Raw genomic sequence first — 57,233 nt, forward strand, 5'->3', positions numbered from 1 at the left:
TTGGCCTTGAGCGACTCTACGCTGGCGACTCCGCCATCATCGTCGCGGATCAGCAGGCGGACCACGAGCGCTTCTTTCGATCAGGCGAGATGAATCGAGTCCGCGACGACCTCTCCCAACACCTCTATGTCAGGCCCAACTTTGACCTTGTGCTGGACAAGCCACTGTGGGTGGACACCGACCTGAGCTCTTGGGACCGGGAAATCATTCAACTCGCAGATATCGTTGCGTACACAGCGACGGAGACGATGAAGCGTGGGTCTGCACCTGACGAACTCTGCTTCCTCTGGAAGCAGATACTCCCGTGCTTCGCAATCCACTGGAGCTCTGGCGAGGTTATCGGAGGAGGGCTCTCCTACTACCCGAAGAAGGCGCGGACTCCGCGGATATGAGAAACCGGCGCAATCGCAAGGCCCACCGGATTCCAGAAGGCCGAGCGTACGCCGGCCAGAACATGGTACCCGAGTCCTGGCTGGGCTCGCAAGCGCACTCTTCACTTGATCGAGCAACACAACTCGGCCACTACTACGGGTCACTCGGGGGCTTCGTTCCGATCCCGGAGGCTAAAGCGTCACAGGGTCGTCGGTCAACCCGTCCCAGCACCACAGGCGCCCTCCCTTGGTTCGGAGCACAGTCCTGTGCCCCCTAAGGAGGTCGCGGGTTGACGGGCGGCGCGTAGGCGCGACGCTAGAGGGTCAGATCGAAGCACTCACTGAAAGTTTCGCGGCCACCTACACCGATAGGTCTGCACGCGGGTCGCACGGTCGGCCATCGAGCGGCGCTTGCGCCCGCCGCTGGCTGGGCGCACGGCCGCTCTGGGGTGCGGGTGGATTGGCGATTCACTCCAAAGGGAGTACTGCTGTGCACCCGCTGCAGCGACAAGGCCGCGTCTAGGAGTACCGCGCCGCCAGCTCGAGCACGCTCGCCTCGAACGCATTCAGCGCCACCTCGACATCGTCAGCCCGGACGTCCTCGTCGCGGTGGTGGGAGATGCCGTCCTTGCAGCGGATGAAGAGCATCGCGTAATCACAAAGATCCGCGATGGCCATGGCGTCGTGTCCCGCCTTGGACAGCAGGCGCATCGGCTCGCTGTCGCCCGTCGAGCGAATCCCCGCCTCCACGGCGGAAGCCAACGAGGGTGCCACGTGGGTCGCGCGCGCGGCGTGCAGCTCGGACACCTCGAAGGCGAGGTTCCGGGCAGCGGCGGCCTTGAGCCCGGCCTCCTCGATCTCGCGCCACACGTCATCGCGAAGAGCATCCGTCTCCGCCCGCAGGTCCAGCGAGAACTCGACCCGCCCCGGGATCACATTCATGGCGCCGGGGAAGGCCCGCAGCCTGCCCACCGTGCCGATCGCTCCGGCATCCCGCGCGAGCGTCTCGACGGCGGACACCACCTCGGAGGCGCCCAACAGAGCATCGCGCCGGCGCCCATACGGCATGCCGCCTGCGTGCCCGGCCTCGCCCACCATCTCGAACTCGAAGCGTCGCGCGCCCATGATGCCTTCGACCACGCCCAACGGCTTGCCCGCGTCCTGCAGCAGCGGGCCCTGCTCGATGTGGGCCTCGAGGTACCCGATGATGGGCTGCCCCACCAGCGAGGCCTCCCCCACGGCATCCGGGTCCAGCCCGAACGCCCTGTAGGCATCCCGCAGGGTCACGCCGTGCGCGTCTCGCAGGGTCCACCACGAGTCCTGCCACGTCCCGGCCACCGCGCAGGATCCCAGCAGCGTGCGGCCAAAGCGCGTGCCCTCCTCGTCCGCGAAGCCGATCACCTCGAGACCGAAGGGCAGCGACACGCCGCGCTCGCGCAAGCGCCCCGCGACCGCGATCGCCATGAGCGTGCCCAGGATGCCGTCGTACCTACCCGCTCCCGGCACTGTGTCCAGGTGAGAGCCCAGCAGCAGCACCGGCGCATCGGCCGTCGGTCCTGCCAAGGTGCCCCGCTGGTTGCCGGCGGCGTCCTGCCAGGCCTCCAGGCCCGCATCGGCCATCCACTCGCCTACCGTCCAGTTGGTGCGAGCGTGCTCAGGGGTCAGGTACGAGCGCTCGATGCCGTCGTTGGACGCCGTGTGCGTCGCCAGCACGTTGCAGCGCGCGAGCACCTCGGCGGCGTCGAAAGCGCTCACACCGCCGTCCCGTAGAGGTCGTACGCGGCATCCACCCCGGCGCCTGCGGCGGCGCGGTGCCCGGCCCGGCGCAGCACGGCCTCGAGCGCCGCGAGAGTCTGCAGCACCGCATCCGTCCTCGCGTTGTATCCCATGGTGCCGATGCGCCACACCTTGCCGTGGAGGGGACCAAAGCTGGTGCCGATCTCGATCCCGAAGTCCTCCAGCATCGCGGCGCGCACCTCATCGCCGTTCACGCCATCGGGGATGTGCACGCCCACCACGTTGGTCATCCGATACGCGAGCGCACCGAAGGGCTCCAGGCCCAGGGCCGTGGTGCCGGCGAGCATCGCGCGGCCGTGGAGGTCGTGACGAGCCCACGACTGCGCAAGCCCCTCCTGCAGCAGGATGCGCGCACACTCCCGGGAGCCGTAGAGCATCGTGGTGGCCTCGGTGTGATGGTTGAGGCGCCGCTCGGACCAGTAGTCGAAGATCTGCGCCATGTCCAGATAGTTGCTGCGGATGGGATGCGCGGAGACGGGGTCGCCCTCCGCGCGGATGCCCTCCTCGATGGACTTGCGGCTCTCGATCACCTCGACGGCGCGCGGGGAGAACGTCACCGGCGCGGAGCCGGACGGTCCGCCCAGGCACTTCTGCAGGCCGGACGTCGCGACGTCGATGCCCCATTCGTCCGTGCGGAACTCGTTGCCGCCCAGCGTCGCCGTGCAGTCGACGTACAGCAGCGCGCCGTGGCGCTCGCACAGCTCCCCCAGGCCCTCCAGGGGCTGAGCCACCGTGGTCGACGTGTCGCCGTGCACCACCGCGAGCACCTTGGGCTGCACATCCACCAGGGCCGCCTCGAGCGCCTCCTCCGTGAAGACCTGTCCCCATTCGGTCTCGATGGTGTGCACGTCCGCACCGGCCCGGCGGCAGATCTCCGCCAGCAGGTGGCCGAACCGGCCGAAGATGGGCACCAGCACCCTGTCCCCCGGCTCGAGCAGCGACACCAGCGCAGCCTCGATGCCGGCGCGCGAGGTGCCGTCGACGAGCAGGGTCTGCTGGTTGTCGGTGATGTAGACCTGGCGGTACAGCCCCATGACCTCATTCATGGTGTCCGTCATCCACGGGTCGTACTGGCCCACCAGCTGGGCGGACATGGCGCGCAGCACGCGCGGATCCGCGGTGATGGGCCCAGGTCCCATCAGGAGCCGCGGCGGCGGGTTGATCGATGCGGGGATGCTCACCGTCCCATCATGCCGCGCGCCGGTTACCTGCGCGTTTCGTGAGCCCTACTGCAGGGCCTCGACCCATGCCAGCGCTGTCTCGATCAGCGCCACGTCGCTGCCGCGCGGCCCCACGAGGCTGAGGCCCACGGGGCCGTCATCCAGCTCCAGCAGCGGCACGGACAGCGCGGGCCGTCCCGTGATGCCCGCCACCGCCGTGAGCCCCAGCGTCGCCTCCCGCACCGCCTGCAGGCGGTCGGCCGATGCGTCGGTCGCCGGAGCGGTCGAGCTCGCCGCCGGGAGCAGCAGGATGGTGTCGCCCAATGCCTCGTCGATGGCCTCGCGCGCAGCGGCCTTCGCCGCGAGCGCGGCGCGCTCCTGCTCCTCGGTGACCGCGGCCGCCCATGCGAAGCGCTCGGAGATGTCCTGCGCGAGAGCTCCGGGATGCGCATCGATCCAGGCCTGCCAGGAGCGGGCGGCCTCTGCGGACTGCGTGTACCGGAAGATCTCGAACAGATCCCGGGGCAGCGGCACCGCGACGGGCTCGAGTGCGTCGAACACGTCGCGATCGGACAGCGCGTCGATCACGGCGCCCAGACCGTGGCGCACGCCCTCGTCCGCCGCGTCGAACAGGCCCACGTTGACGGCGGCGACCCGGCCATCGACGCCTCGCTGGCCCGCGCCAGCCAGGCTGGCGCGGGCTGCCGCGAGGAGCACGTGACCGTCTCGCGCGAGCCAGCCAGCGGTGTCGTAGGCAGGCGCGAGGGGCAGCGCTCCAGCGAGCGAGACCGCGCCGTGAGTGGGACGGATGCCCCAAAGCCCCTGGTAGGAGGCCGGGACCCGAATGGAGCCGGCAGTATCCGTGCCCAGCCCCAGGTCCGCCTGGCCGCTCGCGACGGCGCTGGCCGGCCCGGACGAGGACCCGCCGGGAAGTCCGCCGGGAGCGGCGACGTTGGGCGGGGTCCCGTACGCGCCGTTGCGCCCGGCGATCGAGTAGGCGAACTGGTCGGTCTGCGCGATGCCGACGACGGTCGCGCCGGCGTCGAGCAGCGACGCGACGGCCGCCGCGGGCGCCGCCTCGACGGTCGCTTCCGCCAGGTACGCGGGCACCCCGGCGCCGATGCGCTGGCCGGGCACCGCGAACACGTCCTTCACCGCGAGACACACCCCGGTGAGCGGGCCCTCGGCGGCACCCTCGACCAGCGGCGAGCCCACCACGCGCCAGATGCGCGAGTCCATCGCGGGTGGCGGGGCGCTCACGTGCGCGGCCTGGATCACCCAGCCGCCCGGCGTCGCGTCCTCGGATCCGCTGCGCTCCCACAGCTGGGTGACCAGGCCGCGCCCGCCGCGGTCGGGGCGGTTGACGGAGGTGACGTAGGCATGCGTCTCGGTGATGGGCCGCACCTGGATCTCGGTGACCGTGCGGGCGGGCGCTCCCCCGCGTCCCGACCTGAACCGGTCGATGCGGTCGCGGCCCACGAGCAGCCCCGTCGCGTCCCCGCGCATGGCATCCGGCCCCTGGGCGAAGAAGGCACCCAAGCGCTCGACGTCGTCGTCCATCAGCGCCGCCTCGTACGCCCAGATCGCGTCGAACAACTGCGGCGGAGGCTCAACGCCCTCGGGCAGACCGACGATGCCCTGCAGGTCTCGAGCCGTGTCGCGCTCGGGGTGGTCGGGCGTGGTCATTCGGGCACCGCCTCGAAGTCGGATGTGCGGATCATCGCGTGGACGCCTTGGACCAGGTCCACCACCTGGGAGATGCGGAAGTCCGTCGCAGCGCTCAGGTACGCGTAGGCCAGATGCGCGTCCATGCCGTAGCGCGCGCTGAGGATCGCCACGGCCTGGCGCACGCACGCACGCATCGCCTCGTCCAGGTCCGCATCCATGCCGGTGGGAATCAGGTGGTCGGCCGTCTCGCCGAGCGGACCTGCGATCTCCCCGAAGGCCCGCAGCGCCTCGCGCTCAGGCACGATCTCGAGGCGCACGGTGGCGCGCAGGGAGGCCTCGAGCGCCGTGAGCGCGACCTCGCCGTCACCCTGAGCGAAGTGCGGGTCGCCGGCATAGAACAGCGCGTCCGGCACCTGGACCGGCAGATACAGTCGCGTGCCCGCGACCAGCTCCTTGACGTCGATGTTGCCACCATGCGGTCCGGGTGGGACCGAGTGGGCGCGACCCTGGGTCGCCGTCGCGACGCCCATGATCCCCAGGAACGGCGCGAGCGGGAATCCCACCGCATCGGGGCCGCCGTCGCGCGCGGGCAGCCATCCGCGCCACGCGCCCTGGGCATCGCGGCCGATGCGCGAGAACACGCTGACGTTGTCCGGACCAGCGGGCATCTCACCCGGGAGGGCGCCGCGGCCATGCCGGTTGGAGATCACTCCGTACGGCACGCGGGGAGTGAGGTCCACGATGTCGACCACCAGCAGGTCTCCGGGGCGCGCGCCGCGCACGGCGATGGGACCGGTCACCACGTGTGGGCCGTCCTCGTCGGCATGGCGCGCACCGCTCGACGCCACCTCGGACGCCTCCTCGAGCACCGCATCGGCCGCCACCCCGTGCGCCGCGAAGAACGCGAGCGGGTCGCTGCCCTGGTCCGGCAGCAGGCCCTCGTGCGAGAGCGTGTCGACCACCACGGTCGCCCCGGGCTCGACCGTGAGGACGGGCGCATTGGCCTGGCAGGGCAGGCGTCCCCACGTGAAGGTGCCATCTTCGACGGGCAGGTAGACCGCGTCCGCGGGCACGCCCTCGCCGCGGCGCAGCACTCCTTCGAAGTCCCCCACCGATCGCCTCCCGTGCCTGGTGCGTGCCCTAGTCTTGTTCGAGACTACCCGGGAGGAACACATGGGCGACCGCCTGCGACGCGACGTCGCCAAGACCCACGTGGGCCTCATGCTCGCGCTGACGTTCTCGACCGGCGTCATCGATGCCGTGGGCTACCTGGGACTGGACCGCGTGTTCACCGGCAACATGACGGGCAACGTGGTCATCCTCGGCATGGGCCTCACCGGCGTCGACGGACTGCCGGTGCTGGGCCCCGTGATCGCGCTCATCGCCTTCATGGTGGGTGCGGCCGTGGGCGGGCGCACGCTGCGCAGCTTCGACGCCGGCTGGTCGCACAAGACCACGGCGCTGTTCTCCTTCGTCGCGATCGTGCTGACGCTCGCTGCCGTGGTCGCCTTCTTCGAGCACGAGCCGCCGCATCCCCTCGCGCTGTCCATCACCGCCGCGCTCGGTGCCGCGATGGGCCTGCAGGCGGCGGTGGCGCGGCACATCGCTGTCAAGGACGTCACCACCGTGGTGGTGACGTCGACCATCACCGGCCTGGCGGCGGACTCCGCGGCCGGCGGTGAGGGCCTCAACTTCTGGAAGCGTCGCATGGGCGCGATCCTGCTCATCGGTGCCGGCGCGTGTGCAGGCGCGCTGCTGCTGCAGGTCCACATCAGCGCGGGCATGCTGCTGAGCGCGCTCATCACCGTCGTGGTCGTGATCCTGGGTCACCGCTCGCGCCCCGTGCCGGGCGAGCTGTCCGGCGCGACCGGCCTCTGACCCCCGCCCTCTCGCCGCACCTCACCACACGGCCGTGACTGATGCGGCACGCGTGACGCGTGTGCATGCCCTGCCGTCCCCTGCGCCCCGCGTGTCACGCCCGTGTGTTGCAGGGCCGCCCGCGGCGCCCCACAAGACTTGCGCGGACCCCGCTCAACTCTTAACATGAGTCTCATCGGCTCAACTTTGAGTCCGACGCCGCCGCACCGGCGGTGACACGACACTTTCAGGAGGTTCACCATGGCACGGGAGGTCACTCGTCACACGATCCCGGCGACGGCTTCGTCGCTGTGGCAGGACGACTTCAACCAGATGGTCCGCCAGTTCTTCGGCGACTCCGAGGCGTCGCTCGCGGGCGCGTTCAGCCCCGCCCTTGACGTCGAGGAGAACGAGGACGGCTTCACGCTCCACGTGGAGCTGCCGGGCATCGCGCCCGAGCAGGTCGACGTGTCGATCGAGGACAGCGTCCTGACCATCGCCGGTCAGCGTGAGTTCTACGCGGACGCGAACGCGGAGGGCTTCAAGCGCATCGAGCGTCGGTTCGGGCGCTTCCACCGCGCGGTGCGACTGCCGGACCGCGTGAACGCGGACGGCATCGAGGCCACCTACAAGGACGGCCTGCTCACCATCGCGGTGCCCAAGGCCGAGGAGGCCAAGCCGCGACGCATCCAGATCTCGGCGTCGTAGGGCTCCGAGACACACACACGGGCCGGGCCCGCCATCGCGGCGGTCCCGGCCCCGTGCGTGTGCGCCCCACCTGAGCCGTCCGAGCGCCGCGACCTCATCCGGTGGACGTCCATCGGCGATCGCGACGCCACCTCACCGCCACGACAGGATCGAGGCCGGCCCGACGCAATCATGCCCAAAGGTTGCCATCCGGTTATCTAACCGCTAGGTTATCTTTCGTGATCGACGATGAGCTGAGCGTGACCTTCGCAGCGCTGGCGGACCCCACCAGGCGGGCGATCCTGCAGCGTCTCGCGGACGGACCGGCCACGGTCAAAGAGCTCGCCGCGCCGTTCACGATGTCGGGACCTGCCATCTCCAAGCACCTCCGAGTGCTCCAGGACGCTGGCCTCATCACCATGACCCAGGACGGCCAGACTCGGCCGCGCGCGCTCGAGCCCGCGGCACTCGGACGCGTCGCCGACTGGACCACCACCATGCAGCGCACGTGGGAGACCCGGCACGACCGCCTCGCCACCTACCTCGCGGAACTCCAAGAGAAGGACACACCATGACCAGCACCACCGTCGAGCCCATCGGCGACACGCAACTGCGCATCCAGCGCGCCTTCGACGCACCCGTCGATCTGGTGTTCGCCGCACACACCGAGCCCGAGCACCTCGTGAACTGGATGACGGGGCCCGGCGACATGGCTCTTGTCGAGGCGCACATGGACGTTCGCGCCGGCGGCCGCTTCACGTGGCGCTACGCGAGCCCGTCCGGGGACGAGATCACCATGCAGGGGGTCTTCCTCGAGGTCGAGCCGCCGCACCGCATGGTGCAGCGAGACGACTGGGGGCAGGATCTCCCCTCGCCCGAGATCGAGACCACGTTCGAGGAGATCGACGGCCAGACCGTCGCGACCATCACCTACACGCTCCCCGACCAGGCGACTCGAGACCACATCATCGAGGACGGCGGCATGGTCGAAGGCTTCAGCGCGAGCCACGACCGGCTCGATGCCCTCCTCACCGCCTCATAGGCCCCGAGGGGAATGGCACGCCCCCGGCCCACGTTCCCGCCCTTGTGAAAGCGATCACCTACTCCACCTTCGGCAGCGCGGACGTCCTCCAGCTGACCGACCTTCCCGAGCCGCACATCGGCCCGGATTCCATGGTGGTGGAGGTGCGCGCCGTCGGACTCAACCCCGTGGACTACAAGATCCGCGAGGGCTACCTCGAGGGCCTCATCGACATCAACCTGCCCGCCGTCCCCGGCTGGGACGTCTCAGGCGTGGTGGTGAAGCCCGGCCTCGACACGCCTGAGTTCAAGGAGGGCGACGAGGTGTTCGCCTACGCCCGCAAGGACATCGTCGCCGGCGGCACCCTCGCCGAGCGGGTCGCGGTGCCGGCCCGCACCGCCGCCCACAAGCCCCGCACCGTGAGCCACGAGCTCGCAGCCGCCGTGCCGCTGGCCGGCCTGACCGCGCTACAGATGCTGCGCCGCGCGGGCGTGGGCGAGGGCTCGCGGGTGCTCATCCACGGCGCGTCCGGCGGCGTGGGCAGCTTTGGCGTGCAGATCGCGAAGGCATGGGGCGCTCACGTGGTGGGCACCGCGTCCGCGCGCAACCACACGTACGTGTGCGACCTGGGCGCCGAGCACATCGAGTACGGCGACGGCCTGATCGAGCGCGCCGCAGAGATGATGCCCCACGGCTACGACGCCATCGTGGACTTCGCCGGCGGGGAGTCGCTGGAAGGCAATGAGGCGCTGCTCGCACCCGAGGGCGTCGTGGCCTCGATCGCCGATGCACGCGCCGCGACCGACTTCGATGGCATCTACGGCTGGGTCCGGCCGGATAGCGCGGACCTCACCGAGCTCGCTCGCATGATCGATGCTGGCGACCTGCGCATCGAGGTGGCCCGCACCTACCCGCTTGCCGAGGCCGCGGACGCGTATCGCGAGCTCGAGGGCGGGCACGTGCGCGGGAAGATCGTGGTCACGGTCTCCTGACTGCGTTCGAGCGGTCCCCTGCTCAGACGTCGCGCTTGGCGATGGTCGCCTGACCGAGCACCCGCGTGCCGTCATAGACCACCAGCGACTGGCCGGCGGCGACGCCGCGCATGGACTCGTCGAGCTCGACAGTGAGGCGGTCTCCCTCGCGCACCACTGAGCCAGCCGCAGGGTGCCCGTGCGCGCGGACCTGCGCCTCGCATCGGACGGGCGTCGAGGCGTCGACGTCGGGGGCGAGCCACACGCCCTCCTCCCCGACGAGCGTGGACACGGACAGCAGCGTCTCCGGCCCCACCGTCACCACGTTGCGCTGCGTATCCACGTCGGTGACGTAGCGCGGGGCGCCGTCGGCGGCGGGGCGGCCAATGCCCAGCCCGCGCCGCTGGCCCACGGTGTACGCGTAGGCACCGTCGTGGCTGCCCACCGTCGCGCCCGACTCGTCCACGATCTCGCCGGGCCTCTCCCCCAGCGACCGCTGCAGGAATCCCTTGGTGTCGCCGTCCGCGACGAAGCAGATGTCGTAGCTGTCCGGCTTGTTCGACACCCCCAGGCCGCGCGCGGCCGCCTCGGCCCGCACATCGGCCTTCGAGGCCGCCGTGCCCAGCGGGAACATCGAGCGCGCCAGCTTCTCCGCACCCATCACGGCCAGCACATAGCTCTGATCCTTGAGGGGATCTGCCGCACGGTGCAGCTCACGGACGCCGTCCTCGCGGATCTCGATGCGCGCGTAGTGCCCCGTCGCCACGGCGTCGAAGCCCAGCGCCTGCGCGCGCTCCAGGAGCGTGTCGAACTTGATGTGCTCGTTGCAGCGCACGCAAGGGTTGGGCGTGCGGCCCGCGGCGTACTCGGACAGGAAGTCCTTCACGACGGTGTCGTGAAACTCGTCGGAGAGGTCCCACACGTAGTACGGGATCCCCAGCTTGTCGGCGGCCCGGCGCGCATCGTTGCTGTCCTCGATCGAGCAGCAGCCGCGGGACCCCGAGCGGAACTCGTCGCGGTTGCGGCTGAGTGCCATGTGGACGCCCACCACGTCGTGGCCCGCCTCGAGGGCGCGCGCGGCGGCGACGGCGGAGTCGACTCCGCCGGACAGGGCTGCCAGGACGCGCATAGGGGTCTCTCTGATGGGGTGCCGGGACCCATCCATGGTACGCGGCCTACGAGCGGACGATGCGAGGGCTGGAGCCGTGGCCGGGTGCCGCGCGCGGAGGCTCAGGCCAGCAGGCGCGCGCGCAGGGCGGCGAGCGTCGCTGCGTCTCCGCCATGGGCCAGGTACCACCCCTCCACGCCGCCGTCATGCTCATCCCAGGCATCGAGCACGGCCTCGATCGCGTGCGCGGGCGCGTCGAGCACCTCCTTGGGCACGGAGGCCAGCGGTGTGTCGCCGATGGACGCGGGAGCCCCGGACAGCATGCGCGTCAGCACACCCGGCATGTGCGCCGCCGTGGCCGTGTAGTCCGCGACCACGCGGGCGCGCGTGACGCCCAGCAGGCGCAGGATGAGCGCCGCGGACACTCCGGTGCGGTCCTTGCCCGCTGAGCAGTGGAAGAGCACGGGGGCGTCGTCCTGCGCCACCTCCTCGACCACGCGCACCACGCCCGGGGCCGTGTCGGGCCCGATCATCAGCCTGTAGAGCTCGTCCAGCGAACCGAGGGTGCTGCGCGCCGCCTCGCCCGTGAGGTCCGCGGCGGCCAGGATGTCGACGTCGACCACGCGCGCGTGAACGGCGAGCGGGTGCTGCGCTGCCTTCTCACCTGGTGCCCGCAGGTCCACGACCGTCGCAGGCGGCCAGACGTCGAGGCCCTCGGGAGGGCCGTCGCCCGCGACCGGCGCATCGGAGCGGTAGGCGATGCCTGCGACGAGGCCGGGCGCCGCGTCAGCGAGATCGCGGACGTTCGCCAGGGCGTGCCGGGGTCTGCTCATGATGCGATGCTTCCAGAACACCCGACCCCATCCGAAGGCATTCCGCAGGCGCGTCACGCGTCACCCGATTCGTGTGACGCCGGAGTCGAGGACCTCGAGAATCCCACCGGGCTCGTCCAGCGCCTCGACCGTGCGCTGAGCGGCGGTGTCGACGTGCAGAGCCCGGCCGCCCTTCGGTGCGGAGCGCGCCCAGGTTCCCTCCCCCCAGAACTGGCCGTAGCGCAGCACCAGTCCTCGGGCGCCCTGCACGGCGCGCTCGAGGTGGTCCACGGGGCGCTGCGCGATGGCCGGCACCGGGAAGGCGATCGACTGCGCGATCACCCGAGCGTCGGTGGCGGCGGCCGCCGCCACGAGGTTGTCCGTCCCCACGGTCCGCACGCGGCCCAGCGCACGCACCTTGAGCGGCATCGCCAGGGCGCGGTCGGGCAGGTCCGTCACCTGGTGCATCACGATGTCGGGCGCCGCGGCGACCGCGGCAGCGCGCACGGCGGCCGCATCGAGGATGTCGACCACCACGCCGGTGGCGCCTGCCGCCTCGAGCTGCGCGACCTTGGACGGCGTGCGCGTGAGACCCACGACGCCATGACCCGCCGCGACGAGCAGAGGCACCAGGCGCTCGCCGATGACTCCGGTGGCACCCGCGAGGAGGATGCGCACGCCGCTACCCGAACACCTGTGAGTCGAAAGTGCCGGCGACCCTGCGGGCTCGCTCGACGGCCTCCGGCAGCACCGCCACCAGCGCGTCGATGTCGTCCTGGGTGGTGGTGTGGCCCAGCGAGAATCGCATGGTCGACGCCGCGTCGCGCTCGGAGCGGCCCATCGCGATCAATACGTGGCTGGCCTGCGCCACGCCCGCCGAGCACGCCGATCCGTTCGAGGCCTCGACTCCGTGGCTGTCGAGCACGAACATCATCGCCTCCGCCGCGCAGCCCGGGAAGATGAAGTGGACGTTGCCGGGCAGTCGTGCAGGGCCGGGCTCCGGCCCGGACAGTCGCGCATCGGGAATGGTGTGGCGGATGCGGTCGATGAGCTGGCGCTGCAGCGCGCCCAGGCGCTCGGCCTCGGCGTCGAGCGTCTCCACCGCCTCCTGCGCGGCCACGGAGGCCGCGTGGAAGCCCGCGGCGTTGAGCGTGCCGGAGCGGATCTTGCGCTCCTGGCCGCCGCCGTGGGTGAGCGGAGTGATCGCGAGGTCACGGCGAGCGACCAGCGCGCCCACGCCCACGGGACCGCCGAACTTGTGCGCGCTGACCGCCATGGTGGCCAGCCCCGAGGCGCGGAAGTCCACGGGAACGTGGCCCACGGCCTGCACCGCGTCGGCGTGCACCGGGATGTTGTGCTCGGTGGCGATGTTGACGATCTCGCGCAGGGGCTGGATCGCGCCCACCTCGTTGTTGGCCCACATGACCGAGATCAGAGCGATCTGGTCGAAGTGCGCGGCGACCTCCTCGCGCAGGGCCGCGAGCGACACCAGCCCCTCGGCATCCACGGGAAGCACCACCGCCTGGGCGCCGTGCTCGGCCTCGAGCCAGTGGGCCGGGTCCAGCCCGGCGTGATGCTCGATTGCCGTGGTCACCACCCTGGTGCGTCGAGCATCGGCCGTATGACGGGCCCAGAACAGGCCCTTGAGGGCCAGGTTGTCCGCCTCGGTGCCGCCCGACGTCCAGATCAGCTCGGTGGGGTGAGCGCCCAGCGCCGCCGCCATCCGCTCGCGAGCGTCCTCGACGACGGAGCGCGCGAGGCGGCCAGACGTGTGCAGCGCGGACGGGTTCCCCACTCGCGCGAGCTCCTCGACGTACGCCTCGCGTGCGCTCGCGAGCATGGGGGTGGTCGCGGCGTGATCGAGGTAGTGGCGGGTCATGCCGGACAGTCTAGGCACCACCCCAGGCCCCCGCCCCCTCTCCCAGAATTTGGCACCATTTTCATCTCTCAAGGGCGTTCACGAGGAAGAAGACTCCACCGGTACAGCCTGGGCACGGCCGATGCGCTCGTCGCCAGAGCGTGCTGGCACCCGGTTGCGGTGTGGAGACCCGCGCATCGGCCCGTCACGCCGGGGTGGAGGATCCTTCCTCATTTCCGGGCTTGGGCAATGAAAATGGTGCCAAATTCTGGGAGGGAGGGAGGTCGCATCTACAGTGGCGGGATGGCCGACATCCCTGGCTCCGACCGCCTCCACGCGCTCGCCGTCCTCGCACTCGACCACGCGGTCGCGTCCATGGCCGGTGGCGCTCTGACGCCCTTCGCGGTCGAAGAGGACGGCGCCGGCAAGCGCACGCTGACCCCGTTCCCGAACCCGAACGGCGACGAGGGCGTGGTCCACGCCCGGGGTCACGTCCATGGCTCGAGCGCCGCGCGGGTCGCGGTGTGCTTCGCGGGCCCCATCGCTCTCGAGGAGGGCCGCTTCGACGCCGTCTGGGCGATGGTCCAGGAGCCGGGGCTCGAGGCGTCGGTCGCCTTCTACCAGCGCTACGAGACGGCCGATGCGACAGCACAGCCCGTAGGCAACCCCGGATACGCGGGCGAGGCCGACCCACTCCTGTAGGCCGGCCTCGCCGCGCGTCTCACCGCCTCAGCGCGCTAGTCGACGGTGCAGGCACCGCCGTTGAGCGTGAACTCCTCGACCGGCAGGGCGCCATCCGCCGTCGATCCCAGGAAGCCGAAGGTCAGTCGCTTGCCCGGCTTGATGGTCGCGTTCCACGGCATGTTCTCGACCGTGACGGACGCGCCGTCCTGCTGGTGCTGGCCGCTCCACAGCTGGGTGATCTGCTCGTCGCCCGCGAACTCCCACGCGAGCTCCCAGCCCTCGATGGGCTCGTCGGAGGTGTTCGTGATCCACACCTGCGTGATGAAGCCGCGCGGCCACTGGCCGTGGATGGTGTAGTCGATCTCGCAGATCGGCTGCGGCGTGTAGAGGTCCAGGCCCACGAGCACGGGGTCGTGGTCCGAGGTCCGGTACATGTCCGGCGCGTACAGGGACTCGATCTGCGCGGGCGACTTGAAGTCGACGTTGTAGTCGAGCACCGAGGGCTCGTCCGCGTTGATGTGGAAGTGGGCGCTTCCCGTCACCTGCTCGGCGAGAGTCGCGGACGCGAACACGTAGTCCAGCGATCCCCACTGCCCATCGAACACGTAGGAGTAGTCACCGCCGCCGAGCTCCACGTAGCCCGCGTCGCGCAGCACGTCGATGGGGTCCTCCTGACCGTACGAGTTGAGGTCGCCGATGATCATCACGTCGTCGTCCTGCGTACCCGTCGGGTAGGTGTCGAGCCAGTCGACCATCGCCTCCGCCGCGAGGGTGCGGGTCTCGTTCCAGCACGAGGCCCCATCGCCCTGATCGGCGTCCGCACCCGTGGCGTCGTCACAACTGCCCTTGGACTTCCAGTGGTTGGTGACGACGGTGAAGGTCTCGCCGGTGCCGATCTCGCCGAAGGTCTGCGCGACCGATGGACGGTTACGGCCATCGTCGAAGCGCGGGTCCACCGTGGAGTCGAGCACCGCGAAGTCGCCGATCTCCTCGACGGCGGTGGTGTCGTAGAGCATGCCGACACGGATCACGTCGGTGCCGACGACGCCGGTGTCGACGTAGGACCAGGTCCCGGCTCCGACCTCGGCGTTGAGCTGCTCGGCGAGGTACGCGAGAGGCTCCACACCCGGTGTGTTCTCCATCTCCATGATGCCGATCACGTCCGCGTCGAGCTCGAGCAGCGCGGCCACGAGCTTGTCCGTCTGGCGCGTGAGCTCGATGTCCTCCGGATAGAGGTCGTCGTAGAACGGCGTGTTCGCGCCGCGGCACTCCTGCTCGAAGCCCACGGGGCCGCACTCGACACCGGTGCCGTCGATGGACAGGAAGTAGTTGAGCACGTTGAAGCTCGCGACCGTGAGATCGCCCCCCACCTCGGGAGCCGACGTCGGACGCGGGTTCTCGCTCACGAACTCGGGCGCATCAGCCTCGGGCGATGCTGGCCGCACGCGCCACGCGTTCCCGGACGCCGAGTTGCCCGCCCACGTGTACGTCATCACGCCTTCGAGGCCGGTGACCGAGTCGCCGCCGCGCAGGGTGTTGCTCGCGCTCAGCGGCTCGCCGCCCCCGCCCAGGATGATGGGGTCCGGGTTCTGGTTGTTGAGCGCGTCGTCGACCTTGATGCGGTTGAGATCGTTGCTCGCCTGCAACGCGTTCGCCTCCGCCCCGGGCTCGACCACGGCGGTGGGCTGGTCCAGGCGCTCGCCGCTGGAGACCGTGACCTCGCCGAAGCGTCCCAGGAGGTAGAGCTCGGTGACGTATAGCTGCTGGTCGAACGTGACCGCCATGCCCTCGAAACGCTCCGCGAACCCGGCGTCCGGGAAGGGCAGCGCGACGTCCGCAGGCGAGGCGGTGAGCTCCCCCTCGAGAGCGGTGATGTCGTCCGGGAAGCCGATCTGAGTCTGGCCGTTGAACTCGGACACCTCGCCGGTCACGGAGACGGCGTCCCCCAGCGCCACGGTGTCCTCGCTGCCGTGGAACACGAAGATGCCATCAGAGGTGGCGGGGTCACCGTCGGTGGCGCCGTCCGGCGACTGCAGGTAGAAGCCGCGCAGGGCCGGGCTCGCGCCCTCATAGTCGCCCACGACCACGCCCTCGACCGTCACGGTCTGACCCGCGTACGGCGAGACGTCCGTGGTTCCCTGGACCTCGCCGATGGTGATCGCGCCTGGCGACACGGAGAAGGTCGAGACGACGTCCGCCTCCATGGAGTCCGGCGGGTCGTCAGCGTCCACGTCGGTCACGGCCGATGCGGTCACGGTGACGGTGCAGTCCTCGCCCAGGGCCAGGCTTGCGGGAGGAGTGAGCGTGTACGTCGTGGGACCACCGGCGACGGCGGCAGCCACGCTGCCCGTCTCGGTGCACTCGAGCGTGATCGCACCGGCCGCCAGGTCGACGGGCTCAGAGAAGGTCACCTCGACGGCGGCCTCGGCGCTCACGCCGAGCGCGCCATCCGCGGGCGAGATCGACGCGACGCTCGGCGCTGCGTCCCCGACGGGACCGCCATCGCAGGTCGCGGTGTGCGAGCCGAGCTCGGTGAACGTGTTGGTGGGCAGCACGTCCCACTCGAGGGACGCGTCGAAGCTGTCGCTGGGGTCGGTGTCACCTGCGCAGATCTCCGCCTTGCGCACCAGCGTGTCGTCCGCGCCGCCTCCGGGCCACTCGCTTCCGGGGTCCACGCCCACCTGGCCGAACGAGTCGACCACCGCTCCGGCGTTGGTGAGCACCAGCGCATCGTCCCCGTTGAACAGGCCCGCACCGGTGGTGAGGTCCGCCTCCGCAGTGATGGCGGCGTCTGCGCTGCCGTGCGCGACCACGAACACGTCGCCTGCGGCGAGGGTGCCGTCGAGGTCGAGGTTCACGGAGGCTGAGGTGTTGCCGTTGGAGTACTGGGTCAGCACATAGGGCGCGAGGTCCACGTCCGCGCCGGTGCCGTTGTAGATCTCGACGGCCTTGTTGAAGCTCGAGCCCTCGATGTACTCCGAGATGAAGAGCTCCGCCGGGGTCTCGGCCGTGGCGGGAAGCGCCGATGCGGCGGTCACCCCCATGGCGAGCAGCACGGCGGAGGCGGTGACGCGACGACGCATGAAATCTCCCTGATTGTCCGGTATGCCCCACGGTAGAGAGGGAAGTCTGAGAGCGCACCCCGAACAGGAAAACTCTGGGTGAAACCTGCGTGTCAGTCGTGTTGCCTGGGCGCAGGTAGCGTGAGAGGAGCACCCGAGGAGGACTCATGGCGACCTTTTTTGTCACTGGCTGCTCGACGGGGATCGGGCGCGCGACCGCGGAGGCTGCGGCAGCCGCCGGCCACACCGTGGTCGCCACCGCGCGCCGCCCCGAGACACTCGACGCCCTGGTCGCCGCGCATCCCGACACGGTGACCGCGCTCGCGCTCGACGTCACGGATCAGGACGCGATCGCACGGACCGTCGCCCATGCGGAACGCCTCACCGGCGGTGTCGACGTCCTGGTCAACAACGCTGGCATCGGGTACTTCGCGACCATCGAGGAGTCCGACCCCGCCCAGGCCCGCGCGCTGATGGACGCGAACTTCTGGGGAGCCGCGCATGTGACCACTGCGTTCCTGCCTCACCTGCGAGAGCGTCGCGCCGGCCATGTCATCACCATCTCCTCGATCGCGGGCGTGCGCGGCTCCGTCGGGATGGGCTACTACTGCGCGTCGAAGTTCGCGATCTCTGGATTCATGGAGTCGCTGTGCAAGGAAGTCGCACACCTGGGGATCAAGGTGAGCATCGTCGAGCCCGGACCGGTGCGGTCCGAGTGGATCCCGTCCGGCGCGAAGGTCGAGGATGGCCTCGAGGACTACGCCGAGATCATGGAGCCGTACTGGGAGCGCATCCACGCGCTGCCGGGCAATCAGCCCGGCGATCCTCACGCCTTGGCTCGGGTGCTGCTCCAGCTCAGCGAGATGGACGAGCCTCCCACGCACCTGCTCGCCGGCCGGCACGCCATCACTCAGGGCCGTGGCAAGGCCGAGGGACTCAGCGCGGAGATCGAGCAGTGGGAGGAGCTGGGGCTGTCGATCGACACCCGCGGCTAGCGTCGCGCGGTCAACCCGCGCGGTGAGCCGCGATGCGCTCGATCGCCTGAGGGATCACGTCGAACAGCGATCCCACGACACCGAAGTCGCTGATCTCGAAGATGGGCGCGTCCGGGTCCATGTTGATCGCCACGATGGTGCCGGAGGCCTGCATGCCACCGCGGTGATGAACCGCGCCGGAGATGCCGCACGCAACATACAGTGCCGGAGTCACCGTGGTGCCGGTCTGGCCCACCATGTGCTCGTGGCTGATCCAGCCCTCGTCAGTCGCGTCGCGCGAGGCGCCCACGGCGCCGCCCAACAGCTCGGCGAAGTCCTGGATGAGGCTGTAGTCGCCGCCGGTGCCGCGGCCGCCGGAGACGACCACGGGTGCCTCGTCGAGAGCCACTCCATCGGCCTGCGGGATGGGCTCGACGGACACGACCGTCTCACGCGTCTCGGGCAGCTCGACGGCGATGTCCACGACGTTGGGCTCGACCGGCGACGCGGCCGGGCTCGCCTGCGTGGTGTTGGGTCGCACGCCCACGATCGCGCGCTCCGCATCGATGCGGGTGCGCACGTTCCAGGTGGCCGCGAACACGGTCTGAGTGGTCTCGACCTTGCCTTCCACCAGCTCGGCGCCGGCGGCGTCCACGACCACGCCTGCGCCCGTCAGGACCGCGAGGCGCGTCACGATCTCCTTGTTCGCGAACGTCGAGATCACCACCACCACGGTGGCGTCCTCGGTGGCTGCGGCCACCGCGGCGGCCGCCTTGGCGGGAAGGCGCGCATCGGCTCCCACCGCGGCGACCCTCACCTCGGTGGCGCCGTACTCGCCCAGCTGGGCCACCGCATCGGCCGTGGGGGCGTCGCCCAACCACACCGCGACGGGCTCGCCCAGGGTGCGGGCCAGGGTCAGTGCCTCGAGCGACGGGCGGGAGACGTGTCCCTCGCGGTGCTCGATCAGGACGGCGACGCTCATGCGAGTCCCTTCTCGATGAGGAAGTCCGCGAGCGCGTTGCCGCCCTCCCCCGTGTCGGTGATCTTGACGCGGTTCTCGCGCGGAGGGCGCTCCGACGCGTCGACGACCGTGGTGCGGGCGGCCCCGGCACCCACGGCGGATGCGTCGACCCCCAGGTCTGCCAGGCTCCACGTCGCGACCTCGGCCTTGCGCGCGGCCATGATGAGCTTGAAGTTGGGATAGCGCGGCTTGTTGGCCTCGTCCGTCACGGACACGACGGCCGGCAGCGGCGCGGAGACGGTCTCGCGTGCGTCCGGCAGGTGGCGCACGATGGTCGCCTCGCCGTCCGCGACGGTCAGGCCCGATGCGAGCGTGAGCTGCGACCAGTCGAGCTCGGCCGCGAGCGCCGTGGGCAGCATCGAGGTGAGGCCGTCGAGCGCAGCCATGCCGGTGATGACCAGGTCCAGCGGGGCCTCGTCGTGCACCTTGCGCACGGCCGCGGCGATCACCTTCGCGGTGCCGAACACGTCGGAGCCGGCGATGGCGGCATCGCTCACATGGATCGCGTGGTGGGCACCCAGCTGGAGGGCCTTGCGAACCGCGGCGACCGCGTCGGGGCCACCCACGGTGAGGGCGTAGACCTCTCCCTCGCCGGCGGCCTCGACCAGTTGCAGCGCCGCCTCGACGGCGTTCTCGTCGAGCTCGTTCATGGAGCCATCCTCCGCGGTGCGGGTGACGGTGCCTTCGGTGAACGAGCGGTTCGACTGGAGGTCAGGCGTGTGCTTGACGGTGACCAGGATGCGCATGGGGCCAGCCTACCGGGGGAACGCTCGTGATCGACCGCGCGTTGAGCCTCAGCCGCCATCGCCGACGAACGGAGACGCCCATGCCCTCGATCCTTCTCGACCATCAGGTGGATGCGTTCATCGCGGCCGGACTGCCCGGCCTCGCCGGCATCGATGAGGCCGCGTTCAGGCAACTGTTCGAGCCCGTGCGGGCCAGCGCATCGGCCCTCTCTCAGGAGACCGATGCCCGCGGAGGCCGCCTGCCCTACATCGCCGTCGTCACCGACGCGCTCGTCGACCCCGCCCCACGTGTGCCTGGCATGCGCCTCACCGACTCCGAGCGCGAGGGCATCCTGGACCGCAACCACGGCGATGAGGGCCTCGCGCCGTACCGCGCGCGCCCCGAGCTGACCGTGCCGGAGGCCCCCGTCTACCTTCTGGTGGACGTCGAGCGCGGCGACGAGTACCGCGACGTCGCCCCGCGTGAGGCGCTCCCCCGGATCGGCGCACGCGAGCGCACGCCGCTGACCATCGCGGAAGGCCTGTCGATCATGGCCGCGCATCCCGGCTTCCTGCACAAGAACCACTGCTTCATGCTCGGCGGCTCGACACGCGGCGACAAGCGCGTCCCCGCGATCTGGATCTCGGAGAGGGCACCCAAGCTGGGCTGGTGCTTCCAGGGAGTGCCGCACTCGTGGCTGGGCGTCGCATCGGCCGCCTCGCGCACGGCCGTGTAGGCCGCCCCGCTACTGCTGCGCTGTCGCGGCCTCGAGGCGCGACACCTGCTCGCGCAAGGCGCGCAGCTCGGCGAGGACCTCCGACTGCACGTCGTCCGCACGCTCCTCACCGTGGCCACCGGTCAGGTCCGCCTCCACCTCGTGGCGGCGGTTCATGGCCTCGACCGTCACAGCCACGAACAGGTTGAGCGCGATGAACGTGGTCACCACGTTGAAGACGATGAAGTAGCCGGCGATCCAGCCCGCCTCCTGCGACATGGGCACCACCAGGTCCGGCCAGCCGTCGGAGATCATGATGCGGAACAGCGACACGGTGGAGGACCACAGGTCCCCGAACGCCTCCGGGCGCATGTCCGCGAACAGCACCGTGGAGCTGACCGCGAACATGTAGAGGATCATCACCAGCAGCGCGCCGATCGAGACGATGCCGGGGATCGCCGCCATCAGGGCGTTGACCACCATCCGCATGGACTTCACCGCGCTCAGCAGCCGCAGCACCCGCAGGAGCCGGAGCACGCGCAGCACCTCTGATCCCGAGCCGGCCGGGATGAGCGCCACGACCACCACGAAGAAGTCGAACAGCGACCAGCCGTCCCTCCAGAACGCCGCGCCGTTGGCGTACATGCGCAGCGCGATCTCCACCACGAAGAGGCCCACGATGATCGCGTTCGCGGCCTCGAGCACCCCGCCCCAGCTGTCCATGACGGCGGGGTAGGTCTCGAGGCCCAGGATGATCGCGTTGAGGACGATGAGGACGATGATGGTGCGCTGGAAGGGCCCGGACTCGGTGAGGGCCGTGATGCGGGCGCGTGCGGGCGACAGGACGGGTTGCTCTGGCATGGCTGGAAGCGTAGTGCCGACCAGGTCGGCAAGACTCGACATGCCTGCGACACTGCAATGTCACCCGGCACATGCACAATGGCCCTATGTCCCCAGAAGGCGTCACCCCCTCCCTGCTCCCCCACCGCCTCGGCGTTCACCTCGTGGACGGCGGCGCGAACGTCGGCATCTATGCCGGCCATGCCACCGGCGTGGACCTGTGCCTGTTCGATGACGACGACAACGAGACGCGCGTCCCGCTGTTCGGCCCCAAGGCCGGCGTGTGGCACGCGTTCGTGCCCGGCATCGCGGAGGGCCAGCGCTACGGCTTCCGCGCGCACGGTCCCTGGCAGCCCAAGAAGGGCCACCGCTACAACCCCGCGAAGCTGCTGCAGGATCCCTACGCGCGAGGCTTCGAGGGCGAGGTGACGCCCATGAACACGCCGGGCGCCAAGGCGCTGCTGTCCAACCGCGATGGCACGGACACGGCCTCGCTGGTGCCGCGCTCCGTGGTGACCGCGGAGCCGGGCGGCTCGTGGCAGACCCCGCACCCGCGCATCGCGTGGGAGGACGCCGTCATCTACGAGCTGCACGTGAAGGGCTTCACGCAGCAGATGGAGGCCGTGCCGGAGGAGCTGCGCGGCACCTACGCAGGCCTCGCGCACCCTGCCGCCATCGAGTACCTGACCTCGCTGGGCGTCACCACCGTCGAGCTGCTGCCGGTGCACCAGTTCGCGTCGGAGCCGCACCTGGACGACACGGGCCTGAGCAACTACTGGGGCTACTCGACCATGGGCTTCTTCGCCCCCCACAGCGCCTACGCGACGGCCGATGCACGGGCCAAGGGAGCACAGGGAGTCCTCGACGAGTTCGTGGGCATGGTGGACCTGCTGCACCAGGCCGGGCTCGAGGTGATCCTCGATGTGGTCTACAACCACACCGCCGAGGCCGGCTGGGGCGACCGCGTGCTGAACTTCCGCGGCCTCGACAACCACAGCTACTACCGCCACCAGCCCACCAACCCCGGCCACTATGACGACACCACCGGCACCGGCAACACCCTCGACTTCACGCACCCCCGGGTGGTCCAGCTCGCACTGGACTCGCTGCGGTACTGGGTCCAGGAGGTGGGCGTGGATGGCTTCCGCTTCGACCTCGCGGTGACGCTCGGACGCACCGGGCACGGCTTCTCGACACGTCACCCCTTCCTGGTGGGCATCACGATGGATCCCCTCCTCGGCGGCGTCAAGCTCATCGCCGAGCCCTGGGACGTGGGGCTCGGGGGCTGGCAGGTGGGCAACTTCCCGGCACCCATGGGCGAGTGGAACGACCGCTTCCGCGACCGCATGCGCTCGTACTGGCTCACGGACACCGCCAAGGGTGGACGCCACCACCCCACCGCCCCGGAGCTCGCCACGAGGCTTGCGGGCTCGAGCGACCTCTTTGGCCACACCGAGCCTCCGCTCATGCGTGGACCGTTCGCGTCCATCAACTTCGTGACGGCGCACGACGGCTTCACGGCGCATGATCTGACCGCGTACAACGGCAAGCACAACGAGGCCAACGGCGAGGACAATCGCGACGGCACGGACAACAACCGCTCGTGGAACCACGGCTTCGAGGGCGCGACCGACGAGCCGGAGATCCTGGCGATGCGACGTCGCTCGATCCGCAACCTGCTGGGAACCACACTGCTGGCGGCCGGCACACCCATGATCCTGAGCGGCGACGAGTACGGCAACAGCCAGGGCGGCAACAACAATGCCTACTGCCAGGACAACGAGATCGGCTGGGTGGACTGGTCTCCCGCGGAGTGGAAGGACGATCTGCGCGCCTCGGTGGCTCATCTGATCGCGCTGCGCCGCGCGCATCGGGTGCTGCGGCCGGCCGAGTTCTACGACGGCCAGGATCACGACCTGCGCGACGGCAACCCGCGCGCGGACTCCGCGTGGTTCACGAACTCGGGCGCGCCGGAGACCGAGGAGTGGTGGGAGGACCCGGCCACCCGCGTGGTCCAGTTCATGCGCTCGCTCGGCGAGCCGGGCGAGGCCGATGCGCTGCTGATCATCAACGGCTCGCGCGACGAGGTCGAGATCACCATCCCGATGGACGACGGCCCCGTGTGGCACCTCGCGTGGGACTCGGCCTGGGAGACGCCCGAAGGCGTCGAGGACGAGTCGCTGCGACCGGGCGAGAGCACCCAGATCGAGCCCACGTCGATCCAGCTGTACGTGACGCGCCCCTGACGGCAGTCGCGCCGCATGCGTCGGCGGGCCGCTGAGCGCGGCCCGCCGACGCGGGTGCGGGGCTCCTAGTCAGCCAGGATGCAGGGCTGACCGTTCATCGAGAACGCGTCCACCGGGAACGCGCCCTCCGACGTGGAGCCCACGAAGCCGAACGTCAGGCGCTTGCCCGGCCTGATGGTCGAGTTCCACGCCAGGTTCGACACGGTGACCTGCGTGCCGTCCTGGACCAGCTCGCCGCTCCACAGGTTCGTGATCTGCTCGTCGCCCGAGAAGGACCATGACAGCTCCCATCCCTGAATGGCCTCGTCGGAGATGTTCGAGATCCACACCTGCGAGATGAAGCCTCGCGGCCACTGGCCGTTGATGGCGTAGTCGATCTCGCACATCGGCTCGGGGACCCGCTCGAGACTCGCGAGCGCCGCGTCGATGCCGGCCACCGTGGCATCGACCTGCGCCTGCGACGGACTGCTCGCCTGGAGCACCACGCCCGCTCGCTGGACCGCGAGGTCCAGCACGGCGAGCGACTCCGCTGTGAAGGCCGCGCGGTCGATTCCCTCCGCCTCGTCCACGGCAGCCTGCAAGGCGCTCACGTCTGCAGCCGCATCGGCGGACCTCACCAGTGTGAAGCCGTCGAGGAAGCCCCAGTCGCCCTGGTCCGCGACGCCGCGCGCGCCGACCTCGACCACAGCTTCCTCGCTGACCTCGAACTCGAGAGTCTGCGTGTCCCACGTGGGCCACCCCGTGAGCGACAGCGCTGCGGTCTGCTCAGCACCGTCCGTGGTGGCCACCAGCTCGACCTGTGCGGGATCGCCTGCATCGCTGCCGCCCATGCCGCTGCCCGTGAGCACGTAGGTGCCGGCGGGCAGGTCGACGGCCTGCAGCGCCGTGAACGTGTACGGCTGCGCCTGGACGTAGAAGTTCAGCGCGAAGTCGCCTTGGTCTCCCGCCGAGCCGGCCGATGCGCTGACCCAGTAGCTGCCGTCGTCGCTCGGCCACGGCTCGGCGACCAGCTCCCAGGGAGCCACGTCGTCGACGCCGTTCTCGAACCCGCCGTTGTCGATCCAGTCGCGAGTGTCGACCGTCACTGTGGCGAGGGCGTCCAGGCCGGACTCGGTGACACCGTCGACCGTGTACGTGCCCGGCCCAGCGATGAGGTCAAGCACGTCGCTCCAGGTCACGGACTCGCTCGTGGTCGAGTCGTCGTACGCGACCACCGTCACCGTCGAGGGCAACTTGACCGGGTCACCCTCCACGAGGCTGACCGCGACTGGCCTGACCGTGGGCTCCGGGATGGAGCCGTCGCCCTCCTCGAGGCCGTCGATCGCGTCGCGCAGAGCTTGCGTCGCAGCATCCACCGAGTCCTGGCTGGGTGCGGACGTCGCAAGGATGAAGTCCGCCCGCGCCATCGCACGGTCGAACGCCAGCAGAGACACAGCGGTCCAGCCGTCCCGGTCGACGCCCTCGCCCTCGGCCACGACGGCCTCCAACGCGCTCGTGTCCGCCTCGACCACCGGGACCACCTCGACGAGCTCGAACTCGTCGATGGTGCCCCATGCCTCGCTGGTGAGGTCGAAGGTGGCGGACACGGTGACCGTCTGGCCCTCCGCGACCGTCACCACGCCGGTGCGCGGGTTCTGCCAGCCCTCGTAGCCGTTGAGCACGAACGGCGCGGACGCGCTTTCGATGCCGGAAGCGAGCGAGATCGACGTCGACTCGCCTGCCACGGCCGCGCGGCCCTGTGCCTGGGCGGACAGGCGGTAGTCGCCCGCAGGGACGCCCGTGACCTCCTGCGAGATCGTGAAGGTGAAGTCCCCACCGGAGCGGTACCAGTGAGTGGACCGCGAGCCCTCGAACGGATCATCCGTGGCGCTGATGGTGTAACCCGCGCCCGTGCCGGTCCATGGCGTGACGCCGTCCTCGAATCCGGGATTGACCACCCAGTTCTGACCGTCGGTGGCGCCGTCCAGCACGGTCACGACCGCCTCGGCATCGAGACCGGCCTCGGTGGTGCCCGGCACCTCGTAGGTGCCCGCACCCGTGATCCACGACGGCTGAGCCGCCCAGGTCACGGACTGCTGCTCCGTGGTGCCGTCGGTGTAGGAGACGGCGACGGTCGAGGGCAGCGTCCAGGACTCGCCATCCACGACGGTGATCGTGGGCGAGGCCACCTGATCGACGTCGCGCGGACCCACGGTGCCGTAGCGGACGTAGTCCCACACGCGCAGCGACTCGAGCGGGTTGCCCTCGAAGTCGAACAGCGCCTGGTTGTCCCAGCCAGAGCCGCCGTAGTTCGCGGCGGCATCGGCGCTGTACTCGGAGGCATGCGAGGACGCCCAGCCCGAGCCGAACTCCTCCCACAGCGCCCGGTTGGCCTCGACCTCGCTCGGCGGCCCCACGGGCAGCCAGGCCGGCTCCCAGTAGAAGACGCCCAGACCGGCGTCGCCCACCTGAGCGACCGCGTCGATGACGTCGCGGACCGCGAGCGCCTGACCCTGCACCGACGTCGAGTACTGGTCGTACGCGGTGCGAATGTTGTTCGGGTAGCCGTCGCCGTCCTCGAGCGTGTACGCCCACGAGGTCTCCGCGACGATGACCTCCTTGCCGTAGGTCTCGGCGACTGCGCTCAGCTGCGACGTGAGATTCTCCAGCGAGCCGTGCCAGTACGCGTAGTAGGACGATGCGAACACGTCGTAGTCGATGGGCTGCACGCCTGCGGTCGACGCATCGGTGTCGTAGGTCGCGAGGCTCTGAGCAAGCGAGCCGTAGTTGCCACGCTCGGGGTTGGTGAAGTGGATCGCGATCTTGACGTCCTCGCCCAGTGCGTCCCGCACGCCACGGGACGCGGCATCGAAGAGCTCGCCGGAGGCGGGCCATGACGTCTCGGAGAGCAACAGGCCGGAGTTCTCGTTGCCGATCTGCACCATGCCCACGTCCACGCCGGCCTCGTCCATCATGGTGAGGGTGTCGACCGTGAAGTCGTACATGGCATCGGCCTTCTCGGAGACCGTCAAACCGTCCCACGCCTTGGGCTCCGGCTGCTGTCCGGGGTGCGCCCAGAAGTCCGCGTAGTGGAAGTCCACGAACACGCGCATGCCCGCGTCGGTCGACCGCACGCCGATCTCGGTGGCGCGCTCGGGCGACACCGTGCCGCCGCCGTAGCCGTTGCCCTCCGCGTCGTACGGGTCGTTCCACACTCGGATGCGCGAGTAGTTCACACCCGCGCTGGCCATGACGTCGAACACGTCCGCCTCGGCGCCGTCGAAGTCGCGGAAGGTCACCCCGCTCTCCTCGAGAGAGAGGATCGACGAGGCGTCGACGCCGTTCATGAAGTCGTCGCTGAGGCCGTCGACCTTGGGCACCGTGATCCCGGCCTCGACCGGCTCGTCGCCCTCCGCCGCCATCGCCGTGCCGGCGAGTGCCGTGGCGCCCAACGCGCCCGCGAGAGCGGTCGCCGTGACCGCCCTCCATCCGTGTCGCATGGTCATGCGTCCATCCCTTCGATCGTCCTTGATCGCGAGCCGGCGAGCCCGGCTCTCACCCGCGGCGGCGTTCGCCCCGCGGCTCCCTCAGCGCGGGGGCCATCGGGGCCCCGCGCACGTAAGTGTCGAGCGCATCCGGCTCCGAGACGGGTGCGGCATCGTCTGCTGGGAGCGGTCCCAGCCGGTGTCGCGCCGCGTGCAGCGCAGGACGAGCCACGAGTGCCGCCTAGCCCTTGACGGAGCCTGCGGACAGGCCGCCGACGATGTAGCGCTGGAGCGAGAGGAACAGGATCAGCACGGGAATCGCCGCGATGACGGCACCGGCGGCGAACAGGCCCCAGTTGCTGGTGAGCTGGTTGGACACCCACTGGTACATGCCCACCGCGAGCGTCCACTGATCCTCGGAGACCAGCACGATCTTCGCGAGGATGAAGTCGCCGAAGGCGGAGATGAACGCCAGCAGTCCCACCACCGCGAGAATGGGCGTCACGAGCGGCATGATGAGCTTCCAGTAGATCTGCGCGTGCGTGGCGCCGTCGATCTTCGCCGCCTCGTCGATCTCTGTGGGGATCGAGTTGAAGAAGCCGTACATGAGGAAGGTGTTGGCGCCCAGCGCGCCGCCCAGGTACACGCAGATCAGCGCGATCTTGGAGTTGATGCCCAGGTACGGCGCGACGTTGCCCAGCGCGGTCAGCAGCAGGAACACGGAGATGAACGCGACCGTCTGGGGGAACATCTGGATGATCAGCAGCGCCGTGAGCCCCGGGCGCCGGCCGGTGAAGCGGAAGCGCGAGAACGCGTAGGCCGCGGCGGCGCCCATGAGCACCGCACCGAACGACGATGCGGCGCCCACGATCAGCGTGTTGGCGACCCAGGTCCAGTACGACGTGTCGCTGAGCGCCGCGTAGTTGGCCAGCGAGAGGTCGCTGAACAGCGCACTCGATCCGGACAGCGTGCCGGAGTCCGACAGCGACGCGGACAGCACGTACACCAGCGGGAAGATCGAGTAGAAGATGATGACGGCGGCGAGCGGGTACTTCCACCCCACCTCGCCCCACCAGCGAGAGCGTCGGGTGGGCGTCCTGCGCGGCCGGGTGTCGCCGGCCGTCGCGGTCACGGTCTGCTCGGACATCACTGGATCTCCTCGAGCTTGCGGGTCTGGCGGAAGGCGATCGCGGAGATGATGCCGACGATCACGAACACGACGATGGACAGTGCGGAGGCGAGGCCGTAGTCGGCAGCGCCGCCGGCGACGCCGGAGATGTTGTAGATGGCGGAGATGAGGATGTCCGTCGAGCCGAGCCCCGAGGTTCCAGGGAACGGTGGACCGCCCTCGGTGAGCATGTAGATGATCGTGAAGTTGTTGAAGTTGAAGGCGAAGGACGCGATCGCCAGCGGTGCGGTCGACACCATCAGCAGCGGAAGGGTGATCGAGCGGAACTGGCGCCACCGTCCGGCGCCGTCGATGCGCGCGGCCTCCATGGTCTCGCCCGGCAGCGCCTGGAGCGCGCCGGTGCACACGAGGAACCAGTAGGGATAGCTGAGCCAGAGGTTGACCCACAGGATCACCACCTTGGCCAGGAACGGATCCCCCAGCCAGTTGATGTCCGCGCCAAAGAAGAACCAGTCGTTGATGATGCCGAACTCACGGTTGAACATGCCTCGCCACAAGAGCGCTGACATGAACGCCGGGAACGCGTACGGGAGGATGAACAGGGTCCGCAGGCTGCGGCGGGCGCGGATCCGCGGGTCGTTGTAGATGATCGCGAACAGCAGGCCCAGGCCGAACGAGGTCAGCACGGTGAGGATCGCGAAGACGAAGGTCCACGCCGTGACCTTGAGCAGCGGTCCGGCCAGCGTGGCATCGGTGACGGCGCGCACGAAGTTGTCGAAGCCGACGGTGACGACCCAGCCGGCGGGCAGCGTGCTGCCGTCGTCCGCGACGAAGTTGCCGGTGTCAGACGCGCGGTACACCGTTCCCGTCTCGGTGTCCGTCAAGGTGAGCGCGTCCTCGTCCCACTCGAGGGAGGAGGTGTAGATCGCGCCGCTGAGTCCGTCGCGCGTGCGAATGGACCCGTCCACGGCCTCGTCCGAGACGGGCACGCGGAGGTCGACCACCTGCTGCTGAAGATCCTGGTCAGCGAACAGCTCCGAGCGAGGGACGATCTCCCATCCGGGGACCTCGGTGGGGGTGCCGGACTCGTCGACGCTCGCTCCGTCGACCGCTTCGAGCGCGTCCTCCTCGGTGCCCACGAGCACGAAGCCCTCGGAATCCGTCACGGCGAACCCCAGCTCGCCATCGCTCTGAACGATCGCGAGCGGATACGACGGGGAGTCCTCGACGCGCCGCTCGTCCTGGATCAGTGCGGCGTCGACGGCCTGCTCCATCGATCCCGCGTGGCCGGTGCCGTAGTTGGTGAAGGCCACATACCCCGTGTAGCCCAGGGTGAACACCTGGAACACGAAGAGGAACACCAGGCCGGGAAGGATGTACTTGAGCGGCAGGGTGCGCCGCATGAAGTACACCAGGTCCGCGATGACGAGCAGCACCGTGGACGCGACGAGGATGCCCCACGCCTCGACGTTGAGCGCGGACAGGATGAGGGACAGGCCCAGCGCATTGACGAGCGCCATCATCAGGAGCTTCGCCACGAAGCCCCAGCCGAGCCCGCGCCAGCGTCGCGCGTGCGACTCCTGGGGCTCGATGTCCTGGCGCTCAGCGCCGGTCTCGACCGTCATCGGTGCTCCTGTCCTACGGTCAAACTCACGATGTGAAGGGCGGCCTCGGCACCCGGCTGCGGCGGCACTGCACCGCCGCAGCCGGGCCCGTCAGTCGGGTCAGCCGATGCTCGCCTCGAGCTCGCTCACCATGTCGTTCCAGGTAGCGGCGGGGTCATCGGCGCTGCCGGTGATGAGCTGGATCTCAGCGGCATTCCAGATCTCCCACACGTTGCCCATCTCGGGGATCGACGGCATGGGCACTCCGAGCGCCGCGGACTCCACGAATCCGGCGGTGACGGGGTCCGTCGAGACCTCCTCGGCCAGCGCGGTCAGCGCCGGCACGCGGGGGTCCGCCTCGTACAGCGTGCGCTGGGCGTCCTCGGTCGCCATGTAGTTCACGAGGAAGTCGTTCGCGAGCAGGGCGTTGTCGCTCTGCGAGCTGAGGTAGAAGCCCTGGACGCCCACGAACGGGGCGGCGGGCTCGCCACCGGCGGTGACCATGGGCGAGACCACCAGGTTCATGTCGCCGCCGTCGAAGAACGGCATCCACGGACCCTGCAGGATGAACGGCGACTCACCGGACGAGAACAGCTCGTTCGAGGTGTCGTAGTCGATCGTGTCGGTGAAGTAGCCGGTCCCGTCCGCGCCGTTGTCGTACAGGAACTGCGCGAACGCCTCGCCGGCCTCGCCGCCCATGCCGACCTCGGTCGTGTACGAGCCGGACTCGTCCTGGACGAACACCGGTGCGCCAAAGGACGTCTGCAGCGGGTACGCGCTGTAGCCGTCGCCGGACGTGCCGTTGGTGAACAGGATGAACGGACGGTCCTCGAAGCCGGCGTCCACCGACATCTGGATCATCTCCTCCCAGGTGGTGGGTGCCGTGTCGCCCACGAGGTCAGCGTTCTGGATGAGCGCGATGGCCTCGGTGGAGTACGGCAGGCCGTACAGCTGCCCGTCGTAGGTCATGGCGTCCAGCGCCACCTCCTGGAAGTCGGCGGCCTTCTCGCCGATGTCCAGCGTGTTGACGACGCCCGCCTCGATGAGAGCGCCCAGCCAGTCGTGCGCGCCCACGGTGATGTCGGGGCCCTCACCGGTGGGGACCTGGGCGATGAAGTCGTTGCGGAGGTCCTCGAAGTTCTTCTGGACCAGCGTCACGGTCGCGCCGGTGTCCGCCTCGAACTGCTCGGCGGCGGTGGCGAGCGCCTCCTCGCGCTCGGCGTCGGTCCAGACCACGAGCTCGGCGCCTTCGCCGGAGGGGGCCTCGGCGGTCTCGCTCGTCTCGGCCTCAGCCGAGGGGGTCTCTGCGGGCTCGGGGTCGCTGCTGCACGCAGCAAGGAGCGCTGCGGTCGCCACGAACGCGGCTCCCATTCCAATCTGCTTGCGCATCTTCTCTTCCTTCCAAGGATGGGCCGCATCGCGCTTCTCGAGCGAGATCGCGTCGCTGCGACCGACTGGTTCTCTCAGGCTAAGCGGCCTGCGAGGTTTGTGGTGTTCTGTGGTGGTTTCGTGACCTGGCGGCTCGTGCCGCCGAGGAACCGATCAGCCGTGACCGCCTCCCTGCCGAGCAGTGCGGACCACGGCCACGCCGCCTCCCACCAGCTCGAGCGTCCCGTCGATCGCGGCACCGGTCAGCAGATCGGTTCCCGAGATCTCCAGCTCTGCGTCAGCGGCGCCATGGTTGACGGCGATGACGAAGTCGTGTGCGTCCCCGCGGCGGATGACCACCTCGAGGTCCTCGGCCTGCGCCGCAGTCTCCACGCCGGCGTCCGCATAGATGGCAGGCATCACCCCCGCGAGGGCTGCGGCGCTGAGGCGTGTGCCGACGTACCAGCCGTGCCCCGCGCCGTGAGAGTGACGCGTGATGGCGGGCATCCCCGCGGCGGGTCCGTCACGGAAGGTTCCCCGCGCATCGGCCCCCGCCAGACGCATGTGCTCGCTCCAGACGTCCGCGGGCAGCGCCGTGCCGTCCAGGTCCACCGTGCAGCTCTCGCCCTCGCGCAGCGGCAGGAACTCCTCGACCGTCACGCCCAGCGCGTCCTTGAGGGGAGCGCCGAACCCGCCCTCGTGAACCGCGTCGTGCTCGTCGACGATCCCGGAGAACGCGCTCACCAGCAGCGTGCCCCCGTTCTCGACGTAGCGCGTCAGATTGCGCCCGGCCGATGCGGTGAGGAGGTAGGAGGCGGGCGCCACCACCAGCCGGTAGCGGCTGAGGTCGTGCTCGGGGTGCGCGAAGTCGACGGTCACGCCGTCGCGCCACAGGCGTTCGTAGTAGGCGCGCATGCGCTCGCGGAACTGGAGGTCGTCGGAGGGACGCCACTCGAGGTCCTGCGCCCACAGCGACTCCCAGTCGTACAGCACCGCGACGTCGGCGTGCACGCGCGATCCCTGGACCTCGGCGGCATCCTTGAGATGCGCGCCCAACTCGACCACCTCGCGGAACACCCGTGAGTCCGTGCCCGCGTGGGGCACCATCGCCGAATGGAACTTCTCCGCGCCCGAGCGCGACGCGCGCCACTGGAAGAACATGATGGCGTCCGCACCGCGACCCAGGTGCGTCAGCGCGTTGCGGCGCATCTCCCCCGGTCGCTTGGCGATGTTGCGGCCCTGCCAGTTGACCGCGGAGGTGGAGTGCTCGAGCAGCATCCATGGCGCACCGCCCGCGACCGATCGCGTCAGATCCGCCGACAGCGCGAGGCCGATGTGCGCGTCCTCGTCGGGCGACCACAGGTAGTGATCGTCCGCGACCACGTCGACCTCCTGCGCCCACTTCCACAGGTCCGTGTTCCAGGACTGATGGGCCATGAAGTTGGTGGTGATGGGCTGCGTGGCATGCGCGCGGATCGCGTCGCGCTCGATGCGGAAGCACTCGCGCAGCTGATCGTCCGTGAAGCGCGCCCAGTCGAGCCTCATCGCCGGGTTCGCGATCGTGGGCGTCGCGGCAGGGGCGACGACGTGCTCCCAGTCGTCGTAGCGCTGGCCCCAGAAGGCCGTTCCCCACGCAGAGTTGAGGCCCTCCAGCGTCGAGTAGCGTTCCTGGAGCCACCGGTGCCACGAGGCGACCGCGCGAGGTCCGAAGTCCTCCGCGACCGGCACGCCGTACTCGTTGTGCACATGCCACAGCACCACGGCGGGGTGCGATCCGTAGCGCTGCGCGAGCTCGCCCGCCATGCGCTCGATCGCGGCGCGGTACTCGGGCGAGGCATGCGAGGCCATGCCGCGCGAGCCGAATCCCATGACGGTGCCGTCCTTGGTGGTGACGCGGGCGTCGGGGTACGCGTCGAAGAACCACGCCGGCGGAGACACGCTCGGGGTGCCCAGGTCCGCGGAGATGCCGTGAGCGTGCAGCAGGTCGAGGAGATCGTCCATCCACGCGAAGTCGTACAGGCCCTCCTTGGGCTCGAGCATGGCCCAGGAGAAGATGCCCACGGAGACCAGGTTCACCCCGGCCTCGCGCATCAGGCGGACGTCCTCATCCCACACCTCGCGTGGCCACTGCTCGGGGTTGTAGTCCCCGCCGTAGACCAGGCCATCGAGGGCGGGCCAGGCATCTGCCGTCATTGACGCTCCATCGGGTCGGGCGACGCCGTGCGCCGCTGCTCGCGTCACAGCGAATCAGGAACTGTGACCGGTCACAGTTCTACGCCTCGGCCCACCCGGATGCAAACCGAGAGCGGTCCCGTTACCGAACTGTGACCGTGCACAGCCGGACTCCCGCTGGGAGTCAAACGCGGCTAGGCTCTACCACCGTGACACGCGACGATGGCGCCAAGCGACGCAAGCCGACCATCCGCGACGTCGCCGCGGCAGCCGGCGTCTCGCGCGGCACGGTGTCGCGCGTGATCAACGGGGGCCACTGGGTGTCTCCCGAGGCCCGGGCAGCCGTCGAGGCGGCCATCGAGTCCACGGGCTACTACGCCAATCACCACGCCCGCTCCCTGGCCACGGGCAAGGCCGGCTCCGTCGCGTTCCTCCTCACGGAGCCCACTCAGCTGCTGTTCGACGACCCCACGTTCTCGATCCTGCTGCGCGGCGCCGCGGAATCCGTCGCCAAGCGCCACCAGACGCTCGTGCTCCTGCTGGCCGGCACGGATGAGGAACGCCAGAACGTCGCCCACTTCGTGGGCGCGGGGCACGTGGACGGCGTGCTGCTGATCTCCTCCCATGAGCGAGACCCCATGCTCGAGATGCTCATCGCGTCCGGGATCCCCACCGTCGCGTGCGGAATCCCGCTGGGCCACCAGGATGACGTCACCACGGTCTCGGTCGACGAGATCGGGTCCGCCCGGGAGGCCACCAGGCACCTCGTCGACGCCGGAAGGAGCAGGATCGCCATGATCGCCGGGCCTGCGGACACGCCCGGCGGGAAGTACCGGCTCGTGGGGTACCGGGAGGAGATGGGCGACGCGTATCAGGACGCCCTGGTCGAGGCAGGCGACTACTCGACGGCATCGGGGGCGGCAGCCATGGAGCGGCTGCTCGAGCGCGCGCCGGACATCGACGCGGTGTTCGCCGCCTCGGACCGCATGGCGGCAGGCGCGATCTCCACGCTGCGCAAGCACGGGCGCGCCGTGCCGGGCGACGTCGCGGTCGTGGGGTTCGACGACTCCGGCCTGGCCGAGCGCCTGGACCCGCCCTTGACCACCATGCACCAGCCGTTCGACCAGATCGCGGAGCACATGGTCGATCAGCTCTGCGCGATCGTCGAGGGCCGGGAGGCCTCGTCGATCACGCTTCCGGCGCCGCTCGTGGTGCGCGCCACGGCCTGACCGGACCCCCGCATCGGCCAGGCGGCGCACGCCGGACGGAGCGCAATGCCGGCCGCCATGGTGACCCACCCCCCTCGGTGCAGGTAGGTTCGAGTCATGGCGTTCCCAGGAGAGCTGTCCGTCGGTCGCATACCCGTGGTGGGCGTGGGCCCATCGCTCGAGGAGGGCCGCTGGGCGGCCCGCGCAGTGGTGGGAGAGGCGGTGCCCATCTGGGCGACCATCTTCCGTGAAGGCCACGACTCCGAGGGCGCGACCGTGGTGGTCACGCGGCCCGACGGTAAGCGCGACGTGCTCCCCATGCCGTGCAAGGACTGGGGCAACTCGCTCTACGAGGTCGCGTACATCCCCAAGCTCGAGGGCCACCACACCTTCCGGGTCGAGGCATGGTCGGACCCGTACGCGACCTGGGCGCACGCCGCCGACGTCAAGGTCAGAGCGGGAGTGGACGTCCAGCTGATGCTCGACGAAGGCGTGGCGGTGCTGCGCCGCGCCGTCAAGGCCGTGCGCCGCACGGCCGGCCGCAAGGCGCTGCTCGAGGACGCCATCACGACGCTGCAGAACGTGGACCTCAGCCCCGAGTCGCGGCTCGCGCCCGCGATCGACGAGGCCGTTCGCGAGGAGCTCACCGAGCGCCCGCTGCGCGAATGGGTGAGCCCGTCCCGGGAGTACCCCCTGCTGATCCAACGCGAGAAGGCGCTGGTGTCCGCGTGGTACGAGATCTTCCCGCGCTCCGAGGGCGCCAGGTTCAACAAGCGCACCGGCGAGTGGCGCGGGGGAACCTTCGCGACCGCGGCCAAGCGGCTCCCGGAGATCGCAGCCATGGGATTCGACGTGGTGTATCTGACTCCCATCCACCCCATCGGGCTCACGCATCGCAAGGGGCGCAACAACTCGCTCAAGGCGGAGCCTGGCGACCCCGGCAGCCCCTACGCGATCGGTGGCGTCGACGGCGGCCATGACGCGATCCACCCGGAGCTGGGGACCATGCGGCAGTTCCAGAACTTCGTGCGCCGCGCTCACGAGCACGACCTCGAGGTCGCGCTCGACCTCGCCCTGCAGTGCTCTCCCGACCACCCCTGGGTCACCGAGCACCCGGAGTGGTTCACCACCCGCGCGGACGGCACCATCGCGTACGCGGAGAACCCGCCCAAGAAGTACCAGGACATCTACCCGCTCAACTTCGACAACGACCCGGAAGGCATCTACCAGGCCATCCGTGACGTGCTGCAGGTGTGGATCGATGCCGGCGTCACGCTCTTCCGCGTCGACAACCCCCACACCAAGCCGTTGACGTTCTGGGAGCGCCTGATCACCGACATCGCGCGTACGCACCCCGAGGTGATCTTCCTGTCGGAGGCCTTCACCCGGCCCGCCATGATGCACACCCTCGCGCGCATCGGCTTCCACCAGAGCTACACCTACTTCACGTGGCGCCAGAACGCGGAGGAGATGGGCGAGTACCTCGAGGAGCTCGCGGGCAAGGGGTCGTTCTACATGCGGCCCAACTTCTGGCCCACGACGCACGACATCCTCACGCCGGACATGCAGTCGGGCGGAGCGGCGATCTTCAAGGCCCGCGCGGTGCTCGCAGCGACCGGCTCCCCCTCCTACGGCATCTACACCGGGTACGAGCTGGTCGAGAACGTGCCGCGGCCCGGCGTCGAGGAGCAGATCGACAACGAGAAGTACGAGTACAAGGCGCGCGACTGGTCCCAGGCCCACGACCTGGGCGTCCAGGACGTGATCGAGCGCCTCAACGGGGCCCGCTCCCGTCACGTGTCGCTGCGCCGCCTGCGTGGCCTCACCGTGCACCGCAGCTCGAACCCCAAGATCCTGTGCTTCTCCCGGCACGTGCCTGCGGAGGAGTCCCCCACCGGACGCGCGGACACCGTGATCGTCGCCGTGAGCTTCGACCCCCATGTGGTCCACGACGCGATCATCACTCTCGACATGGACGCCCTGGACCTGGCCGACGATGCGCGGCTCGTGGTGGACGACACCCTCACGGACGCGACCTACACCTGGGGCAGGGAGTTCTACGTGCGCTTCGATCCCGCCGTCACCATGGCCCACGTGGCCGGAGTGCGCGCCCTGTGATCGCACCGGCCGTGCCCGGCATCTCCCCCACCAGGGCCGATGCGCAGGCGTGGGCGCCGCGGCGATGGCGCCACCTCACCGCAATCGCGCTAGTGTCGGAGATAACGACCAACAGCGACGCGGTCGTGCCCTTCACGGGCGACGATCGCGTCATCCGGCTCGATGGGCAGGCGGTGGGCAGTGGCAGCTAAGGACTTCGACACAAGCGTTCTGGAGGATGTCGCAGCCGGCACCCACCATGAGCCACACGCGGTGCTGGGCCCGCACGTGGGCTCGGACGGCGTGACGATCCGCGTGCTGCGTCCCCTCGCGACGGCCGTCGAGGTCGAGACGCTCGAGGGCTCGTTCCCGGCGACTCACGAGCACGCCGGGGTGTGGCGCGTCAGTATGCCCGGCGACGACGCCCCCGACTACCGCGTCCACGTGACGTACGACGGCGAGCCGCAGGTGCAGGACGATCCGTACCGGTTCCTGCCCACGCTGGGCGAGCTCGACATGCACCTCATTCGCGAGGGCCGTCACGAGAAGCTGTGGGACGCGCTGGGCGCGAACGTGCGCCGCTTCCCGTCGGTGCTGGGAGACGTCACCGGGACCTCGTTCGCCGTGTGGGCGCCCAACGCCCGCGCGGTGCGTGTCGTGGGCGACTTCAACCACTGGCAGGGCGCGTCGCACGCGATGCGCTCCCTCGGCTCGTCCGGCGTCTGGGAGCTGTTCGTGCCCGGCATCGGCGACGGCACGGCGTACAAGTACGAGATCCTCGGCAAGGACGGCCACTGGAAGCAGAAGGCGGATCCCATGGCCCGGCGCACCGAGGTGCCGCCGCAGACCGCGTCGATCGTGACGGAGACCACCTACGAGTGGGGCGACGTCGAGTGGATGACGCGTCGCGAGAGCGCGGAGCCGCACCGCTCCCCCATGTCCGTCTACGAGGTGCACCTCGGTTCATGGCGACCCGGGCTGTCGTACCGCGACCTCGCCCGCGAGCTCGTGGACTACGTCAAGGAGCTGAACTTCACGCACGTCGAGTTCATGCCCGTCATGGAGCACCCGTTCGGCGGCTCGTGGGGCTATCAGGTGACGTCCTACTACGCGCCCACCGCGCGATTCGGCACCCCCGACGAGCTGCGCTACCTCATCGACGAGCTGCACCGCGCCGGCATCGGCGTGCTGCTCGACTGGGTGCCCGGCCACTTCCCCAAGGACGAGTGGGCGCTGGGGCGCTTCGACGGCACTCCGCTGTACGAGCACCCCGACCCGCTGCGTGGCGAGCAGCCCGACTGGGGCACGTTCATCTTCGACTTCGGGCGGCGCGAGGTGCGCAACTTCCTGGTCGCCAACGCTGTGTACTGGCTCCAGGAGTTCCACGCGGACGGCCTGCGCGTCGACGCGGTGGCATCGATGCTCTACCTCGACTACTCGCGTCAGGCCGGCCAGTGGCGGCCGAACGTGCACGGAGGCCGCGAGAACCTCGACGCGATCGCGTTCCTGCAGGAGGCCAACGCGACGGCGTACCGCAACTGCCCCGGGATCGTGATGGTCGCAGAGGAGTCGACCGCCTGGCCAGGCGTGACGCAGCCCACCAGCGCCGGGGGGCTCGGGTTCGGGCTCAAGTGGAACATGGGCTGGATGAACGACACCCTGCGCTACATGCGTGAGGCTCCGGTCAACCGCTCGCATCACCATCACACCGTGACGTTCTCGCTGATGTACGCGTTCTCGGAGCAGTTCATCCTGCCGCTCAGCCACGACGAGGTGGTCCACGGCAAGGGATCTCTCATGCAGCGCATGCCCGGGGACCACTGGCAGAAGGTCGCGGGAGTGCGCGCACTGCTCGCGTACCAGTGGACGCACCCCGGCAAGCAGCTGCTGTTCATGGGCTGCGAGATCGGCCAGGAGGCCGAGTGGTCCGAGGGCCGCTCTCTCGACTGGTGGCACCTGGATGACCACCTGCATGCGGGCCTCAAGGACATGGTGCGCGACCTCAACGCGCTCTACGCCGCCACGCCGGCACTGTGGGAGCGCGACGCGGACCCGCAGGGCTTCACCTGGATCGACGCTGACGACGCCGCGCACAACGTGATGTCGTTCCTGCGCTGGGACAGCCAGGGCGAGCCGGTGGCGGTCGCGGTCAACTTCGCAGGTGTGCCGCACGAGGGCTACCGGCTCGCGCTGCCCTCAGCGGGCGTGTGGGACGAGGTGCTGAACACGGACTCGGAGGCCTATGGCGGCTCCGGCGTGGGCAACCTCGGTCAGGTCGAGGCGACGAAGAAGGCTCACGGGCCGTACGACTTCAGCGCGACGGTGAGGCTGCCTCCGCTGGGGGCGGTCATCTTCCGTCCGCGCCGCTGACGACCCTCGATCCCGAATGTTCGCGCCGCGCGACGCGAACATTCGGGGGCGGGGGCTAGAACAGGGCCGATGCGAGGGCCTGGCGTGCCTGCGCGACGCGCGGGTCTGAGGGTCCCACCACCTCGAAGAGCTCCACGAGGCGAAGGCGGATCCGCTCGCGATCATCGCCGAACGTCCGGCGCACCAGGTCGATCAGCCGTCCGAACGCATCCTCGATCTGTCCACCCATGACGTCGAGGTCCGCCACCGCGAGCTGCGCGTCCACATCGTCGGGAGCATCGGCGGCCGCCCGGCGCACCGCGTCGAGGTCCGCGAGGCGCGAGCGCTCCATGAGCGCCACCTGGGCGCGCCCGGCGCGGGCATCGGCGTCCTTGGGGTTCTCCTTCAGGGCGCGGTCGTACGCGTCGATCGCGGCGGCGTAGTCCTCGCGCTCGATCGCGTCGTATGCCTCCTGGTGCAGCGGCGGCAGAGGCTCGGGCTCCGGCTCTCCAGCGGGCTGCGTCGGTCCGTCCACGCGGCCCGTGACACCGTTCTGCTGAGCGATCTCGAGCACCTGGTCGAGGACTCCGGTGATCTGCTCCTGCTCCGCGTTGCCCTGGAAGAGGGGCGCGGGTCGCGCCGCGATCAGCGCCACGACGGTGGGCACCGCCTGCACCTGGAACGCCTGCGCCACCGTGCCCTGCACGTCGATGTCGCACGTCGCGAGCTGGAAGGCACCGTCGTAGCGCGCCACGATCGCCCGCATGCGCTCCACGAGCTCCTTCGAGGCCGGGGAGGCGCTCGACAGGAACACCACGATGACGGGCACCTGCGTGGACTGCTGAGCCAGCTCCTGGAGGCTCTGGTCCGTCACCACGGCGGGAACCGGCAGCCCTCCACCCGCGGACGCGGGGGCGCTCGTGGTCGCGGGCGCCTGGGACGCGCCCATCAGCTGGGACAGGTCGACGGAGCCTCGCAGGGGCACGTCGGGGTTGTCGGAAGTCACGCTCACCTCTTCTAGTCGGAGACCTTGATCAGGGTGTGCTCGGCGGCGACCACGGCGGGGAGCGCGTCGGTCTCGCCGGAGCCGGGCACGTAGATGACGAGGTAGTCCAGGTATCGGTGCTTGACGGTGTCGTCGAGCTCGCCCTCGAGGAGAGGCTCGTCGGCCTCGTCGATGGACACGGTCGCGTCCTCGACCGTGAAGGTCGAGGAGATCGTCAGCGGCGCGAACACGAGTGCCCCGCCATCCGCGGTCGCCATCGCATACGAGGCCTCGAGGTCGGGCTGGATGGTCTCGACGTACTCGCCGTCAGCCTCGTTCGCCGCCTCGGTGAGGGTGTCGCGCGCCGCGAACAGGCGCTCGCGATACGTGTCCGGCGCGAAGGTCGCGTCGAGATCGGAGTCCGGGCCCGCGCGCAGCAGCTCCGCATATGCCTCGATGGCCTCCTGCGGTGCCGGCGAGACGGCATCGGCGTCGAGAGCGAGCTGTGCCGCACCGGTGGTGGCTCCAGGCATCGCCGGCAGCGTGGCGCCGGGGATCATGTGCGCCCAGTGGCGCAGCTGGTAGTCCGTGTCGACATCCTCCTGGACCCACAGCATGACCACCGGGGTCTCGTCCTCGGAGGGCTGCTCCGAGACCGTCGCCATGGTCCGCGGCCATTCCTCGGCGGCGGACACGTACACCGCCTGCATCTCTGCGGGCAGGACCGTGGGCGCTGGGCCGTCCTCCTCCGCGGCGAGCGTGTACTCGACTCCGCGCAGGGTGACGACGTCTCCGCCCACACGGTCCGTGAGTGCCTCGGTGTCCTCGGCCGAGTCCGCCGCGGCGAGCTCCGCCATGGTCTGGTCGATGATGCGCGCGCTCTGCTCGTCGAGCAGCGCGCCGCTGGCCTCCAGGGGCGGGGCGGATGTCACCGGGGCCGGGACGTCGGAGACGCACCCGGCGAGAGCGAGGGCCGCGAGCGACGCGACGGCGGCTAGCTGGGGGACGCGCGTGGTCATGGGCGCTCCTGTCCATCGCGGTCGACGCTGGGCGCCGACGCGGGATCCGTGTTCGACGACGCAGGCGGGCTGCTGGGCGCGCTGGGGGCGGATCCCGCGCTCGCCGACGTCACAGCCTCCTCGTCGAGGGAGGTCTCGGGCAGGTGCTCGCCCGCGGCGCGGCGCGCACGCCGGGTGCCGGGCGACGGATCGTCCTCCTCACCCACCTTCTGGCGCTTGGCGATCCACTCCTCGCCCTTGGCCTGGGCGGGCCGCACATCGATGAACCGCAGCACCAGGGCGATGATGCCGGCGAGGGTCAGGAACACGCCCCACCAGATCAGCGGGGTGATCCAGCCGTCCTGCACATCACGCGTCACGGACATGTCGACGCTGGTCAGGGGTGAGCCGTCACGGCTGACGACCACGAGGGTCTCGCCCGCGGGCACGTCTGCGGCCACGATGGACAGGCGGTCCTGGCCACGGCGCTCGTCGCGCCAGTGGTCCTGGGAGGTCTGCGCGAGCACGTCCACCGGCTCGGCATCCTCGGCCTCCTCGCCTGCGGAGGCGGAGGGACTGGGGCTGGGCGACGCGGCCTCGCTCGGGGACGCCGAGGCCGAGGGCGACGCCGTGGGCTGCGGCTCCTCGATCGCCACGTCCGCGGTCGACAGGCTCTCCCAGTCGGGCTGCCCCGTCAGCTCGGTGGCCTCTCGGCCCACCAGCCAGGCGTGCGCATCGGCCGGTCGCGCGGTGAGCGCCACCAGGTCTCCCTCGCCGGAGAAGCCGATGCGATCCTCGCCAGCGAAGGCGATCATCTCCGGCTCCACCACGACGATCCCGGTGTCGACCGCGGCGCTGGGCGTCACGTCCCGCGGCGGGCGCTGAGCGTTCGCGATCAGCCCCACGGCGAGCAGCAGCACGCCGATCACACCTGCGATGAGCGCAGTCGTCCTCAGACTCACATTTCCTCCTGTGTTCCCGTCCACTCTAGGAGACAACGACTGAGAGACACAGTTCGCGGCTTTGTCTGCGCTCCGCGCGGCCATTACCCTGGTGGACGGATCGTGCAGCGCCGCCTGGCGCCGCCAAAGGAGACCAGAATGCCCGATGACACCCTCCCGTTTCCAGTAGCGATGCGCGGGTACGACCGCGAGGCCGTCGCGGCGCACGTCGCTCAGCTGGAGGACGCGGTGCGCAAGGCCCAGTCCGCCGCTCAGCAGGCCCAGGACGACAGCGCGCAGGTCAGGAGCAAGCTGGAGGAGGCGCAGCGCTCGCTCAAGGAGTCCGAGCAGCCCACCTACAAGGGCTTGGGCGCCCGGGTCGAGCAGCTGCTGCGCTCCGCCGAGGAGCAGTCCTCGGATGTGGTGCAGCGCGCCAACACCCACGCGCAGGACACGGTGGCGAGAGCGAACGTCGCCGCGCAGCAGCTGCGCGCGCGGGCGGACAACGAGGTGGCGGAGATCCTCGCGCAGAGCCGCCGCGAGGCGGAGGAGATCCGCACCGCCGCGGAGTCCGACGCCACCAGCGCGCGCGAGTCCGCCCAGCGTCAGGCGACGGAGATTCTGGACAAGGCCCGGCGCGACGCTCAGCGCGAGGCCTCGGCGATCGAGGCGGATGCCACCGAGCGCCGTGCGACCGCTGAGCGCGAGGCGCACACCATCCGGGCCGTCGCCGAACGTGAGACCACTGAGGCCCGGGTGGCCTCGCAGCGCGAGGCCACGGAGCTGGTGGAAGCCGCTCGCGCCGAGGCGGAGCAGATCGCGGCGACGGCACGGGAGGACGCCGAGCGCCTGCGTGCCGAGGCGGACGAGGCCCTCGCCTCGGCCCGCGAGGAGGCCAAGGCCCTGCAGGCGGAGGCGGCTGAGGCGAAGTCCGCGGCTGAGGCGGAGGCGTCCGACATCCGGTCCACCGCCGAGGCTCAGGCCGCGAGCCTGCGCAATGAGGCCCAGACCTTCCTGACGCAGGCCAACCGCGAGGCCGAGTCCGTGCGCGCGGAGGCGGCGACGGAGGCTCGCGACGTGCGCGCCGCGGCCGAGCGCGAGGCTCAGGCCCTGCGCGCGGAGACGGACGAGTACGACGACCTCACCCGCGGCGATGCCGAGGGCTATGCCGCCGCGACTCGCCGTGAGGCGGATGACTACTCCGCCACGGAGCGCACCGCGGCGGACGAGTACCGCACGGCGACCGAGGAGGACGCGCGTGGGAGCGCCGCCGCGCTGGCGGCGACGGCGGAGGCCGATGCGGCCGCGGCGCGCAAGGCAGCCGACGAGTACGCTGCCGCCGAGCGGGAGCAGGCGGACCAGTACGACGCGCAGAAGCGCGCCGACGCGGACGCGTACGACCAGGCGACGCGCGCAGGCGCAGAGCGCTACGACGCCCAGACCCGCGCCGCGGCCGAAGAGTACGCCTCCACGGCGCGCTCGGAGGCGGATGCGTACGACGCCCAGACCCGCGCCGACGCCGACGACCACCTCGCCAAGGTGCGCGCCGAGGCGGACGAGTACCGCCACACGGTGCGCGCGGAGGCCGACGAGTACGACGCGTCGACCCGCGCAGCGGCCGACGACTACGACCGGACCACCCGCACCGACGCCGACGCCTACGACGCCGACACGCGCGCAGCGGCGGACGCACACCTCACGGAGGTGCGCGCCCAGGCCGACGAGTACGACCGCCTGACCCGCCAGGACGCCGACGCCTACGACGCGAGCACCCGCAAGGGCGCAGACGACTACGCCGCCTCGACCCGCGCCGCGGGCGAGACCTACGCACGCGACGTGCGCAAGGAGGCGGACGCGTACGACGCCAACACGCGCAAGGCGGCGGACGACTATGCGGCCACCACCCGCCAGGAGGCGGACGACCATGCAGCGCGCGTGCGTCGTGAGGCCGAGGACTTCGACGCCCACCAGCGCAACGAGACCGCGACCTACGTGGAGCAGACCCGGCGCGAGGCGGACACCTACGCGACGCAGACTCGCGAGGCCGCGGACCGCGATGCCGCACGCGCCGCCCAGGCAGCCCAGGACGACGCCGAGCAGCGCATCGCGGACGCGCAGCAGGAGGCGAAGGCGATCGTGGCCGCGGGCCGGAAGGAGGCCGATGCGGAGCGCAACGCCGCCCACGCCGATGCCGAGGCCGCGACCGAGGAGGCGCGTCGCACGCGCGAGGACCTGCAGGTGGAGATCGCGCAGCGCCGCGAGAACGCCGAGCAGGAGCTGAGCCGCCGCCACGAGGAGGCTCAGGCAGAGACCGCGGAGATGGTCGCGGACGCCCGCAAGCGCGCGGACGAGGCGGAGGAGCGGCTCAGCGTGGCCCTCGACCGGGCAGAGACCGTGCGCCGCGAGGCCGAGACTCACTCGCAGACGCTCCTGTCGAACGCGCGCAACAACGCGGACGAGATCGTCTCCGGTGCGCGCGAGCACGCGGAGTCGATCATCTCCGAGGCGGTCTCCGACGCCGAGCGCGAGCGCGCCAACGCCGCCCGCGAGGTCGAGGAGCTGCACGAGCAGCGCGAGTCGATCACGGGCTACCTCGACGACCTTCGGGGCCTGCTGGGCGCGGACCCCGTCGCGGGCCTGGCCAAGGCTGCGGCTCAGGCCCAGTCAGCGCCCTCCGCGGCGACTCCCGAGGCCGACCAGGAGCCCTCCGAGGCCGACAAGAAGGACTGATGGACGCCGAGCCGCCCGTCTCGCCTCATCTGCGGCGAGCGCAGGCCCTGGAACGCCAGCGCCAGGCGGAGAGCCGTCAGGCGGCGGTGCTGGTGCGGCAGTTCGCCGAGGACGCCCGCGCGGCGGGCATCGAGCCCGTGCGCTTCACGGCGAGGCCCTACCAGGGCGGCGGCGGGCGATACCGGACCGACGTCGAGGGCTGGTACCTCAAGCGCGACCAGAGCGTGGGAGTAGGCACGGACGGGCTGTTCTACGTGCTGTCCGTGGCCCCCAGCCTCAAGGCGCGGATCACGGGAGCCCACCTCGAGCCCGCCGATCCCCCGCTGGAGCTGGGCAAGGGCGGGCGCGACGGCGAGTCCATGCCCATGGAGGAGGCACTCAGGAAGCGCCTGGCCGGCGGCAACGACTGGGGCCGTTGAGCCGGACCGGTGGCGCGTGCTCCTTACCGCAGCAGCGGCAGCAGTGCAGAGGCGGTCTCGACCGGTGCCTCGAGCGCCACGAGGTGACCCGCTCCCTCGACGATCACGGGGTCGACTCCCAGCGCCGCCGCCATCGAGTCCAGCGCCTCGCGCGGGATGATGGCGTCCTTCGTCCCGCCGACGACGACGGCAGGCGCGTCGACGGCGCGCAGCACCTCGGTGCGGTCCGGCCTCGCCGCCATGGCCCTCTGACCCCACGCGATCCCCTCGCCGCTGTGACGCGCCACGTTCGCCGCCACCCAATCGACCAGCTCCTCGCGAGCCGGTCCCTCCGTGCCCACGAGCCCAGCCGCGGCCGCGTGCGGGTCCGGCGCTCCCCCGGCTGCCTCCGCCGCATGCGCGGCCTCCTCGCGCGTGGCGAGCGCCTCCTCGGAGTCCGCCGTCGCCTTGGTGGCGATCAGCCCCAGGCCGGCCACCGCGTCGGGCGAGCGCTCGGCCACGGCCATCGCCACGTAGCCGCCCATGGAGCAGCCGATCCAGATGGCGGCATCGTGGCCGGTGGCCTCGCGCATGGCGAGCACCGCGGCATCGGCGATGAGCTCGAGGCCCGGCTCCTCCTCGGTGAGCGGCATCTCGCCGATGCCGGGCATGTCGAAGGTGATGACGTCGCCACGGACGCGGTCACCCCACGCGGCGATCAGCGGCTCCCACTGCGCCCGGTCCACCGGGAACGCGTTGAGGAGGACGATGGGCGGTCCGTCGGGGATCAGGCTCACGGTGACTCCCTGCGTGGTGGTCGGGGTCGGGCGGCTGGTCGCCTCTATTCCACCACGTCCGCGGGCACCTCGGTGGGCAGCGGCGCACTCTCGGGCGCGACCCTCTCCACGACGGCGTCGAGGACGATCCGCACGTAGGTCTCCCCTACCCACAGGTGCTTGGCGTCCTCGACCGGGATCAGCTCGAGCTGGGACAGCGGAGCGAACCGCTCGCGCGCCTCGTCCGGCTTCAGGAAGTCGTCGTGCTCCGGCACCAGCGCCGTGACGGGCTTGCCGGTGGCGGCCCAGTCCTGGAGGTCCTCGTCCTTCGCGCGGTGCAGCGGCGGCGACAGCAGCAGCGCGCCCTCGACGTCCAGGTCCGCGCCGTGCATGAGCGCCAGTTCGGTCCCGAAGCTCCAGCCCACCAGCCACCGGTGCGGAAGCCCGCGGGCGACGGCGAAGTCCACCGCGGCCCGCACATCGGCCTCCTCGCCCACGCCCTCCTCGAACTCGCCGTCGGACGTTCCGCGAGGCGACGCCGTGCCGCGGGTGTTGAAGCGGATCACCGCGACGTTCGCGAGGTGGGGCAGTCTCCACGCGGCCTTGCGCAGCACGTGGGAGTCCATGAAGCCGCCGTGGGTGGGCAGCGGGTGCAGCGTGATGAGGGTGGCACGCACCTCGCCGTCCGCCGGCAGCGCCAGCTCGCCCACGAGCTCCAGTCCGTCCTCGGTGCGCAGCACGATGTCCTCGCGGATCGCGGGCAGCACCGTCGTCGAGCGGATCTCGGTCATGTCGGCGTCGTCAGCCACTCGTCCTCCCGAACGTGTTCCAGCAATGGGTGTGCCAGTGACGGCGCTGGGCCGCGGCGGCCTCCGGTCCGAACAGCCCGTCCGCCGCCCACGCCACCACATGCGCGGTGTCGCCGGGGATCTCCTGCGCGCAGGCGGGGCACACGTAGGTCTTGTCGCTGAGCCGCGGCGTCACCACGATGTACTCCTCGCCGCCGGGCCCACGCTCTCGCCGCCCTCCGGTCGCGTTCGCGACGCGCTCGACGTCGAGCTCCGGGTGGGGCTGCCCGTAGGGACGCTTCGAGGAGCGGCGCTTGGACGGCATGGCGACCAGTCTACGGCGAGGTGAGGACCGCTCGTGGAGACGGCTGTGCCCGGCCGATGCGCGCATCGACCGGGCACACGTGCCTCACCTGAGGCGGGATGTCAGAAGGTTCGCGGGGGCGTCTGCGCGAGCGCGTCCGCCTCCTCGACGGGGACCACCTCGCGGCGGCGCAGCACCTCCTGGTACCAGTAGGCGGAGTCCTTGTAGCGGCGCTCGAGGGTGTCGTAGTCGACCCGGACGATGCCGAACCGCTTGGCGTAGCCCTGCGCCCACTCGAAGTTGTCCATGAGCGACCACGCCATGTAGCCGCGCACGTCCGCGCCCTCGGCGATCGCGCTCTGGACGGCGCTCAGGTGGCCGTGGAAGTACTCGACGCGGTCGGTGTCGCGCACGCGCCCGTCCTCGTCCACCACGTCGTCCCAGGCGGAGCCGTTCTCCGTGACGTACAGCGGCTTGCCGGTCTCGCGGTAGGTCTTGAGCAGGTGCGCGTGCATGGCCGAGGGATCCACGTTCCACCCCATCGCCGTGACCTTGCCGGTGGGCGGCATGAACTCGATCTCCTCGTCGCCGGCCCACGGCGAGTTCGCGCCGGCCTTGTGGCCGTCCGCGAGGGTGGCGAGCTTGGACTGCGCCTCAGCCTTGTTCGGGTTGTGGCGCACCAGGTGCGAGGCGTAGTAGTTGACCCCGAACCAGTCCACGGCACCCTTCATCTCGTCGAGGTCGCCCTCGTGCACGAAGGACCAGTCGGTCAGGTGCGCGGTGTTCGGCTTCAGCACCTCCGGGTAGGTGCCGTCGATGAACGGCTGGTGCCACATCGTGTTCGCGAGCGCGTCGATGTGCTGCGCCGCGGCGATGTCCCGGGGGTTGGACGGGTCCCACGGGCGCGGCGTGTGGCAGTTGTTGACCAGTCCCACCTGCAGGTCCGCGTTGACGGCCTTCATCGCGCGGTACGCGCGGGCGTGCGCGAGGTTGAGGTGGTGCGCCGCGGTCAGGGCCTCGACGTCGTCCGCGTGACCCGGAGCGTGCGCACCGGCGCCGTAGCCCACGAACGAGCTCACCCACGGCTCGTTGAAGGTGGTCCACATCTCGACGTCGGCGCCGAACTCCTCGACCATGCGCACGGCGTAGGGCACGAACGCGTCCACGGTCTCGCGGCTCAGCCAGCCGCCCCGGTCCTCGAGCTCCTGCGGGAGGTCCCAGTGGTAGAGCGTGATGAGGGGCTTGATGCCCTTGTCCTTGAGGCGGTCCACGATGCCGCGGTAGAACGCGATGCCCTCAGCGTTGAACTCGCCGGTGCCACCCGGCTGGACGCGCGGCCAGGCGATCGAGAAGCGGTACGCCTGGAGGCCCAGATCGACCATCATGTCGATGTCCTCGGCCCAGCGGTGGAAGTGGTCGCACGCGACGTCGCCGTTGTCGCCGCCCACGACCTTGCCCGGGGTGGCGCAGAAGGTGTCCCAGATCGAGGGGCCGCGTCCGCCCTCGTGGGCGCCGCCCTCGATCTGGTAGGAGGCGGTGGCGGCTCCGAGCAGGAAGCCGTCGGGAAATTGAGTGGGAGTCGTCATGCCCGCGAGTGTATCCCGAACGTTTCGATATTTTCTACCACCCGGTCAGCCAGATGCGTTCAGCGCCCGCGGCGCCACCCCGACCAGCCCTCCCCTGCGGTCACATCCGGGTGAAGTCGTCCTTGTCGCGCTTGCCCTCGACGAACTCCAGCGCCGGCGGCAGCGGCGCCCGCTCGAGCCAGCGGTGCCAGTGGATTCCCGGTGCGAGCACCCGCCGCCCGATCACCGCTCCGAGCGCGCCGAGCAGGGGCGACGCGATCATCAGCAGGCCGAACGTGGGAGCGTTCCAGAAGTCCGCCGAGTCCTCGAAGGCGAGCCGCACGAGCGTGAGGATCGCGATGGCCACGAGCGGCAGCGCGACCGCGCCGGCGACGCCGTAGGTGATGTAGTGGCGCGGCACCGACTCGCTGAACCGCAGCCAGTGCAGCAGCGCCATGCTCATGAGCGCCCAGCCGCAGCTGTAGGCGGCGAGCAGCGTGGGAGCGATGGTGAAGCCGCCCGACGCGAGGAAGCTCATCGCGTCCTCGAGCGGCTGCGCCGTGAAGTAGATGAGCGCGAAGGGCGCGAGCGAGACGAGCCCCGCCTTCGCATGGCTCCAGAACGTCGCGTGCAGGTGCGCGCCGGGCTCGTGATCCTTGAGCGGCTGGCGCATGCGACGCGGTGCGCGCTGGGGCTTGGTCCTGGCCATGGCGTCCAGGGTAACGCCAGGATCGCGGCGCCAGCCGCGCTCGCCCGGCCGCGGACTAGAACAGGCGCGTGGTCGGGTCGTCCGCCCCGCGCATCGCGTCATAGTCGAGGATCAGGCAACGGATGCCGCGGTCCTCGGCCAGGACGCGGGCCTGTGGCTTGATCTCCTGCGCGGCGAACACTCCCTCGACCGGGCTCAGCAGCGGGTCGCGGTTCATCAGCTCGAGGTACCGCGTGAGCTGCTCGACGCCGTCGATCTCGCCACGGCGCTTGATCTCGACGGCCACGGCCGCGCCGCTCGCGTCGCGCGCGAGGATGTCCACGGGCCCGATCGCCGTCATGTACTCCCTGCGCACGAGCGTGTGCCCATCTCCCAGGAGGGCGATCTGCTCCGCGAGCAGCTCCTGCAGATGCGCCTCGACGCCGTCCTTGACCAGTCCGGGATCCACCCCCAGATCGTGCTGCGTGTCCGCGAGGATCTCGTGCAGCTCGATCTCGAGCCGATCGTCGGTCTTGTCGTGCTGGACGGTCCAGACCTTGATGACGCCAGCGTCGGCCTGCTCCGAGGAGGGCTCGACCTCGCGCGTGGTGCACGGCGGGCTCATCCAGTTCAGCGGCTTGTACGAGCCACCGTCGGAGTGCAGCAGCACCGAGCCGTCGGCCTTCAGCATGATCGCCCGGGTGGCGAGAGGCAGATGCGCGCTGAGCCGCCCGCTGTAGCGGGCGGCGCAGCGCGCGATGACGACGCGCATGGGGCGTCAGGCCTCGTCGGTCTCCGCCGGCGTCGCGCCGATGGTGATCACGTTGTGGTCGAAGGACACGAAGCCCTGCGTGATCTCGAACTCCACGTCGGACGACTCTCCGGTGCGCACGCGCACCGTTCCGGCCTTGAGGAGCGCGAGCACCGGCTCGTGATTCGCGAGCAGGCCGATCTCACCCTCGACGGAGGGGGCGATGACGCGCTCCGCCGTCCCGGACCACAGCGTGCGGTCCGGGGCGACGATGTCGACGGTCAGGGGGCCGGCCATGGTCAGCCGATCTCCTTCTGGATGCGGTTCCAGTTCTTCTCGAGGTCCTCGAGACCACCGATGTTGAAGAACGCCTGCTCCGAGATGTGGTCGTACTTGCCCTCGACCAGGCCGGAGAACGCCTCGATGGTCTCGCTCAGCGGCACGGTCGAGCCGGGGACGCTGGTGAACTGCTCCGCCATGTAGGTGTTCTGCGACAGGAACTGCTGGATCTTGCGCGCGCGGGCGACGATGATCTTGTCCTCCTCGGACAGCTCGTCGACACCGAGGATCGCGATGATGTCCTGCAGCTCCTTGTTGCGCTGGAGGATGGACTTGACCGAGTTCGCCGTCTCGTAGTGCTTCTGGCCCACGTAGCGCGGGTCCAGGATGCGCGAGGTCGACGTCAGCGGGTCGATCGCCGGGTAGAGGCCGCGCGACGCGATCTCACGCGACAGCTCCGTGGTGGCGTCGAGGTGCGCGAACGTCGTGGCCGGCGCCGGGTCCGTGTAGTCATCCGCCGGCACGTAGATCGCCTGCAGCGAGGTGATCGAGTGTCCGCGGGTCGAGGTGATGCGCTCCTGCAGCTGGCCCATCTCGTCCGCGAGGTTGGGCTGGTAGCCCACCGCGGACGGCATGCGGCCCAGCAGGGTCGACACCTCGGAGCCCGCCTGCGTGAAGCGGAAGATGTTGTCGATGAACAGCAGCACGTCCTGCGACTGCACGTCACGGAAGTACTCCGCCATGGTCAGCGCGGACAGGGCCACGCGCAGACGCGTGCCCGGCGGCTCGTCCATCTGGCCGAACACCAGGGCGGTCTGGTTGATGACGCCGGACTCGGTCATCTCCTCGATCAGGTCGTTGCCCTCACGGGTGCGCTCGCCGACGCCGGCGAACACGGAGACACCGTTGTGGTTGTTGGCGACGCGGTAGATCATCTCCTGGATGAGGACCGTCTTGCCGACGCCCGCACCACCGAACAGGCCGATCTTTCCTCCCTGCACGTACGGCGTGAGGAGGTCGATCGACTTGATGCCCGTCTCGAACATCTCGGTCTTGGACTCGAGCTGGTCGAAGGCCGGGGGCTTGCGGTGGATGGGCCAGCGCTCGGTGACCTCGATGGTCTCGCCCTCCTGCGCGTTGAGCACCTCACCGGTCACGTTGAACACGTGGCCCTTGGTGACGTCGCCCACGGGCACGGAGATGGCCTCGCCGGTGTCCTCGACCGTGGCGCCACGCACCAGGCCGTCGGTGGGCTTCAGGGCGATCGCGCGCACCATGTTGTCGCCCAGGTGCTGAGCGACCTCGAGGGTCATGTGCAGGATGCCCTCGTCCTCGCCCTGCGCGCTCAGGTCGATGTCAACGGTGAGCGCGTTGTAGATGTCGGGGATGGCGTCAGCGGGAAACTCGATGTCGACGACGGGGCCGATCACGCGAGCCACACGGCCGACGACGGGCTTGGTGGAGGAGTCCTGCGACTCGGCCGGCTTCTTGGCCGCCGGCTTCTTCGCGGTCTTCGCGGTGGGGGTCATGGGTGTCTCGCTTCCGGTCACGAGGCCGCGAGCGCATCGGCGCCCGAGACGATCTCGCTGATTTCCTGGGTGATCTCAGCCTGGCGCGCCGAGTTGGCGAGCCGGGTGTACTGACGAATGATGTCCTCGGCGTTGGACACGGCGGTGTTCATCGCGCGCTGGCGGTTGGCCAGCTCGGACGCGGCGGACTGCAGCAGGCACGTGTAGACACGCGCCTCGATGTACCGCGGAAGGGCGGCGTCCAGCACGGCCTCCGGGGAGGGCTCGAACGCGTACAGCGGCTCGACGTCCTCTCCCGGCTCGGCCACGCCCTCGACGATCTCCAGCGGCAGCAGGCGGATGACCCGCGGCTCCTGGGAGACCATCGACGCGAAGTGCGTGTAGACGATGTGGATCTCCGCCACCCCGCCGTCCTCGACGGAGGCCGTGAACGCCTCGTAAAGCGCGTTCGCGATCTCGTTGGCCGTCTCGACATCAGGGCTGTCCGAGCCACCGGTCCACTTGCCGGCGAGCTCGCGGTGGCGGAAGTTGAAGTACGACACGGCACGGCGACCGGCAGCGAACTGCACGATCTCCTTGCCCTCCGCCTCGAGCCGCTCCCGCAGACGCTCGGACTCACGGATCGCGTTCGCCGAGTAGGCGCCCGCCATGCCACGATCCGCGCTCACCACGAGCACGGCGGCGCGGTTCGTGTCGTGACGCTCGGACGTGAGCGGGTGCTCGACGTTCGAGTGCGTCGCCACGGCACTGATCGCACGCGTGATCGCCCTGGAGTACGGCGCCGCGGCGGTCACACGGTCGCGAGCCTTGCCGATGCGTGAAGCCGCGATCAGCTCCATCGCACGGAAGATCTTCTTCAGCGACTGTGTCGACCGGATCCGCTGCCGGTAGACGCGCTGCTGTCCGCCCATCGGCTACTTCTTCTTCTTCGCGACGATCTGCTCCTGCTCGGACTCGACGTCGCCGCCGCCCTCGATCGTCGCATCGGTCGTCAGCTCCGTGCCCTCAGAGGCCAGGAACGTCGACAGGTAGTCGTCCACGGCGGACTCGAGGGCCTCCGTGGTCTCGTCCGTGAGCTTGCCGGACTCGGCGATGTCGGTGAGGACGGAGGTCGAGCGGCGCAGGTGGTCGAGGAGCTCACGCTCGAAGCGCAGCACGTCCGCCAGCGGGATCTTGTCGAGCTTGCCCTTGGTGCCGGCCCAGATCGAGACGACCTGCTCCTCCACGGGATACGGCGAGTACTGGGGCTGCTTGAGCAGCTCCATCAGGCGCGCACCGCGGGTGAGCTGCTGGCGCGAGGCCGCGTCGAGGTCCGACGCGAACATCGCGAAGGCCTCGAGCGAGCGGTACTGCGCGAGGTCGATCTTGAGCGTTCCAGACACGCTCTTCATCGCCTTCACCTGCGCGGAGCCGCCCACGCGGGACACCGAGATGCCCACGTCGATGGCGGGACGCTGGTTCGCGTTGAAGAGATCGGACTGCAGGAAGATCTGGCCGTCCGTGATCGAGATCACGTTGGTGGGGATGTAGGCCGAGACGTCGTTCGCCTTGGTCTCGATCACCGGCAGGCCCGTCATCGAGCCCGCGCCCATGTCGTCGGACAGCTTCGCGCAGCGCTCGAGCAGACGGGAGTGCAGGTAGAACACGTCGCCCGGGTACGCCTCGCGGCCCGGCGGGCGGCGCAGCAGCAGCGACACGGCGCGGTAGGCCTCGGCCTGCTTCGACAGGTCGTCGAAGATGACCAGGACGTGCTTGCCGTCGTACATCCAGTGCTGGCCGATGGCCGAGCCGGTGTAGGGCGCGAGGTACTTGAAGCCCGCGGGGTCCGAGGCGGGCGCGGCGACGATCGTGGTGTACTCCAGAGCGCCGGCCTCCTCGAGGGCGCCGCGCACCGAGGCGATCGTGGAGCCCTTCTGACCGATGGCCACATAGATGCAGCGCACCTGCTTCGAGGGGTCGCCGGTCTCCCAGTTGTCCTTCTGGTTGATGATCGTGTCGATCGCGATCGCCGTCTTGCCAGTCTGGCGGTCGCCGATGATCAGCTGGCGCTGACCACGGCCGATGGGGATCATCGCGTCGATGGCCTTGAGACCAGTCTGCAGGGGCTCGTGCACCGACTTGCGGTCCATGACGCCAGGCGCCTGGAGCTCGAGCGCACGGCGAGCGTCCGTCTCGATCTCGCCGAGGCCGTCGATGGGCGTGCCCAGCGGGTCCACGACGCGGCCCAGGTAGCCGTCGCCGACGGCGACGGAGAGGACCTCGCCGGTGCGGTGCACCTCCTGGCCCTCCTCGATGCCGGTGAACTCACCCAGCACCACGACGCCGATCTCGCGGACGTCGAGGTTCAGTGCGAGGCCCAGGGTTCCGTCCTCGAAGCGCAGCAGCTCGTTCGCCATGCAGCCGGGCAGGCCCTCGACCTGCGCGATGCCGTCGCCGGCGAGGATCACGCGGCCGACCTCTTCGCGCACGACGCCCGAGGGCTCGTACGACTTCACGTAGCTGTCGAGCGCGTCCCGAATCTCATCGGGACTGATCGTCAACTCAGCCATGTCTCATCTCTCCTGTCACTACCGCGGTCGCGGTGTCGTCTTCGCTAGCCGACGAGTCGTCGTCGTGCCTCGTCGAGCCGGCTGAGGACAGTGCTGTCCACCACCTCGGACCCGACCTGAACTCGGATGCCGCCCAGGACCGCGGGGTCCACGGCGACGTTGATCTGCATCTCGCGGCCATACGCCTGCTCGAGGATCGACGCCAGGCGCGTGCGCTGCTTCGCGGACAGCTCCACGGCGGCGGTCACGTTCGCGACCGAGCGGCCGCGACGCGCCGCGGCGGTGTCGAGCAGCGAGTGCAGCGCGGGGATGAGCCGCTGACCGCGCGGCACGCCCACCACGCGGGTGAGCAGCGCCTGCGAGACGGGGTGGAGCTTGCCGCCCAGCGTGCCCTCGAGCAGCGCGAGGCGCTGCTGCTTGGTCGCCGAGCGGTTGCTCATCGCGACCAGCAGGTCACGCTCGGCGCTGAGCAGCCGCTCCACGCGGAACAGCTCCTCCTCGACCGCGTCGAGCGTGCCGGCGTTCTCCGCGTAGGCGAACAGCGCCAGCTCGCCGGCGTCATCGATCGACTCCGCGAGGTCCGCCTCGGCGGACCAGCGCTGGTTCGCGAACGACGCCACGGCGTCGACGGCGCGCGAGTCGAACGAGCCGAACAGCTGCCGGACCAGCGTGGCCTTGTCCGTTCCGGGCCGCGCCGGGTCCGTCAGGGCACGCCGCAGCGAGCCCGACGAGTCCAGGGCGTCGACCACCGCGAACAGGTGCTCCGCGATCGTGATGCCGTCCTTGCCCGCCGCCGTGGCGACGGCGTCGAACTCGCGCATCACGGCATCGTGAGAGGCCTGGCTGGTTCCGCGCATCGGCTCTATCCCTTCGCCTTGTCCGCCGACACCTGGGCCTCGAGGTCGTCGAGGAAGGTGTCGATGATCCGCTGCTGGCGGGCATCGTCCTTGAGGGACTCGCCCACGATGCGGGAGGCCAGCTCAGTGGCGAGCGCTCCCACCTCGGTGCGCAGCGACACGATCGCCTGCTGGCGCTCCGCGTCGATGTGCTTCTGAGCGGTCTCGACCAGGCGCTGAGCGTCCCCGGCTGCCGACTCGCGCGTCTCCGCGACGATCTGGCCGGCCTCGGAGCGCGCGTCCTCACGGATGCGCGCGGCCTCGGCACGGGCCTCGGTCAGCTGAGCGGTGTACTCCTCGAGCGCCGCGGCCGCTTCGGACTGGGCCTCCTCGGCCTTGCGGATGCCGCCCTCGATCTTCTCCGCGCGCTCGTCGAGCACCTCCTGGAGCCTCGGCAGGATCTTCCACATGAAGACCCCGACGATGATCAGGAAGATGATCGTCGACCACAGGATGTCGTAGTTCGCGGGGATGAGCGGGTTGTACGAGGTCTCCTCGCCCGTCTCCTCCGCCGCGACGACGATGAGGTTGAGTGCGGTCATGGCTTAGGTGAAGAGGAAGCCGGTGACCAGGCCCAGCAGGGCGAGCACCTCGACGAACGCGACACCGATGAACATGGTGGCGCGCAGCTGGCCGGCGACCTCGGGCTGACGCGACATGCCCTCGATGGTCTTGCCGATGAGGATGCCCAGGCCGATGCCGGGACCGGTGGCCGCAAGGCCGTAGCCGATGGTCGCGACGTTGCCCGAGACCTCCGCGAGAGTGGTGGTGTCCACTGGTGTTTCCTTCCGTTGAAGCGACGCCCTCCGGCGCCGCACATCTGGGGTGGTTTAGTGCTCTTCCTCGATGGCCATGTTGATGTACACAGACGACAGCATGACGAAGACGTAGGCCTGCAGCGCCGCGACGAAGATCTCGAACAGCGTGAAGGCGAATCCTGCGACGAAGGTGACGGTGCCCATGGCCTTCATGGCGCCGGCGGCCTCGAAGAAGAAGTACTGGGTGGCGGCGAAGCACAGCACCAGCAGCAGGTGGCCGGCCATCATGTTCGCCGCGAGTCGCAGCGCGAGCGTGGCAGGGCGCAGGATGAACACCTGCAGGAACTCGATGGGCGTCAGCAGCAGGTAGATGCCCTTGGGGACGCCGGCCGGGAACAGGCTGGTCTTGAGGTAGCCGCCCAGCCCGTGCTGCTTGATGCCGACGCCCAGGTACAGGACGTAGACCCAGATCGCCATGACGATGGGCAGCCCGATGAGCGACGTGCCGGCCATGTTGATGAACGGGATCACGCCGGTGATGTTGAAGGCGAGGATCGCGAGGAAGAGCGTGGTCAGGAACGGGAGGAAGCGCTTGGCGTTCTCCTTGTCCATCACCTGCTCGACGATCTGGGTGCGGACGAAGTCCAGCAGCATCTCGACCACCGACTGGCCGCGGGTGGGAACCACCTTCGCCTTGCGGGACACCAGCCAGAAGATCAGGATGAGCACCGCGGCGGCGATGACGCGCGCCAGCATGATGCGGTTGAACTCGAAGATCGTTCCCTCGCCGAAGAGCGCCGGCGGGAAGAACTCCTCGACCGTGGGGGCGTGGAAGCCGTCTGAGTACGTGAGCCACCCGAGGAGGCCCGAGGAGTCGCCGTCATCGGCCGCGAGCTCGGATGAGGCCGCGGTGGCCGCACCCAGGGCTAGATTCGCCACAGAATTCTCTCCAGGAGTCGTGAAGCTGGTGGCGCGGACAGGGAGCCAGCGCGCCGGTACCGTGATGCCCCAGAATCCTAACGTATCCGCCGGGCTACTTCGACCCCGAGCCGGCGCCGGGATCGACGTAGGGGATCCTCGCCGAGCGGATCACCCAGAAGTCCACCGCGAGGGTTCCGAGCACCCCCACCACGGCGAAGGCCGCGAACAGCTCCTTGTGGAAGTCGGCGACGTTCTGGAGCAGCAGCAGGGCGACGATGATGATCAGCATCTTGAGCAGCCACGAGCCGCCGATGATGCCTGCCATCACGTGCGCCTCGCGGTCGTGGCCGATCACCATCGCGAGCTGCGTGGTGAGGCCGGAGAGCGCGGCCACGGCGACACCGATCT

The 57,233-nt window shown here is 70.0% G+C and carries 50 protein-coding genes (2 of these 50 only partly in view); 15 read left to right on the forward strand and 35 right to left on the reverse strand.

Going from position 1 to position 57,233, the window contains the following annotated elements; all coding sequences use genetic code 11:
* On the forward strand, positions 1 to 392 hold the final stretch of the coding sequence (locus Dac01nite_RS10125; protein WP_203656564.1) for a DUF3800 domain-containing protein. It extends 475 nt beyond the left edge of the window; only the last 392 of its 867 coding nucleotides appear in the window; the start codon falls outside the window, past its left edge; its stop codon occupies positions 390 to 392.
* A gap of 498 nt (positions 393 to 890) precedes the next feature.
* Here Dac01nite_RS10125 and Dac01nite_RS10130 read toward each other — a convergent pair whose 3' ends face one another.
* Genes Dac01nite_RS10130 through Dac01nite_RS10145 form a run of 4 tightly spaced genes read right to left on the reverse strand, consistent with a single transcriptional unit; the run spans position 891 to position 6,108 of the window.
* Positions 891 to 2,126, reverse strand: coding sequence for an allantoate amidohydrolase (locus Dac01nite_RS10130; protein ID WP_203656566.1), 1,236 nt, complete (start codon positions 2,124 to 2,126; stop codon positions 891 to 893).
* Complete coding sequence (locus tag Dac01nite_RS10135; RefSeq protein WP_308438291.1) at positions 2,123 to 3,349, reverse strand: pyridoxal-phosphate-dependent aminotransferase family protein; 1,227 nt, start codon at positions 3,347 to 3,349, stop codon at positions 2,123 to 2,125. The genes Dac01nite_RS10130 and Dac01nite_RS10135 overlap by 4 nt, the downstream gene beginning before the upstream one ends.
* Positions 3,350 to 3,394: 45 nt before the next feature.
* Positions 3,395 to 5,014 carry an AtzH-like domain-containing protein gene (locus tag Dac01nite_RS10140; protein ID WP_203656568.1) on the reverse strand — a complete coding sequence of 540 codons (1,620 nt, stop codon included), beginning with the start codon at positions 5,012 to 5,014 and terminating at the stop codon, positions 3,395 to 3,397.
* Positions 5,011 to 6,108: an acetamidase/formamidase family protein gene (locus tag Dac01nite_RS10145; protein ID WP_239066613.1), complete on the reverse strand. Its 1,098-nt coding sequence runs from the start codon at positions 6,106 to 6,108 to the stop codon at positions 5,011 to 5,013. Before Dac01nite_RS10145 ends, Dac01nite_RS10140 begins: the two co-directional genes overlap by 4 nt.
* Positions 6,109 to 6,169: 61 nt before the next feature.
* Here Dac01nite_RS10145 and Dac01nite_RS10150 point away from each other — a divergent pair, with 61 nt between their 5' ends.
* From Dac01nite_RS10150 to Dac01nite_RS10170, 5 genes are all read left to right on the forward strand, one after another.
* Positions 6,170 to 6,874 carry a YoaK family protein gene (locus Dac01nite_RS10150; protein ID WP_203656573.1) on the forward strand — a complete coding sequence of 235 codons (705 nt, stop codon included), beginning with the start codon at positions 6,170 to 6,172 and terminating at the stop codon, positions 6,872 to 6,874.
* Between the two features lie 240 nt (positions 6,875 to 7,114).
* Positions 7,115 to 7,561 (forward strand): Hsp20/alpha crystallin family protein, encoded by a 447-nt coding sequence (locus Dac01nite_RS10155; RefSeq protein ID WP_203656574.1) that lies wholly within the window; start codon positions 7,115 to 7,117, stop codon positions 7,559 to 7,561.
* 218 nt (positions 7,562 to 7,779) lie between these two features.
* A complete protein-coding gene (locus tag Dac01nite_RS10160; protein WP_308438292.1) occupies positions 7,780 to 8,115 on the forward strand; it encodes an ArsR/SmtB family transcription factor in 336 nt (111 codons plus the stop codon).
* Positions 8,112 to 8,582 carry an SRPBCC domain-containing protein gene (locus Dac01nite_RS10165; protein WP_203656583.1) on the forward strand — a complete coding sequence of 157 codons (471 nt, stop codon included), beginning with the start codon at positions 8,112 to 8,114 and terminating at the stop codon, positions 8,580 to 8,582. Before Dac01nite_RS10160 ends, Dac01nite_RS10165 begins: the two co-directional genes overlap by 4 nt.
* A 44-nt stretch (positions 8,583 to 8,626) precedes the next feature.
* Entirely contained in the window at positions 8,627 to 9,553 is a 927-nt protein-coding gene (locus tag Dac01nite_RS10170; protein ID WP_203656585.1) for an NADP-dependent oxidoreductase, read from the forward strand.
* Between the two features lie 22 nt (positions 9,554 to 9,575).
* Here the strand turns inward: Dac01nite_RS10170 and mnmA are convergent, their stop codons facing one another.
* The 4 genes from mnmA to Dac01nite_RS10190 form a co-directional block, all read right to left on the reverse strand.
* Entirely contained in the window at positions 9,576 to 10,661 is a 1,086-nt protein-coding gene (gene mnmA / locus Dac01nite_RS10175; protein ID WP_203656587.1) for a tRNA 2-thiouridine(34) synthase MnmA, read from the reverse strand.
* A gap of 101 nt (positions 10,662 to 10,762) precedes the next feature.
* Positions 10,763 to 11,473 (reverse strand): tyrosine-protein phosphatase, encoded by a 711-nt coding sequence (locus tag Dac01nite_RS10180; protein WP_203656589.1) that lies wholly within the window; start codon positions 11,471 to 11,473, stop codon positions 10,763 to 10,765.
* A 60-nt stretch (positions 11,474 to 11,533) separates the two neighbouring features.
* Positions 11,534 to 12,130 (reverse strand): NAD-dependent epimerase/dehydratase family protein, encoded by a 597-nt coding sequence (locus tag Dac01nite_RS10185; protein ID WP_203656591.1) that lies wholly within the window; start codon positions 12,128 to 12,130, stop codon positions 11,534 to 11,536.
* Positions 12,131 to 12,134: 4 nt separating this feature from the next.
* A complete protein-coding gene (locus Dac01nite_RS10190; RefSeq protein WP_203656593.1) occupies positions 12,135 to 13,331 on the reverse strand; it encodes a cysteine desulfurase family protein in 1,197 nt (398 codons plus the stop codon).
* 282 nt (positions 13,332 to 13,613) lie between these two features.
* On the opposite strand from Dac01nite_RS10190, the gene Dac01nite_RS10195 reads away from it, so the two are divergent.
* Complete coding sequence (locus tag Dac01nite_RS10195) at positions 13,614 to 14,012, forward strand: hypothetical protein (protein ID WP_203656595.1); 399 nt, start codon at positions 13,614 to 13,616, stop codon at positions 14,010 to 14,012.
* A gap of 35 nt (positions 14,013 to 14,047) precedes the next feature.
* Here the strand turns inward: Dac01nite_RS10195 and Dac01nite_RS10200 are convergent, their stop codons facing one another.
* On the reverse strand, positions 14,048 to 17,077 hold the full coding sequence (locus Dac01nite_RS10200; protein ID WP_203656597.1) for an ExeM/NucH family extracellular endonuclease: 3,030 nt from the start codon (positions 17,075 to 17,077) through the stop codon (positions 14,048 to 14,050).
* A 146-nt stretch (positions 17,078 to 17,223) separates the two neighbouring features.
* Between Dac01nite_RS10200 and Dac01nite_RS10205 the strand changes: the two genes are divergently transcribed.
* Entirely contained in the window at positions 17,224 to 18,051 is an 828-nt protein-coding gene (locus tag Dac01nite_RS10205; protein ID WP_203656599.1) for an oxidoreductase, read from the forward strand.
* A 10-nt stretch (positions 18,052 to 18,061) separates the two neighbouring features.
* Here Dac01nite_RS10205 and Dac01nite_RS10210 read toward each other — a convergent pair whose 3' ends face one another.
* Together Dac01nite_RS10210 and Dac01nite_RS10215 are read right to left on the reverse strand one after the other, a co-directional pair.
* Positions 18,062 to 19,012 carry an electron transfer flavoprotein subunit alpha/FixB family protein gene (locus tag Dac01nite_RS10210; protein WP_203656601.1) on the reverse strand — a complete coding sequence of 317 codons (951 nt, stop codon included), beginning with the start codon at positions 19,010 to 19,012 and terminating at the stop codon, positions 18,062 to 18,064.
* The gene (locus Dac01nite_RS10215) at positions 19,009 to 19,797 is read right to left on the reverse strand and encodes an electron transfer flavoprotein subunit beta/FixA family protein (protein ID WP_203656603.1); all 789 of its coding nucleotides are present in this window, start codon (positions 19,795 to 19,797) and stop codon (positions 19,009 to 19,011) included. The genes Dac01nite_RS10210 and Dac01nite_RS10215 overlap by 4 nt, the downstream gene beginning before the upstream one ends.
* A gap of 80 nt (positions 19,798 to 19,877) precedes the next feature.
* Here Dac01nite_RS10215 and Dac01nite_RS10220 point away from each other — a divergent pair, with 80 nt between their 5' ends.
* Positions 19,878 to 20,513, forward strand: coding sequence for a DUF5701 family protein (locus Dac01nite_RS10220; RefSeq protein ID WP_203656605.1), 636 nt, complete (start codon positions 19,878 to 19,880; stop codon positions 20,511 to 20,513).
* A gap of 9 nt (positions 20,514 to 20,522) precedes the next feature.
* Here the strand turns inward: Dac01nite_RS10220 and Dac01nite_RS10225 are convergent, their stop codons facing one another.
* Positions 20,523 to 21,353, reverse strand: coding sequence for an ion transporter (locus Dac01nite_RS10225; protein WP_203656607.1), 831 nt, complete (start codon positions 21,351 to 21,353; stop codon positions 20,523 to 20,525).
* An 86-nt stretch (positions 21,354 to 21,439) separates the two neighbouring features.
* Here Dac01nite_RS10225 and glgX point away from each other — a divergent pair, with 86 nt between their 5' ends.
* A complete protein-coding gene (gene glgX / locus Dac01nite_RS10230; protein WP_203656609.1) occupies positions 21,440 to 23,578 on the forward strand; it encodes a glycogen debranching protein GlgX in 2,139 nt (712 codons plus the stop codon).
* 65 nt (positions 23,579 to 23,643) lie between these two features.
* On the opposite strand, the gene Dac01nite_RS10235 is transcribed toward glgX, so the two are convergent.
* From Dac01nite_RS10235 to Dac01nite_RS10255, 5 genes are all read right to left on the reverse strand, one after another.
* Positions 23,644 to 27,063, reverse strand: coding sequence for a glycosyl hydrolase 53 family protein (locus Dac01nite_RS10235; RefSeq protein ID WP_203656611.1), 3,420 nt, complete (start codon positions 27,061 to 27,063; stop codon positions 23,644 to 23,646).
* 220 nt (positions 27,064 to 27,283) lie between these two features.
* Positions 27,284 to 28,189, reverse strand: coding sequence for a sugar ABC transporter permease (locus Dac01nite_RS10240; protein WP_203656613.1), 906 nt, complete (start codon positions 28,187 to 28,189; stop codon positions 27,284 to 27,286).
* Positions 28,189 to 29,796, reverse strand: a complete 1,608-nt coding sequence (locus tag Dac01nite_RS10245) for an ABC transporter permease subunit (RefSeq protein ID WP_203656615.1) — start codon at positions 29,794 to 29,796, stop codon at positions 28,189 to 28,191. Before Dac01nite_RS10245 ends, Dac01nite_RS10240 begins: the two co-directional genes overlap by 1 nt.
* 99 nt (positions 29,797 to 29,895) lie before the next feature.
* Positions 29,896 to 31,164: a sugar ABC transporter substrate-binding protein gene (locus Dac01nite_RS10250; protein ID WP_203656617.1), complete on the reverse strand. Its 1,269-nt coding sequence runs from the start codon at positions 31,162 to 31,164 to the stop codon at positions 29,896 to 29,898.
* A 153-nt stretch (positions 31,165 to 31,317) separates the two neighbouring features.
* Entirely contained in the window at positions 31,318 to 33,336 is a 2,019-nt protein-coding gene (locus Dac01nite_RS10255; RefSeq protein WP_203656619.1) for a beta-galactosidase, read from the reverse strand.
* 188 nt (positions 33,337 to 33,524) lie between these two features.
* Between Dac01nite_RS10255 and Dac01nite_RS10260 the strand changes: the two genes are divergently transcribed.
* From Dac01nite_RS10260 to glgB, 3 genes are all read left to right on the forward strand, one after another.
* Positions 33,525 to 34,544, forward strand: coding sequence for a LacI family DNA-binding transcriptional regulator (locus tag Dac01nite_RS10260; RefSeq protein ID WP_203656620.1), 1,020 nt, complete (start codon positions 33,525 to 33,527; stop codon positions 34,542 to 34,544).
* Between the two features lie 96 nt (positions 34,545 to 34,640).
* Complete coding sequence (locus tag Dac01nite_RS10265; protein ID WP_203656621.1) at positions 34,641 to 36,641, forward strand: alpha-1,4-glucan--maltose-1-phosphate maltosyltransferase; 2,001 nt, start codon at positions 34,641 to 34,643, stop codon at positions 36,639 to 36,641.
* 162 nt (positions 36,642 to 36,803) lie between these two features.
* Positions 36,804 to 38,990, forward strand: coding sequence for a 1,4-alpha-glucan branching protein GlgB (gene glgB, locus Dac01nite_RS10270; protein WP_203656623.1), 2,187 nt, complete (start codon positions 36,804 to 36,806; stop codon positions 38,988 to 38,990).
* Between the two features lie 55 nt (positions 38,991 to 39,045).
* On the opposite strand, the gene Dac01nite_RS10275 is transcribed toward glgB, so the two are convergent.
* The 3 genes from Dac01nite_RS10275 to Dac01nite_RS10285 are packed head-to-tail and all read right to left on the reverse strand — an operon-like array spanning position 39,046 to position 41,914.
* Positions 39,046 to 39,975, reverse strand: a complete 930-nt coding sequence (locus Dac01nite_RS10275) for a tetratricopeptide repeat protein (protein WP_239066614.1) — start codon at positions 39,973 to 39,975, stop codon at positions 39,046 to 39,048.
* Between the two features lie 11 nt (positions 39,976 to 39,986).
* Positions 39,987 to 40,973: a DUF8094 domain-containing protein gene (locus tag Dac01nite_RS10280; protein WP_203656625.1), complete on the reverse strand. Its 987-nt coding sequence runs from the start codon at positions 40,971 to 40,973 to the stop codon at positions 39,987 to 39,989.
* Entirely contained in the window at positions 40,970 to 41,914 is a 945-nt protein-coding gene (locus Dac01nite_RS10285; protein WP_203656627.1) for a hypothetical protein, read from the reverse strand. Before Dac01nite_RS10285 ends, Dac01nite_RS10280 begins: the two co-directional genes overlap by 4 nt.
* A gap of 138 nt (positions 41,915 to 42,052) precedes the next feature.
* Here Dac01nite_RS10285 and Dac01nite_RS10290 point away from each other — a divergent pair, with 138 nt between their 5' ends.
* Entirely contained in the window at positions 42,053 to 44,623 is a 2,571-nt protein-coding gene (locus Dac01nite_RS10290) for an SPFH domain-containing protein (protein ID WP_203656629.1), read from the forward strand.
* Entirely contained in the window at positions 44,623 to 45,042 is a 420-nt protein-coding gene (locus Dac01nite_RS10295) for a hypothetical protein (RefSeq protein ID WP_203656630.1), read from the forward strand. Before Dac01nite_RS10290 ends, Dac01nite_RS10295 begins: the two co-directional genes overlap by 1 nt.
* A gap of 23 nt (positions 45,043 to 45,065) precedes the next feature.
* Here Dac01nite_RS10295 and Dac01nite_RS10300 read toward each other — a convergent pair whose 3' ends face one another.
* The 15 genes from Dac01nite_RS10300 to Dac01nite_RS10370 all read right to left on the reverse strand — a co-directional run.
* Positions 45,066 to 45,818 carry an alpha/beta fold hydrolase gene (locus tag Dac01nite_RS10300; protein WP_203656631.1) on the reverse strand — a complete coding sequence of 251 codons (753 nt, stop codon included), beginning with the start codon at positions 45,816 to 45,818 and terminating at the stop codon, positions 45,066 to 45,068.
* A 44-nt stretch (positions 45,819 to 45,862) separates the two neighbouring features.
* Positions 45,863 to 46,588: an alpha/beta hydrolase gene (locus Dac01nite_RS10305; protein ID WP_203656699.1), complete on the reverse strand. Its 726-nt coding sequence runs from the start codon at positions 46,586 to 46,588 to the stop codon at positions 45,863 to 45,865.
* 10 nt (positions 46,589 to 46,598) lie between these two features.
* A complete protein-coding gene (locus Dac01nite_RS10310) occupies positions 46,599 to 46,910 on the reverse strand; it encodes an Rv1322 family protein (RefSeq protein WP_203656632.1) in 312 nt (103 codons plus the stop codon).
* Between the two features lie 101 nt (positions 46,911 to 47,011).
* Positions 47,012 to 48,475 carry a GH1 family beta-glucosidase gene (locus tag Dac01nite_RS10315; protein ID WP_203656633.1) on the reverse strand — a complete coding sequence of 488 codons (1,464 nt, stop codon included), beginning with the start codon at positions 48,473 to 48,475 and terminating at the stop codon, positions 47,012 to 47,014.
* Between the two features lie 100 nt (positions 48,476 to 48,575).
* Positions 48,576 to 49,163 (reverse strand): hypothetical protein, encoded by a 588-nt coding sequence (locus Dac01nite_RS10320; protein WP_203656634.1) that lies wholly within the window; start codon positions 49,161 to 49,163, stop codon positions 48,576 to 48,578.
* Positions 49,164 to 49,218: 55 nt separating this feature from the next.
* Positions 49,219 to 49,914, reverse strand: coding sequence for an endonuclease NucS (gene nucS / locus Dac01nite_RS10325; RefSeq protein ID WP_203656635.1), 696 nt, complete (start codon positions 49,912 to 49,914; stop codon positions 49,219 to 49,221).
* A gap of 6 nt (positions 49,915 to 49,920) precedes the next feature.
* The gene (locus tag Dac01nite_RS10330; RefSeq protein ID WP_203656637.1) at positions 49,921 to 50,190 is read right to left on the reverse strand and encodes a F0F1 ATP synthase subunit epsilon; all 270 of its coding nucleotides are present in this window, start codon (positions 50,188 to 50,190) and stop codon (positions 49,921 to 49,923) included.
* 2 nt (positions 50,191 to 50,192) lie between these two features.
* Positions 50,193 to 51,701 (reverse strand): F0F1 ATP synthase subunit beta, encoded by a 1,509-nt coding sequence (gene atpD / locus Dac01nite_RS10335; protein ID WP_203656640.1) that lies wholly within the window; start codon positions 51,699 to 51,701, stop codon positions 50,193 to 50,195.
* Between the two features lie 17 nt (positions 51,702 to 51,718).
* Entirely contained in the window at positions 51,719 to 52,612 is an 894-nt protein-coding gene (locus Dac01nite_RS10340; protein ID WP_203656642.1) for a F0F1 ATP synthase subunit gamma, read from the reverse strand.
* Between the two features lie 3 nt (positions 52,613 to 52,615).
* Positions 52,616 to 54,250, reverse strand: a complete 1,635-nt coding sequence (gene atpA, locus Dac01nite_RS10345; protein ID WP_203656643.1) for a F0F1 ATP synthase subunit alpha — start codon at positions 54,248 to 54,250, stop codon at positions 52,616 to 52,618.
* A gap of 44 nt (positions 54,251 to 54,294) precedes the next feature.
* Positions 54,295 to 55,107, reverse strand: a complete 813-nt coding sequence (locus Dac01nite_RS10350; RefSeq protein ID WP_203656645.1) for a F0F1 ATP synthase subunit delta — start codon at positions 55,105 to 55,107, stop codon at positions 54,295 to 54,297.
* Positions 55,108 to 55,112: 5 nt separating this feature from the next.
* Positions 55,113 to 55,688 carry a F0F1 ATP synthase subunit B gene (locus Dac01nite_RS10355; protein WP_203656647.1) on the reverse strand — a complete coding sequence of 192 codons (576 nt, stop codon included), beginning with the start codon at positions 55,686 to 55,688 and terminating at the stop codon, positions 55,113 to 55,115.
* 3 nt (positions 55,689 to 55,691) lie between these two features.
* A complete protein-coding gene (atpE, locus tag Dac01nite_RS10360; RefSeq protein ID WP_084101823.1) occupies positions 55,692 to 55,922 on the reverse strand; it encodes an ATP synthase F0 subunit C in 231 nt (76 codons plus the stop codon).
* A gap of 54 nt (positions 55,923 to 55,976) precedes the next feature.
* Positions 55,977 to 56,843, reverse strand: a complete 867-nt coding sequence (atpB, locus tag Dac01nite_RS10365) for a F0F1 ATP synthase subunit A (protein WP_203656649.1) — start codon at positions 56,841 to 56,843, stop codon at positions 55,977 to 55,979.
* Positions 56,844 to 56,937: 94 nt separating this feature from the next.
* Positions 56,938 to 57,233, reverse strand: partial view of a Cg1360 family ATP-synthase-associated protein gene (locus Dac01nite_RS10370; RefSeq protein WP_203656651.1) — the 3' portion only. Its footprint extends 127 nt past the window's final position; the window shows 296 of its 423 coding nt (coding positions 128-423); its start codon lies beyond the right edge, outside the window; the stop codon is at positions 56,938 to 56,940.

The sequence above is a fragment of the Demequina activiva genome (assembly GCF_016862815.1).
GTDB classification, from domain to species: domain Bacteria; phylum Actinomycetota; class Actinomycetes; order Actinomycetales; family Demequinaceae; genus Demequina; species Demequina activiva.

Excerpts from the sequence above, each read along its gene's own strand:
- glgB (WP_203656623.1), top strand. The coding sequence starts at position 36,804 with ATGGGCAGGCGGTGGGCAGTGGCAGCTAAGGACTTCGACACAAGCGTT.
- atpD (WP_203656640.1), bottom strand. The coding sequence starts at position 51,701 with ATGACCCCCACCGCGAAGACCGCGAAGAAGCCGGCGGCCAAGAAGCCG.
- Dac01nite_RS10355 (WP_203656647.1), bottom strand. The coding sequence starts at position 55,688 with ATGACCGCACTCAACCTCATCGTCGTCGCGGCGGAGGAGACGGGCGAG.
- Dac01nite_RS10295 (WP_203656630.1), top strand. The coding sequence starts at position 44,623 with ATGGACGCCGAGCCGCCCGTCTCGCCTCATCTGCGGCGAGCGCAGGCC.
- atpA (WP_203656643.1), bottom strand. The coding sequence starts at position 54,250 with ATGGCTGAGTTGACGATCAGTCCCGATGAGATTCGGGACGCGCTCGAC.
- Dac01nite_RS10190 (WP_203656593.1), bottom strand. The coding sequence starts at position 13,331 with ATGACCCGCCACTACCTCGATCACGCCGCGACCACCCCCATGCTCGCG.
- Dac01nite_RS10235 (WP_203656611.1), bottom strand. The coding sequence starts at position 27,063 with ATGACCATGCGACACGGATGGAGGGCGGTCACGGCGACCGCTCTCGCG.
- Dac01nite_RS10220 (WP_203656605.1), top strand. The coding sequence starts at position 19,878 with ATGCCCTCGATCCTTCTCGACCATCAGGTGGATGCGTTCATCGCGGCC.
- nucS (WP_203656635.1), bottom strand. The coding sequence starts at position 49,914 with ATGCGCGTCGTCATCGCGCGCTGCGCCGCCCGCTACAGCGGGCGGCTC.
- Dac01nite_RS10140 (WP_203656568.1), bottom strand. The coding sequence starts at position 5,014 with ATGACCACGCCCGACCACCCCGAGCGCGACACGGCTCGAGACCTGCAG.
- Dac01nite_RS10265 (WP_203656621.1), top strand. The coding sequence starts at position 34,641 with ATGGCGTTCCCAGGAGAGCTGTCCGTCGGTCGCATACCCGTGGTGGGC.
- Dac01nite_RS10350 (WP_203656645.1), bottom strand. The coding sequence starts at position 55,107 with ATGCGCGGAACCAGCCAGGCCTCTCACGATGCCGTGATGCGCGAGTTC.
- Dac01nite_RS10165 (WP_203656583.1), top strand. The coding sequence starts at position 8,112 with ATGACCAGCACCACCGTCGAGCCCATCGGCGACACGCAACTGCGCATC.
- Dac01nite_RS10210 (WP_203656601.1), bottom strand. The coding sequence starts at position 19,012 with ATGAGCGTCGCCGTCCTGATCGAGCACCGCGAGGGACACGTCTCCCGC.
- Dac01nite_RS10250 (WP_203656617.1), bottom strand. The coding sequence starts at position 31,164 with ATGCGCAAGCAGATTGGAATGGGAGCCGCGTTCGTGGCGACCGCAGCG.
- Dac01nite_RS10310 (WP_203656632.1), bottom strand. The coding sequence starts at position 46,910 with ATGCCGTCCAAGCGCCGCTCCTCGAAGCGTCCCTACGGGCAGCCCCAC.
- mnmA (WP_203656587.1), bottom strand. The coding sequence starts at position 10,661 with ATGCGCGTCCTGGCAGCCCTGTCCGGCGGAGTCGACTCCGCCGTCGCC.
- Dac01nite_RS10330 (WP_203656637.1), bottom strand. The coding sequence starts at position 50,190 with ATGGCCGGCCCCCTGACCGTCGACATCGTCGCCCCGGACCGCACGCTG.
- Dac01nite_RS10320 (WP_203656634.1), bottom strand. The coding sequence starts at position 49,163 with ATGGCCAGGACCAAGCCCCAGCGCGCACCGCGTCGCATGCGCCAGCCG.
- Dac01nite_RS10155 (WP_203656574.1), top strand. The coding sequence starts at position 7,115 with ATGGCACGGGAGGTCACTCGTCACACGATCCCGGCGACGGCTTCGTCG.
- Dac01nite_RS10215 (WP_203656603.1), bottom strand. The coding sequence starts at position 19,797 with ATGCGCATCCTGGTCACCGTCAAGCACACGCCTGACCTCCAGTCGAAC.
- Dac01nite_RS10195 (WP_203656595.1), top strand. The coding sequence starts at position 13,614 with ATGGCCGACATCCCTGGCTCCGACCGCCTCCACGCGCTCGCCGTCCTC.
- Dac01nite_RS10205 (WP_203656599.1), top strand. The coding sequence starts at position 17,224 with ATGGCGACCTTTTTTGTCACTGGCTGCTCGACGGGGATCGGGCGCGCG.
- Dac01nite_RS10240 (WP_203656613.1), bottom strand. The coding sequence starts at position 28,189 with ATGTCCGAGCAGACCGTGACCGCGACGGCCGGCGACACCCGGCCGCGC.
- Dac01nite_RS10180 (WP_203656589.1), bottom strand. The coding sequence starts at position 11,473 with ATGAGCAGACCCCGGCACGCCCTGGCGAACGTCCGCGATCTCGCTGAC.
- Dac01nite_RS10340 (WP_203656642.1), bottom strand. The coding sequence starts at position 52,612 with ATGGGCGGACAGCAGCGCGTCTACCGGCAGCGGATCCGGTCGACACAG.
- Dac01nite_RS10225 (WP_203656607.1), bottom strand. The coding sequence starts at position 21,353 with ATGCCAGAGCAACCCGTCCTGTCGCCCGCACGCGCCCGCATCACGGCC.
- Dac01nite_RS10255 (WP_203656619.1), bottom strand. The coding sequence starts at position 33,336 with ATGACGGCAGATGCCTGGCCCGCCCTCGATGGCCTGGTCTACGGCGGG.
- glgX (WP_203656609.1), top strand. The coding sequence starts at position 21,440 with ATGTCCCCAGAAGGCGTCACCCCCTCCCTGCTCCCCCACCGCCTCGGC.
- Dac01nite_RS10245 (WP_203656615.1), bottom strand. The coding sequence starts at position 29,796 with ATGACGGTCGAGACCGGCGCTGAGCGCCAGGACATCGAGCCCCAGGAG.
- Dac01nite_RS10305 (WP_203656699.1), bottom strand. The coding sequence starts at position 46,588 with ATGACCGAGATCCGCTCGACGACGGTGCTGCCCGCGATCCGCGAGGAC.
- Dac01nite_RS10200 (WP_203656597.1), bottom strand. The coding sequence starts at position 17,077 with ATGCGTCGTCGCGTCACCGCCTCCGCCGTGCTGCTCGCCATGGGGGTG.
- Dac01nite_RS10150 (WP_203656573.1), top strand. The coding sequence starts at position 6,170 with ATGGGCGACCGCCTGCGACGCGACGTCGCCAAGACCCACGTGGGCCTC.
- Dac01nite_RS10315 (WP_203656633.1), bottom strand. The coding sequence starts at position 48,475 with ATGACGACTCCCACTCAATTTCCCGACGGCTTCCTGCTCGGAGCCGCC.
- Dac01nite_RS10280 (WP_203656625.1), bottom strand. The coding sequence starts at position 40,973 with ATGACCACGCGCGTCCCCCAGCTAGCCGCCGTCGCGTCGCTCGCGGCC.
- Dac01nite_RS10290 (WP_203656629.1), top strand. The coding sequence starts at position 42,053 with ATGCCCGATGACACCCTCCCGTTTCCAGTAGCGATGCGCGGGTACGAC.